Annotated in this window: 45 protein-coding genes (2 of these 45 only partly in view); 15 read left to right on the top strand and 30 right to left on the bottom strand. The window is 72.0% G+C overall.

The window, feature by feature from the left end; translation table 11 throughout:
• The 6 genes from OG370_RS31760 to OG370_RS31735 all read left to right on the top strand — a co-directional run.
• On the top strand, positions 1 to 1316 hold the 3' portion of the coding sequence (locus OG370_RS31760; RefSeq protein ID WP_328470309.1) for an ABC transporter substrate-binding protein. Its footprint begins 76 nt before the window's first position; 1316 of the gene's 1392 nt are visible here — the last part of the coding sequence; its start codon lies off the left edge, out of view; its stop codon occupies positions 1314 to 1316.
• Positions 1313 to 2320, top strand: coding sequence for a carbohydrate ABC transporter permease (locus tag OG370_RS31755; RefSeq protein WP_328470307.1), 1008 nt, complete (start codon positions 1313 to 1315; stop codon positions 2318 to 2320). Before OG370_RS31760 ends, OG370_RS31755 begins: the two co-directional genes overlap by 4 nt.
• Positions 2317 to 3243 (top strand): carbohydrate ABC transporter permease, encoded by a 927-nt coding sequence (locus OG370_RS31750; protein ID WP_328470305.1) that lies wholly within the window; start codon positions 2317 to 2319, stop codon positions 3241 to 3243. The genes OG370_RS31755 and OG370_RS31750 overlap by 4 nt, the downstream gene beginning before the upstream one ends.
• The gene (locus OG370_RS31745; RefSeq protein ID WP_328470303.1) at positions 3243 to 4094 is read left to right on the top strand and encodes an NAD-dependent epimerase/dehydratase family protein; all 852 of its coding nucleotides are present in this window, start codon (positions 3243 to 3245) and stop codon (positions 4092 to 4094) included. Before OG370_RS31750 ends, OG370_RS31745 begins: the two co-directional genes overlap by 1 nt.
• Complete coding sequence (locus OG370_RS31740) at positions 4094 to 5239, top strand: glycoside hydrolase family 99 protein (protein ID WP_328470301.1); 1146 nt, start codon at positions 4094 to 4096, stop codon at positions 5237 to 5239. Before OG370_RS31745 ends, OG370_RS31740 begins: the two co-directional genes overlap by 1 nt.
• A gap of 100 nt (positions 5240 to 5339) precedes the next feature.
• The gene (locus tag OG370_RS31735) at positions 5340 to 8429 is read left to right on the top strand and encodes an alpha-mannosidase (RefSeq protein ID WP_328470299.1); all 3090 of its coding nucleotides are present in this window, start codon (positions 5340 to 5342) and stop codon (positions 8427 to 8429) included.
• 211 nt (positions 8430 to 8640) lie between these two features.
• Here OG370_RS31735 and OG370_RS31730 read toward each other — a convergent pair whose 3' ends face one another.
• From OG370_RS31730 to OG370_RS31715, 4 genes are all read right to left on the bottom strand, one after another.
• Positions 8641 to 9288, bottom strand: coding sequence for a thymidine kinase (locus OG370_RS31730; RefSeq protein ID WP_328470297.1), 648 nt, complete (start codon positions 9286 to 9288; stop codon positions 8641 to 8643).
• 84 nt (positions 9289 to 9372) lie between these two features.
• Positions 9373 to 10581, bottom strand: coding sequence for an alkaline phosphatase family protein (locus OG370_RS31725; RefSeq protein ID WP_328470295.1), 1209 nt, complete (start codon positions 10579 to 10581; stop codon positions 9373 to 9375).
• Positions 10581 to 11192, bottom strand: a complete 612-nt coding sequence (locus tag OG370_RS31720) for a DUF5998 family protein (RefSeq protein WP_328470292.1) — start codon at positions 11190 to 11192, stop codon at positions 10581 to 10583. The genes OG370_RS31725 and OG370_RS31720 overlap by 1 nt, the downstream gene beginning before the upstream one ends.
• A gap of 164 nt (positions 11193 to 11356) precedes the next feature.
• On the bottom strand, positions 11357 to 14176 hold the full coding sequence (locus OG370_RS31715; RefSeq protein WP_328470291.1) for a bifunctional acetate--CoA ligase family protein/GNAT family N-acetyltransferase: 2820 nt from the start codon (positions 14174 to 14176) through the stop codon (positions 11357 to 11359).
• Between the two features lie 184 nt (positions 14177 to 14360).
• Here OG370_RS31715 and OG370_RS31710 point away from each other — a divergent pair, with 184 nt between their 5' ends.
• Entirely contained in the window at positions 14361 to 14642 is a 282-nt protein-coding gene (locus OG370_RS31710) for an HPr family phosphocarrier protein (protein WP_328470289.1), read from the top strand.
• A gap of 285 nt (positions 14643 to 14927) precedes the next feature.
• On the opposite strand, the gene OG370_RS31705 is transcribed toward OG370_RS31710, so the two are convergent.
• The 3 genes from OG370_RS31705 to OG370_RS31695 all read right to left on the bottom strand — a co-directional run bounded on the left by OG370_RS31705 (position 14928) and on the right by OG370_RS31695 (position 18664).
• Positions 14928 to 15647, bottom strand: coding sequence for a GntR family transcriptional regulator (locus tag OG370_RS31705; RefSeq protein WP_443060781.1), 720 nt, complete (start codon positions 15645 to 15647; stop codon positions 14928 to 14930).
• 252 nt (positions 15648 to 15899) lie between these two features.
• A complete protein-coding gene (locus tag OG370_RS31700; RefSeq protein WP_328470283.1) occupies positions 15900 to 17285 on the bottom strand; it encodes a M16 family metallopeptidase in 1386 nt (461 codons plus the stop codon).
• Positions 17282 to 18664 (bottom strand): M16 family metallopeptidase, encoded by a 1383-nt coding sequence (locus tag OG370_RS31695; RefSeq protein ID WP_328470281.1) that lies wholly within the window; start codon positions 18662 to 18664, stop codon positions 17282 to 17284. The genes OG370_RS31700 and OG370_RS31695 overlap by 4 nt, the downstream gene beginning before the upstream one ends.
• 429 nt (positions 18665 to 19093) lie before the next feature.
• Here OG370_RS31695 and OG370_RS31690 point away from each other — a divergent pair, with 429 nt between their 5' ends.
• Complete coding sequence (locus OG370_RS31690) at positions 19094 to 21541, top strand: DNA gyrase/topoisomerase IV subunit A (RefSeq protein WP_328470279.1); 2448 nt, start codon at positions 19094 to 19096, stop codon at positions 21539 to 21541.
• Between the two features lie 160 nt (positions 21542 to 21701).
• Here OG370_RS31690 and OG370_RS31685 read toward each other — a convergent pair whose 3' ends face one another.
• A complete protein-coding gene (locus tag OG370_RS31685; protein WP_328461228.1) occupies positions 21702 to 22655 on the bottom strand; it encodes an IS481 family transposase in 954 nt (317 codons plus the stop codon).
• Positions 22656 to 22786: 131 nt separating this feature from the next.
• Between OG370_RS31685 and OG370_RS31680 the strand changes: the two genes are divergently transcribed.
• Positions 22787 to 23758, top strand: a complete 972-nt coding sequence (locus OG370_RS31680; RefSeq protein ID WP_328470277.1) for a sucrase ferredoxin — start codon at positions 22787 to 22789, stop codon at positions 23756 to 23758.
• Between the two features lie 40 nt (positions 23759 to 23798).
• Here the strand turns inward: OG370_RS31680 and OG370_RS31675 are convergent, their stop codons facing one another.
• The 5 genes from OG370_RS31675 to OG370_RS31655 all read right to left on the bottom strand — a co-directional run bounded on the left by OG370_RS31675 (position 23799) and on the right by OG370_RS31655 (position 28368).
• Positions 23799 to 25442: a solute symporter family protein gene (locus OG370_RS31675; RefSeq protein ID WP_328470276.1), complete on the bottom strand. Its 1644-nt coding sequence runs from the start codon at positions 25440 to 25442 to the stop codon at positions 23799 to 23801.
• 41 nt (positions 25443 to 25483) lie between these two features.
• Positions 25484 to 25987 carry a DUF485 domain-containing protein gene (locus OG370_RS31670; protein WP_328470274.1) on the bottom strand — a complete coding sequence of 168 codons (504 nt, stop codon included), beginning with the start codon at positions 25985 to 25987 and terminating at the stop codon, positions 25484 to 25486.
• 94 nt (positions 25988 to 26081) lie between these two features.
• Positions 26082 to 26741: a response regulator gene (locus OG370_RS31665; RefSeq protein WP_443060780.1), complete on the bottom strand. Its 660-nt coding sequence runs from the start codon at positions 26739 to 26741 to the stop codon at positions 26082 to 26084.
• Positions 26738 to 27892 carry a sensor histidine kinase gene (locus tag OG370_RS31660; RefSeq protein ID WP_328470272.1) on the bottom strand — a complete coding sequence of 385 codons (1155 nt, stop codon included), beginning with the start codon at positions 27890 to 27892 and terminating at the stop codon, positions 26738 to 26740. Before OG370_RS31660 ends, OG370_RS31665 begins: the two co-directional genes overlap by 4 nt.
• The gene (locus tag OG370_RS31655; protein ID WP_328470270.1) at positions 27889 to 28368 is read right to left on the bottom strand and encodes a DUF1453 domain-containing protein; all 480 of its coding nucleotides are present in this window, start codon (positions 28366 to 28368) and stop codon (positions 27889 to 27891) included. The genes OG370_RS31660 and OG370_RS31655 overlap by 4 nt, the downstream gene beginning before the upstream one ends.
• Before the next feature lie 227 nt (positions 28369 to 28595).
• On the opposite strand from OG370_RS31655, the gene OG370_RS31650 reads away from it, so the two are divergent.
• On the top strand, positions 28596 to 28790 hold the full coding sequence (locus OG370_RS31650) for a hypothetical protein (RefSeq protein ID WP_328470268.1): 195 nt from the start codon (positions 28596 to 28598) through the stop codon (positions 28788 to 28790).
• Between the two features lie 114 nt (positions 28791 to 28904).
• Here the strand turns inward: OG370_RS31650 and OG370_RS31645 are convergent, their stop codons facing one another.
• The gene (locus OG370_RS31645) at positions 28905 to 31025 is read right to left on the bottom strand and encodes a DNA gyrase/topoisomerase IV subunit B (RefSeq protein ID WP_328470266.1); all 2121 of its coding nucleotides are present in this window, start codon (positions 31023 to 31025) and stop codon (positions 28905 to 28907) included.
• A 405-nt stretch (positions 31026 to 31430) separates the two neighbouring features.
• Here OG370_RS31645 and OG370_RS31640 point away from each other — a divergent pair, with 405 nt between their 5' ends.
• Positions 31431 to 31661, top strand: coding sequence for a DUF7455 domain-containing protein (locus OG370_RS31640; RefSeq protein WP_103884849.1), 231 nt, complete (start codon positions 31431 to 31433; stop codon positions 31659 to 31661).
• A 224-nt stretch (positions 31662 to 31885) separates the two neighbouring features.
• On the opposite strand, the gene OG370_RS31635 is transcribed toward OG370_RS31640, so the two are convergent.
• The 7 genes from OG370_RS31635 to OG370_RS31605 form a co-directional block, all read right to left on the bottom strand.
• Entirely contained in the window at positions 31886 to 32722 is an 837-nt protein-coding gene (locus tag OG370_RS31635) for a S1 family peptidase (RefSeq protein WP_328470262.1), read from the bottom strand.
• A 137-nt stretch (positions 32723 to 32859) separates the two neighbouring features.
• Positions 32860 to 34416 carry an RNA polymerase sigma factor gene (locus OG370_RS31630; protein ID WP_328470260.1) on the bottom strand — a complete coding sequence of 519 codons (1557 nt, stop codon included), beginning with the start codon at positions 34414 to 34416 and terminating at the stop codon, positions 32860 to 32862.
• A gap of 264 nt (positions 34417 to 34680) precedes the next feature.
• Entirely contained in the window at positions 34681 to 35592 is a 912-nt protein-coding gene (locus OG370_RS31625) for a FadR/GntR family transcriptional regulator (protein WP_328470258.1), read from the bottom strand.
• A 105-nt stretch (positions 35593 to 35697) separates the two neighbouring features.
• Positions 35698 to 37470, bottom strand: coding sequence for an ATP-binding cassette domain-containing protein (locus OG370_RS31620; protein ID WP_328470256.1), 1773 nt, complete (start codon positions 37468 to 37470; stop codon positions 35698 to 35700).
• A 51-nt stretch (positions 37471 to 37521) separates the two neighbouring features.
• Positions 37522 to 38256, bottom strand: coding sequence for an NUDIX hydrolase (locus OG370_RS31615; protein WP_328470254.1), 735 nt, complete (start codon positions 38254 to 38256; stop codon positions 37522 to 37524).
• 201 nt (positions 38257 to 38457) lie between these two features.
• Positions 38458 to 39651 carry a DUF4192 domain-containing protein gene (locus OG370_RS31610; protein WP_328470252.1) on the bottom strand — a complete coding sequence of 398 codons (1194 nt, stop codon included), beginning with the start codon at positions 39649 to 39651 and terminating at the stop codon, positions 38458 to 38460.
• Between the two features lie 246 nt (positions 39652 to 39897).
• Complete coding sequence (locus tag OG370_RS31605; protein WP_328470250.1) at positions 39898 to 42057, bottom strand: RecQ family ATP-dependent DNA helicase; 2160 nt, start codon at positions 42055 to 42057, stop codon at positions 39898 to 39900.
• Positions 42058 to 42399: 342 nt separating this feature from the next.
• Between OG370_RS31605 and OG370_RS31600 the strand changes: the two genes are divergently transcribed.
• On the top strand, positions 42400 to 42996 hold the full coding sequence (locus tag OG370_RS31600; RefSeq protein ID WP_328470248.1) for a hypothetical protein: 597 nt from the start codon (positions 42400 to 42402) through the stop codon (positions 42994 to 42996).
• Between the two features lie 151 nt (positions 42997 to 43147).
• Here the strand turns inward: OG370_RS31600 and OG370_RS31595 are convergent, their stop codons facing one another.
• The 8 genes from OG370_RS31595 to nrdR form a co-directional block, all read right to left on the bottom strand.
• On the bottom strand, positions 43148 to 43804 hold the full coding sequence (locus OG370_RS31595) for a hypothetical protein (protein ID WP_328470246.1): 657 nt from the start codon (positions 43802 to 43804) through the stop codon (positions 43148 to 43150).
• Positions 43805 to 43858: 54 nt separating this feature from the next.
• Positions 43859 to 44545, bottom strand: a complete 687-nt coding sequence (locus OG370_RS31590) for a ribonuclease HII (protein WP_328470244.1) — start codon at positions 44543 to 44545, stop codon at positions 43859 to 43861.
• Positions 44546 to 44660: 115 nt separating this feature from the next.
• Positions 44661 to 45608, bottom strand: coding sequence for an ADP-ribosylglycohydrolase family protein (locus tag OG370_RS31585; protein WP_328470242.1), 948 nt, complete (start codon positions 45606 to 45608; stop codon positions 44661 to 44663).
• Between the two features lie 428 nt (positions 45609 to 46036).
• Positions 46037 to 46699 carry a histidine phosphatase family protein gene (locus OG370_RS31580; RefSeq protein WP_328470240.1) on the bottom strand — a complete coding sequence of 221 codons (663 nt, stop codon included), beginning with the start codon at positions 46697 to 46699 and terminating at the stop codon, positions 46037 to 46039.
• A gap of 107 nt (positions 46700 to 46806) precedes the next feature.
• Positions 46807 to 47412 carry a YdbC family protein gene (locus tag OG370_RS31575; RefSeq protein WP_328470238.1) on the bottom strand — a complete coding sequence of 202 codons (606 nt, stop codon included), beginning with the start codon at positions 47410 to 47412 and terminating at the stop codon, positions 46807 to 46809.
• Positions 47413 to 47473: 61 nt separating this feature from the next.
• Positions 47474 to 48244 carry an MBL fold metallo-hydrolase gene (locus OG370_RS31570; protein ID WP_328470236.1) on the bottom strand — a complete coding sequence of 257 codons (771 nt, stop codon included), beginning with the start codon at positions 48242 to 48244 and terminating at the stop codon, positions 47474 to 47476.
• A gap of 255 nt (positions 48245 to 48499) precedes the next feature.
• Positions 48500 to 51385 carry a vitamin B12-dependent ribonucleotide reductase gene (locus tag OG370_RS31565; protein ID WP_328470234.1) on the bottom strand — a complete coding sequence of 962 codons (2886 nt, stop codon included), beginning with the start codon at positions 51383 to 51385 and terminating at the stop codon, positions 48500 to 48502.
• A 118-nt stretch (positions 51386 to 51503) separates the two neighbouring features.
• Entirely contained in the window at positions 51504 to 52013 is a 510-nt protein-coding gene (gene nrdR / locus OG370_RS31560; protein ID WP_328470232.1) for a transcriptional regulator NrdR, read from the bottom strand.
• A 575-nt stretch (positions 52014 to 52588) separates the two neighbouring features.
• Here nrdR and lexA point away from each other — a divergent pair.
• Positions 52589 to 53368, top strand: a complete 780-nt coding sequence (lexA, locus tag OG370_RS31555; RefSeq protein WP_328470230.1) for a transcriptional repressor LexA — start codon at positions 52589 to 52591, stop codon at positions 53366 to 53368.
• Between the two features lie 162 nt (positions 53369 to 53530).
• On the opposite strand, the gene OG370_RS31550 is transcribed toward lexA, so the two are convergent.
• Positions 53531 to 55546, bottom strand: coding sequence for an ATP-dependent DNA helicase (locus OG370_RS31550; protein ID WP_328470228.1), 2016 nt, complete (start codon positions 55544 to 55546; stop codon positions 53531 to 53533).
• A gap of 132 nt (positions 55547 to 55678) precedes the next feature.
• Here OG370_RS31550 and OG370_RS31545 point away from each other — a divergent pair, with 132 nt between their 5' ends.
• Positions 55679 to 56893, top strand: a complete 1215-nt coding sequence (locus OG370_RS31545; protein WP_328470226.1) for an FHA domain-containing protein — start codon at positions 55679 to 55681, stop codon at positions 56891 to 56893.
• 28 nt (positions 56894 to 56921) lie between these two features.
• Positions 56922 to 57671, top strand: partial view of a serine/threonine-protein kinase gene (locus OG370_RS31540; protein WP_328470225.1) — the 5' portion only. 483 nt of this gene lie beyond the right edge of the window; the window shows 750 of its 1233 coding nt (coding positions 1-750); its start codon is at positions 56922 to 56924; its stop codon lies beyond the right edge, outside the window.

The following is a 57671-nucleotide window of genomic DNA, read 5'->3' as shown; positions in this document are numbered from 1 at the left end:
CGATCGCCGCCTGCGGGGGGTCGGGCGGGTCGTCCGGGGGCGGCAAGACCCTGGAGATGTGGACCTTCAAGCAGTCCCACGTCGCGGGCCTGCGCAACGCCGCCGCCGAGTTCAAGAAGCAGACCGGCATCACCGTGAAGATCCAGGCGTACGGCCCGGACGACGCCTACACCACCAAGGTGCAGGCCGCCGCGAAGACCCATGACCTGCCCGACGTGCTGGAGACGCACTCCGACGGCGAGGACTTCGCGCTGGGCTCCACCGGCATCGCCAAGGACATCTCCAAGGACGTCGACGCGAGCTGGAGCGGCCTGTACCAGAAGGGCGTGCAGGGCTCCGGCACGGTCACCCCCGAGTTCTACCGGGAGTCGCTGCCCGCCGACTCCAAGGACCACGGCGTCCAGAAGGGCCAGCGCTTCAGCGTGCCCTTCACCTCCGGCACCTTCGGCATCGTGATGGGCAACAAGAAGGTGCTCGCCGCGGCCGGCATCACCAAGCCCCCGGCCACCTACGAGGAGTGGCTCGCCGACCTGAAGGCGACCACCACGAAGAGCCCCACCACCGGCGGGGTCAGCCTGGGCCTGAAGGTCAAGGCGACCGGCATGACCTGGACGATGCAGCCGCTGGCCTTCGCCGAGCTGGGGAAGGCCAAGTACCAGGCGCTCTGGGGTCAGAACGCGTCCGAGGACTTCTCCTCGCCCGACGGCCAGAAGGCGCTCAGCGAGTACGCCAAGCTGCAGCCCTACTGGATGCCCGGCACCCAGATCCTCGACATCGACTCCGCCGACCAGGCGTTCGCGCAGGGCAAGTCCGCCTGGGACATCGGCGGCACCTTCACGCTGGCCTTCCTCCAGCAGAACGGCATGAACCCCGACGACGTGATGGCCTTCGGCATCCCCGGCCCGTCCGACGGCGCCGTGCCCAAGCCCGCGCTCGCCCCGCTGGCGCTGACCGGGCTGACCGTCACCTCGACCAGCTCGCACACCGCGAACGCCGAGAAGTGGATGAAGTTCCTCTCCCAGCCCTCGGTCGCCTCGCAGTTCGCCAAGGACGCCACCGAGGTGCCCGCCACCCAGCTCGGCGCCGACGCCGCCAAGGTGATGGGCCCGACCCTGGCCGGCCTGACGGCGACCTTCACCGGCACTCCGGAGAACACCTACGACCCGAGTGACGCCAGCTTCCGGCCGCCCGGCTACGACCAGGACTCCATCAGCGAGATCCTCGCCGACCTGACCCCGCTGCACCAGAAGAGCGTGGAGGCGACCGGCAAGGCGATGGCGAAGCTCAACAACTCCTTCTGGAAGCTGGCGAAGTGACCACCGCTCCCCGTCCCGCACTGACGGCGGAGACGGCCGCGGCCGGGGGTCCCGGAGACCCCCGGCCGGGCGCCGGCCCCGCCACCAAGGCCCGCCGCCGCAGCCGGCGCGGCGGCCACGAGGCCCTCTCCGGCTGGCTGTTCGTCGCCCCGGCCGTGGTGCTCTTCGCGGTCATGGGCCTGTACACCGTCGGCTACGGCTTCCTGCTGAGCTTCGCCCAGTGGAACGGCTTCGCCGCGCACTGGACCTGGGTCGGCATCCAGAACTACAAGGACCTGCTGTGGGCCGACCCGCGGTACGCGCCCCGGGTCCAGCACGCCGCCGTGCACACCCTGTACGTGATGATCGCGGTGCCGGTGCTGACCGTCCTGGTGTCCTTCCCGCTGGCGGTGCTGCTCAACTCCGCCCGGCGGATGCAGACCCTGCTGCGCTCGGTGTACTTCGTGCCCTACGTGACCAGCGGCATCGCGGTGTTCTTCGCCTGGCAGTACATCCTCCAGCCGGACGGCGCGATCAACACGCTGCTCAAGAGCGTCGGCATGGGCTCGCTCGCCCAGCCGCAGGGCTGGCTCGGCAACCCGCACACCGCGCTGCCCACCATGATCGTGGTGACGGTGTGGGGCGCGGTGCCGGTGGCGATGCTGATGTACCTCACCGGGCTGCAGACCATCGACCGCAGCGTGCTGGAGGCCGCGCAACTGGACGGCGCCGGCTGGTGGCGCACCAACTTCTCGGTGGTGTGGCCGCTGGTCCGGCCGATCACCCTGATCGTGGTGCTGCTGAACCTGCGCGACTCGCTCCAGGGCTTCCAGACCTTCCTGGTGATGACCAACGGCGGCCCCGGCGACCACACCAACGTGCTCGGCCTGGAGTCGTACCGGCTGGCCTTCCTCATGCAACTCGACCCGACCCTGGGCCTGGCCAGTGCGCTCGGCTGGCTGCTGTTCGCCGCCGCGCTGGTGATCGCCCTGATCAACCTCCGAGTACTGCGGAGCAGGACATGACAACGATTCCCCTCGGACCGGCCGACGACACCGCCCCCGCGAAGAACGGTTCCGGCCGGCCTCGGCCCGCTGCCGGACCCCGCTCCGGCGGCGGCAAGCTGGCCCGCCGGATCAGCGCGAAGGTCGTCATCGGCGTCCTGCTGGCGGTCTACGGGCTGGTGAGCCTCTACCCCTTCCTGTGGATGATCTCGGCGGCGTTCAAGAACAACATTGAGGTGGTGCGCGGCGGCCACCTGATCCCGCACTCGCCGACCCTCCACACCCTGACCAGCACCTGGAACCAGCTCCACTTCTTCCGGTACTTCGTCAACAGCCTCGAAGTCACCGCGCTGACCGTGGTGCTGACGCTGGTGGTGTACGCGGCGGCCGGCTACGCCTTCGCCGTGCTGGACTTCCCCGGCCGCGGCATACTGCAGAAGCTCTTCATCTCGCTGCTGTTCGTGCCGGGTGTCACCGTGATGCTGCCGATCGTGCTGCTGGAGAACAAGCTCCACCTGCTCGGCACCCACATGGGTCTGGTGCTGCCCTTCGTCAACGGCGGCGCGCCACTGTCGATCCTGCTGATGACCGGCGCGTTCTCGGCGGTGCCGAAGGAACTGCGGGAGTCCGCGCGGGTGGACGGCGCCAACGAGTTCCACGTCTTCACCCGGATCTACCTGCCGCTGACCCGGCCGGCGCTGATCACCGTCGGGCTGCTGACCGCGATCCCGACCTGGAACGAGTACCTGCTCACCCGGGTCTCGCTGAACAACCCGAGCTCCTACACCCTGCCGCTGGGCCTGCAGACGCTGTCGTCGGAGAACGTGCCGCACTACAACGAGATGATGGCCGGCGCCCTGATCGTCGTCGTGCCCGTGGTGCTGCTCTTCCTCTCCCTCCAGCGCTACTTCGTCAACGGCCTGGTCGGGGCGGTGAAGGGCTGATGCTGGTCCTCGTCACCGGGGCCGCCGGGCACATCGGCGGCCACGCCGTCGCGGAACTCCTCGGTGCCGGCCACGACGTGGTGCTCACCGACCTGCTGCCGGTGCACGAGCCGCGCGCGGTACGGGTGCACACCGGTGACCTCCAGGACCCGGACCTGGTCCGCAAGGCGATGGACGGCGTCGACGCGGTGGTCCACCTCGGCGCCATCCCGCACCCCAACGTGCCCGACCCGAGTGCCCTGTTCGCGGAGAACTGCCACACCGCGCACCGGGTCCTGGAAGAGGCCGGCCGGGCCGGAGTGCGCCGGGTGGTGGCCGCCTCCAGCATGTCCGCGGTCGGCCTGGCCTGGTCGCCGGTCCCGGCCTCGCCCGCGTACGTGCCGCTCGACGAGCAGCACCCGAGCCTGGTCCGCGACCCGTACGGGCTGTCCAAGGTGGTGCTGGAGGAGGTGGCCCGCACCGCGCACCGCCGGTACGGCACGGACGTGGTGAGCATGCGCTTCCCCTTCACCGGGGCCGGCGACCGGCTGGACGAGTTCGTCCGCGCCTGCGCCGCCGACCCGGCCGGCCAGCGGCACGACCTGTGGGGCTGGCTGCACACCCTCGACGCGGCCACCGCGATCCGGATCGCCCTGGAGGCCGACGTCACCGGCGCGCACGTGGTCAACGTGACCGCGCCCGACACCACTTCGGCGCTGTCCTCGGCCGCGCTGATGGCCACGCACCACCCCGGTGTGCCCCTGCGCTCCGCCGTCACGGGGCACGCCACGCTCTTCGACACGACCGCTTGCACCGATCTGCTGGGGTTCACCCCCCGGCGCACCTGGCGTACGACCGAAGGAGAGAGCTGATGTCACCCGAACTCACGCCCCCCTCCCGCCGCACCCTGCTCACCGGTGCCGCGGCCGCCGGCGCCGCCGCGCTGGTCGGCCTGAGCGGCCGCGGCGCGCAGGCGGCCACCCCGGCACCGGCCGGGCAACCCGGCCCCGGCCCGGCCCACGGATCGAAGCCGGTCTCCCGGCACACCCACATCTTCTACTACCCGTGGTACGGCAACCCGGACTTCTACGGCGACTGGCGGCACTGGCAGCAGGGCGACGTCACCCCGCCCGAGGACATCGGCTCCAACTACTACCCGGTGCAAGGCCCCTACGACTCCGGCGACCTGCACGGCACGGTCGCCCAGCACATGCGGTGGCTGCGGCAGGCCGGCACCGGCGTGCTGGTCAGCAGCTGGTGGGGGCAGGGCAGTTACGAGGACCAGCGGGCCGAGGTGGTGCTGGAGGCCGCCGCCAAGGAGGGCCTCCAGGTCGCCTGGCACATCGAGCCGTACGACGGCCGCGACGCGGACTCCGTGGTCGCCGACATCCGGTACATCAGCGGCAAGTACGGCCACCACCCGGCCTTCCACCGCGACCCGGAGCACGGCCACCGCACCGCGTACTACATCTTCAACAGCCTGCTCACGGTGGACTGGTCGGCACTGCACCAGGTGGACGACCAGGCGATCGTGATGGCGCAGACCTGGGACCTGACCCGGATCGGCGACTTCGGCGGCGCGTACACCTACGACGCGATCGCCACCCACAACGAGCCGGACTGGACCGAGGTGGCCGCGTTCTGCGCCGAACGCGGCATGGTGTGGGCGCCGTCGCTCGGTCCGGGCTACATCGACCACCGCGCGAAGCCCGGCAGCACCACCCCCATCCTGGACCGCGCCGACGGCGCGACCTACGACCAGGAGTGGGCGTACGCCCTGTCCTCCGGCAACGGCGACGCGCCGCCGGACTGGGTGAGCATCACGTCGTTCAACGAGTGGCACGAGGGCAGCATGATCGAGCCCGCCACCGCGCAGACCCCCGGCACGTTCGACTACCTCGACTACGAGGGCGCCTACGGGCGGCACGGCCGGTCCGCGCAGACCGCGTACCTGGACCGCACCGCCCAGTGGGCCGCGCGGTTCGAGGCGGAGCGGGCCCGGCACCGCCGCGGCTGAGCCCCGCTCCCGCCACCGGCCCGGACGGGGGCGGGCGCCGCCGCCCGCCCCCGCTGCACGACCGACTCCCTGCCGATACCCCAGCAGAAAGAGCACTCCTGTGCATGACGACCGTCCCATCGTCGAACAGCGGATCACCAAGTTCCTCTCGCACGTGGTGCGGCCCGCCCTCTACAGCCACCCGCTGACCCTGGAGCTGGCCGCCTGGCAGGTGCCGGGCGAACCCGTGCCGGTCGCCGACGCGCTGGCGGCGGCGTACGAACCGGTGCGGATCGGCGACAGCTGGGGCGGCCCGTGGTCGACGACCTGGCTGAAGGCCACCGGCCGGGTGCCGCAGGAGTGGGCGGGCCGCCGGGTGGAGGCCGTCTTCGACCTCGGCTTCGACCTGACCAAGGGACCCGGCGGCCAGGCGGAGGGCTTCGTGCACGACGCCTCCGGCACGCCGCTGCAGGGGCTGCACCCGTACCACCGCAGCGTGCTGCTGGCCGAGTCGGCCACCGGCGGCGAACCGGTCGACCTGCTGGTGGAGTTGGCCGCCAACCCGATGATCGTGGGCTCCGCGGGCCGGGGCACCCACCTCGGCTCGAAGGAGACCGCGGGCACCGACCACCTGTACGAGCTGCGGGTGGCCGAGATCGCGGTGCGCGAGGACGCGGTGTGGCACCTGACGCACGACATGGAGGTGCTGGACGAGCTGATGCGCGAGCTGCCGGTGGGCAGTTCGCGGCGGCACGAGATCCTGCGCGCGCTCCAGCACGCGATGGACGCGGTCGACGTCGCCGACGTGGCCGGCACCGCGCAGCTCGGCCGGGACCGGCTCGCCGACGTGCTGGCCCGCCCGGCGCACGCCTCCGCGCACACCATCGCCGCGGTCGGCCACGCGCACATCGACTCCGCCTGGCTGTGGCCGATCCGCGAGACGGTCCGCAAGTGCGCCCGCACCTTCACCAACATGACCGCGCTCGCGCGGGAGTACCCGGAGCTGGTCTTCGCCTGCTCCTCCGCGCAGCAGTACGCGTGGATCAAGGAGCGCCGTCCGGAGATCTTCGAGCGGATCAAGAAGGCGGTGGCCGACGGCAACTGGGCGCCGGTCGGCGGCATGTGGGTGGAGGCCGACGGCAACCTGCCCGGCGGCGAGGCGCTGGCCCGGCAACTCGTCTTCGGCCGGCGGTTCTTCGCCGAGGAGTTCGGCCTCGCGCAGGACGGCGTGTGGCTGCCGGACTCCTTCGGCTACACCGCCGCCTACCCGCAGTTGGCGGTGCTCGCGGGCGCGAAGTGGTTCCTCACCCAGAAGCTGTCCTGGAACGAGACCAACCGGCTGCCGCACCACAGCTTCGACTGGGAGGGCATCGACGGCACCCGGATCTTCACCCACTTCCCGCCGGTCGACACCTACAACGCGAGCCTGACCGGCGCCGAACTCGCCCACGCGGAGAGCAACTTCGCCGACAAGGGCGCGGCGACCCGGTCACTCGCACCGTTCGGCTTCGGTGACGGCGGCGGCGGCCCCACCCGCGAGATGATGGAGAAGGCCCGCCGGCTGCGCGACCTGGAGGGCTCGGTGAAGGTCGAGGTCGCGGACCCGAACGCGTTCTTCGCGGCGGCCCGCGCCGAGTACCCCCGACCGCCGGTGTGGCGGGGCGAGTTGTACCTGGAGAACCACCGCGGCACCTACACCAGCCAGGCCCGCACCAAGCACGGCAACCGGCGGGCCGAGGCGCTGCTGCGGGAGGCCGAGCTGTGGGCGGTCGCCGCGTCGGTCCGCACCGGCGCCCCCTACCCGTACCAGGAACTGGAGTCGATCTGGCAGCGGGTGCTGCTGCACCAGTTCCACGACATCCTGCCGGGCTCCTCCATCGCCTGGGTGCACCAGGAGGCCGAGGCGGTGCACGCACAACTCCAGGCGGAACTGGCCGGGTTGATCGGCACCGCGCTGGCCGGCGGCGACGGCCTGGCGTTCTTCAACGCCGGCCCGTACGCCCGCCGGGAGGTCGCGGTGGTGCCGGCCGGCGCCACCGACGAGGGCCAGCCGCTGGCCGACGGGCGGCGCGCGGTGCTGGTCGAGGCGCCCGCGCTCGGCGCCGGCCGCGCGGTGGCCGCCGCCGGCACCGCGCCGGTCCAGGTGCGCCAGGACGGCGACGGCATCACCCTGGACAACGGAGTGCTGCGGGTCCTGATCGACGGCAGCGGCCTGGTCCGTTCGGTGTACGACCAGCGCGCCGCGCGCGAGGCGATCGACCCGGACCGGCCGGGCAACCTGCTCCAACTCCACCCGGACGACCCGAACCTGTGGAGCGCCTGGAACATCGACAGCTACTACCGCGACACCGTGCGCGATCTCACCGAGGCCGACGAGGTCGAGGTCGCCGAGGCCGGGCCGCTGCTCGGCTCGGTCCGCGTGACGCGCTCCTTCGGCGCCTCGCACCTGGTGCAGCACCTCGAACTGACCGCGGGCAGCGACCGGTTGACCGTCCGCACCGACATCGACTGGCAGGAGCGGGACACCCTGCTCAAGGCGGCCTGGCCGATCCGGGTGCACGCGGAGCACGAGAGCGCCGAGATCCAGTTCGGCCATGTCCGCCGGCCCACCCACGAGAACACCAGCTGGGACGCGGCCAGGTTCGAGCTGTGGGCGCACCGCTGGGTGCACGTCGGCGAGCACGGCTGGGGCGCGGCCGTCGTCAACGACTCGACCTACGGCCACGACGTGTCCCGGCAGGTCCGCGCGGACGGCGGCACCACCACCACGCTGCGGCTGTCCCTGCTGCGCTCCCCGCACAGCCCCGACCCGCAGGCCGACCGCGGCCGGCACTCCTTCGCCTACGGCCTGGTGGTCGGCACCGACGTGGACGGCGCGATCGCGGCCGGCTACGCCCTCAACCTGCCGCTGCGGGCGGCCGGTTCGGCGCCCGCGGGCGGACCCGCGCTGATCGCCGTGGACAACCCGGACATCGTGGTGGAGGCGGTGAAGCTCGCGGACGACCGGTCGGGGGACGTGGTGGTCCGGCTGTACGAGTCGCGCGGCGGATCGGCCCGCGGCACGCTGCGCGCCGACTTCCCGGTGGCGGCCACGCACCTCACGGACCTGCTGGAGGCCCCGGCCGAGGAGTTGCCGGCCACGGCCGACGGCGGGCTGCCGCTGGAGCTGCGTCCGTTCCAGATCCTGACGGTCCGGCTGCGCCGGGCCTGACCCCCGCTTTCCGCCCCCCTGACGGCGCACGGGCGATCACGGTGCCGGTGACCGCTGATCGTACCGTCGTCGCGCGGTCCGGGCCGGTGTCCGACGCCTGACACCGGCACCGCTCCGGCCGCGAGCGGGTCCGGGCGGCCGTCCTCGCCGGCGGCCGCCCGGACCCGCCCCCTTGTCGTCCGCGCGTTCCCGGCGGCCGAACGGGCCGTCGTCAGGAGTGGTTGACCGGCAGCACGTCAGGCGACAGGGTGCCCGCGGCGGCCGACGCGCTGGTCATCTGCCGCCGGTGATGGCGGCGGCAGAGCACCTCGTAGCCGACCTCCGCCGCGCGGTCCACGTCGCCGATCACCACCTGGGCGCCCTCGACCACCATGACGCCGCCGATCGTGCGGGCGTTGTGGGTGGCGCGGGCGCCGCACCAGCACAGCGCCTCGACCTGGAGCGCCTCGATCCGGTCGGCGAGCTCGATCAGCCGCTGCGAGCCCGGGAAGAGCCGGGTGCGGAAGTCCGTGGTGATCCCGAACGCGTAGACATCCAGGTCGAGTTCGTCCACCACCCGGGCCAACTGGTCGATCTGCCCGGGGGCGAGGAACTGCGCCTCGTCGACGACCGCGTAGTCCACCCGGCCGCCGCGGCTGATCACGCCGACCAGATGGCCGTACAGGTCCATGTCGTCGGCCACCTCGACGGCGTCGGTGACCAGGCCGAGCCGGGAGGAGAGCTTGCCCTCGCCGGCCCGGTCGTCCCGGGTGAAGATCACCGCCTGCAGGCCGCGGGCGGTGCGGTTGTGGATGATCTGCAACGCGAGGGTGCTCTTGCCGCAGTCCATCGTTCCGGAGAAGAAGACCAGCTCGGACATGGGAAGGACGACGGCCTTTCGGGACGGACGGCGGAGGCGGACGGCAGAGACGAACGGAGGAGGCGGACGGCAGAGACGAACGCTTCAGGAGCGTACTTGGAGCAGCGGCACGAGTTGCTCGACGGGGGTCATGGAGCCGTGCAGGCCGATCATCTTCGACTCCCCCGGCTCGGTGCGGTTCGCCACGATCGCCATGTCGTCGCGGGCCGCGGCCACCACGTCGCCGATCCGGCCCAGCACCCGCCGCTCGGGGTCGGGCCCGAACCAGCCCGCGGCGACCGCCTCCGCGCGGCTCGCCACCCACATCCGGTCGCCCAGCACCTCGCGCCACACCGCGAGCACGTCGGCCGCCGCACCGGGCACCGCGTACACGTGCCGGGCCCGGCCCTCACCGCCCAGCACCGCGACCCCGGCGCGCAGTTCCCAGTCCTCGTCGAAGTCGATCCGGGACTCCTCGTCGAACGGGATGTCGATCATGCCGTGGTCGGCGGTGACGTACAGGGCGCTGCGCGGCGGCAGTTGCTCGGCGAGCCGCTGCGCCAGCCGGTCGACCATCGCCAACTGCCCGCGCCAGGCGTCGGAGTCGACGCCGTGCCGGTGGCCCATCGCGTCGAGCTCGCTGTAGTACGTGTAGACCAGCGCGCGGTCGGCGGCGGCGAGCCGGTCCGCGGCCAGGTCCATCCGCTCCTCGCCGGCCAGCCGGCCGTGGAAGGTGCCGCCGGAGAGCGCGACCTTGGTCAGCGGGGTCTGCGCGAAGGTCGGCGAGGAGACCTGGCAGGTGGCGATGCCGGCGGCCTCGGCGAGCCGGAAGACGGTGGGGTGCGGCTGCCAGACGTTCGGCGAGGTCCACGGCTGCCAGCGCAGCTGGTTCATCAGCTCGCCGGTGCCGGGGTTGAGCGTGGTGTACCCGGCCAGGCCGTGCGCGCCCGGCGGCAGGCCGGTGCCGACGGAGGCGAGCGAGGTCGCGGTGGTGGACGGGAAGCCGGCGGTGAGCGGGCGCCCGCTGCCGCCGACCGAGCTGCCCAGCAGCGAGGTCAGGTACGGCGCCTCGTCGGGGTGGCGCAGGATCAGCTCCCAGCCGAGCCCGTCCACCAGGAACACGCAGACCCGGTCGGCCGGTTCGAGGGCGAGGCGGGTGGCGGGCATCCCGGGGATGCCGAACCCGGCGAGCGCGGCCGGGATCACGTCGCACAGCGCGCCCGTGCCGTAGGCGGGGACCGGGGCGGTGCGGGGGTCGAGCGGCTCGGGGTCGTACGCGTCGGGGTACGGCGTGCCGGGGTGCGGTCCGCCCATCAGTCCGTTGCCGCTGTCGCCTCGGAGAGGGCCTGGGCGAAGGCGAGGGCCTGCCGGACCGTGTCGGGGCCGTCGCCGGCCTCGCTCACCCGCAGCGACAGGTCGTCGACGGTCGAGGAGCCGGTGTACCCGTGGTCGGCCTCGCAGTTGGGGTCGCCGCACGCGGCCGGCTCCAGGTCGATCCGGGAGACCGCGCCCCACCCGATGGTCAGCACGACCTCGCGCGGCAGGGTGCCCGGGGTGCCGGGGGCACCCGGCGTGTAGGACTCGGGGTTGGCCACCACCCGGCTGACGACGACCGACGAGATCCGGCCGATCTTCACCGACTCGGTGGAGGTGGTGGCGTAGGGGCTCGGCGAGGTGTCGTCGGCGGCCTGCTCGTCGGTGTGGCTGACGATGAACCGGCTGTCGGTGAGCACCAGCACCGTCACATGCCGCCGCACCTCGTTGGCGTCGAAGGTGGTCTCCTGGTGGACCAGGTACGACGTGACCGGCTCGCGCCCCACCGCGGCCTCGACGGCCTCGGCCACCAGAGCCGGGTAGTAGCCGCTGCGCTCGATGGCTGTGCGCAGGCCCTGTGTCGTCGTACCGGTCTTCGCCATGCCGTCCATCCTATGCGCGCTCCGGGGCGGTCAGAACGCGATCGCGACCCGGGTCGTGAGGTGACCGCGTACTCGGTCGCGGACCCGGTTCCCGCCGCACACCGCCCACGGTCCGCCGCGCGCGCCGCCCGCGCTCCGTCCGACCGCCGCCCGGGTCCGCCCGGCCGCCGCGTTCAGTACGAGGTGAGCGCGCGCGGGCCCAGGTCGGTGCGGGCCGGCGGGGTGGCCAGCCGCACCCGGGCGCCCAGCACGCTCAGGCCGTGCGCGGCGACCACCACGGGCTCCAGGTCCACCGCGACCACCTCCGGCAGGTCGTCGGCGAGCATCGACACCCGCAGCAGCAGTTCCTCCAGCGCGGCGGTGTCCACCGGTTCGGCGCCACGCCAGCCGAAGAGCATCGGCGCGGACTTGATGGAGCGCACCAGCTCCGCGGCGTCCCGGTCCGTGGCCGGAACCAGCCGGTGCGCTATGTCGCCGAGCAGTTCCGAGGGCGCGCCGGCCAGGCCGAAGGAGAGCACCGCCCCGGCCGCCGGGTCCACCCCGGCCCGTACCACCGTGTCCACCCCGCGCGGGGCCATCGCCTGCACCACCGGGCGCAGTTCGGCCGGTCCGCCCAGCCGCGCGGTCAGCTCGCCGTACGCCCGCCGCAGGTCGCCCTCGTCGGCGAGGTCGAGCCGTACGCCGCCGAGGTCGGCGCGGTGGCGCAGGTGGGGTGCGGTGGTCTTCAGCGCCACCGGGTAGCCGAGCGCGGCGGCTGCCTCGGCGGCGGCGTCCGGGTCGGGCGCGGGCCGGGCCCGGCGGACCTCGATGCCGTAGCGGCCGAGCAGCCTCGCGGTCTCGGCGTCGTCGAGGGTGACGCCCTCCCCCGCGGGCGCCCCCGGCGGCAGCAGCCGGCGTACGTCCTCGGCCGCGCCGGCCTCGTCGATCCGGTCCAGGTCGGGCACCCGGCCGGGCTTCGCGACGCTCGCCCGCCACGCGGCGTAGGAGGCGGCCTCGGCGAGCGACCCGACCGCCCGGTCCGGCGCGCGGTAGGCGGGGATACGGCCGACGGGTGCGCCGGGCCCCTCCGCGGGGGCGCCGAGCCGGTCGGCCATGGCGTCGAGGGCGAGGTGGACCACGACGACGGGCTTGTCCGCGCCGGCGGCAGCCGCGCGCAGGGCGGCGGCCAGCGCCGGGTCGTCGCCGGCCTCGGGGTCGCCCGGATCGCCCGGATCGGCCGCGGCGGGGCGGGTGCTCGCGTCGCTGGGATCGCTCGGGTCGGCGGTCAGCAGGTCGGTGCCGACCCGGGGAATGGCGGTGACCACCACCGCGTCGCTGCCGGGGTCGGCGAGCGCGGCGGTCAGCGCGGCGGCGAAGTCGTCGGGGCCGGCGGCGGTGGTGAGGTCGATCGGGGCGGCGGGGCGCAGCCCGGCGGTGAGCGCCGCGTCATAGGTGAGCAGGCCGAGCGACTCGGAGTTGCCGAGGACGGCGACGCGGTCGCCGGCCGGCAGCGGCTGGAGGGCCAGGAAGAGCCCGGCGTCGAGGAGTTCGGTGACCGTGTCGACCCGCATCACGCCGGCCTGGCGGAAGAGCGCGGACACGGTGGAGTCGGGGATGCGGGTGACCGGCACCTCGTGGCCGGCCGGCACCGCCCCGGAGTGCAGGGCGCCCTTCACCACGACCACGGGCTTGTCGACGGCGGTGCGGCGGGCGAGCCGGGTGAACTTGCGCGGGTTGCCGAACGACTCCAGGTACATCAGCACGGCGTCGGTGTCCGGGTCGTCCTGCCAGTACTGCAGCAGGTCGTTGCCGGAGACGTCGGCGCGGTTGCCCGCGGAGACGAAGGTGGACGGGCCCAGGCCCCGGCGGTGCAGTCCGGACAGCAGCGCGATACCGATGGAGCCGGACTGGGTGAACAGCCCGAGCCGGCCGCGGCGCGGCATGTCCGGCGACAGCGAGGCGTTCAGCCGGGCGTCGGGCGCGGTGTTGAGCACCCCGAAGGCGTTCGGGCCGATCACCCGCATGCCGTGCGCGCGGGCCTGCCGGACCAGTTCGCGCTGGCGGACCCTGCCCTCGGGCCCGGTCTCGGAGTAGCCGGCGCTGACCACGACCAGGCCGCGCACGGCGGCGGCACCGCAGTCGGCCACGGCCTCGGGCACCCGCTCGGCGGGCACCGCGATCACCGCGAGATCGACGCTCGCGCCGCCCTCGGCGATCTCCCGCACCGAGCGGTGGCCGGGCACCCCGCCGACGTCGGTGCCGCCCTCGGGGAAGGCGTGGTTGACCGCGTAGAGCCGGCCGGTGAAGCCGCCGGCCGCGATGTTGCGCAGCAGCGTGCGGCCGAGGCCGCCGGGCCGGCGCCCGGTGCCGACCACCGCCACGGACTCCGGGCGCAGCAGCCGCTGGACGGAGCGGGCCTCGGCGCGGTGCTCGCGCGCCCGCATCACGCGCACCGACTCGACGGTGGGTTCGAGGTCGAGGTCGAGGTGGACCACGCCGTCGGTGAAGCTGCGCTGCTGGGTGTAGCCGGCGTCGGTGAAGACCTTCACCATCTTGCGGTTGGCGGGCAGGACTTCGGCGGTGAAGTGCAGGATGCCGCGTTCGCGGGCGACCGCCGCGATGTGTTCGAGCAGCGCGGAGGCGACGCCGCGGCCCTGGTGCGCGTCCTGGACGAGGAAGGCGACCTCGGCGCGGGTGCCGGCCGGCCCGGAGGCGGCCCGGCCCTGCTCGTCGGTACGGTCGTAGCGGACGGTGGCGATGAACTCGCCCCCGACGGTGGCCGCGAGGCCGACCCGGTCGTCGTAGTCGTGGTGGGTGAAGCGGTGCACGTCCCGGTCGGACAGCCGCGGGTAGGGCGCGAAGAACCGGTAGTACTTCGACTCGTCGGAGACCTGCTCGTAGAAGTCGACCAGCCGTCCGGCGTCCTCCGGGCCGATCGGCCGGATGCGGGCGATGCCGCCGTCGCGCAGGACGACGTCAGCCTCCCAGTGGACGGGGTACGGCTGCTCGCTCATGGCCCCAGCGTATGCGGCCGCACCGGCGTGGGGTGTCTGCTCGCGCCGCCGACGCGCAGGGGGCAGTCTGGGGGGACCCGTTCAAGCGCGGGCCGACGTGCGGGAGCAGCACCGCGGGCGTGCTTAACTGGTCTAGACAACTGGAACCACCTGCGCAGACCGCACCGACCCGAAGGACTTCACCATGGCTGAGCGGCACGTCAATGTCGGCTGGGCTGAGGGCCTGCACGCCCGTCCCGCGTCCATCTTCGTCCGCGCGGCGACGGCCGCCGGAGTGCCCCTGACCATCGCCAAGGCCGGCGGCGACCCGGTCAACGCCGCCTCCATGCTGGCCGTGCTCGGCCTGGGCGCGCAGGGCGGCGAGGAGGTCGTGCTGGCCTCGCAGGCCGACGGCGCCGACGCGGCGCTGGACCGGCTGGCGAAGCTGGTCGCCGAGGGTCTGGAAGAGCTGCCCGAGACCGTCTGAGCCCGGGAGCGTCTGAACCTGGACCCACCCGGGGCGGTCTGGACCCGGGACCGCCTCGGCCGCGCCACCTTCCGTACGCGGCTCACCCGCACGCCTTTCACGCGTCTCTTTCGGGCACGCCTTTTCGCGCCCGCGGCACGCCGGCCGCCGGGCGGGAATACCGACACCGTACGGAAATCCGCGCAGCGGAATCCGGCGGACCCGGACAGCCCCCACGGAATGCCCGGCCCCGCTATTCCGGAATACCCGAAACAACAATTCACGTTCTTGTATACGGTGTGATTGTTAAGCGCGGCGGCGCCCCGCGTGTACGGAGTGTTTCAGGGTTCTCACCGCGGTGGCCCGCTCCACGTGCAGCGCGGCCAGCCGGCGGGCGCGCTCGGCGTCACCGCGGGCCACCGCGTCCACGATCGCCGCGTGCTCCTCCCACGCCTGCGCGGCCCGGGCGGTGCCGTCGTCGGCGTACACCCAGGCGATCTTGTGCCGCAGCTGGGTGAGCAGCGCGGCCAGCGTGGGGCTGCCGGACGCCTGCGCCAGCGTCTCGTGGAACCAGCCGCCGAGCGCCGGCAGGTCCGACAACTGTCCCTGCACCGCCCGCTCCTGCCCGAGCCGGACCAGGCCGCGCAGCACCTTCAGATGCGACTCGCCCCGCCGCTGCGCGGCCCGGGCCGCGCCCAGCGGCTCCAGCAGCCCGCGGATCTCCAGCAGGTCCGCGGCCTCCTGCTCGGTCGGCTCGGCCACCGAGGCGCCGGCGTGCCTGCGGGTGCGGACGAAGCCCTCGGACTCCAGCGTGCGCAGCGCCTCGCGCACCGGCACCCGCGACACCCCGTAGCGCTGCGCGAGCAACTCCTCGGTCAGCCGGCTCCCGGGCGGATAGAAACCGCCCACGATGTCGTCGCGGATCGCCGTACACACCACCTGGGCCGAGATACGCCGACCGGTGCCCTCCGTGCCGTTCACATCCGCTTCCGCATCGTAAGAACTCCGTTCCGTCCCCGAATTCATTCTGTCGCGACTCTATTCCAGCACGAGTGCGGGCGGGAAAGCAGCCCCTGAATTCTTGGATCGTTTTTGGACAGCGGGCCGACGACCGCGGAACGCGGAACGGAGAAGCGGGGGCCGTACGAGGGGCTACGGAGGAGCGGGGGGTGCGGCGGTACGGGCACGCGCCGTACGGGCCCGGGAGTGCCGGAACCCCGGCGCGCCGCGCGGGCGGGCCGGGGTTCCGGTCGGTGCGGTGGGCCGGGGGCCGGTGGGTCAGGAGACGACGGTCACCGGGCCGATGCCCAGCTCCCGTACCGGCTCGGTGATCGCGGCCGCGTCGCCGACCAGGACCACCACCAGGCGGTCGAGCGGGAAGGCGTTGACCACCGCGGCCGTCGCCTCCACCGTGCCGGTCTCGGTGAGCCGGGCGTACAGCGCGGCCTGGAAGTCGTCGGGCAGCTCCTGCTCGACCTGGTCGGCGAAGGTGCCCGCCACCGCGGCGGCGGTCTCGTAGCGCAGCGGCGCCACCCCGACGAGGTTCTGCACCGCGACGTCGCGCTCGGCGTCGGTCAGCCCGCCCTCGCCCAGCTCGCGGATCACCCGCCAGGTGTCGGCGAGCGCCGGGCCGGTCACCTCGGTGGCGACCGAGCCGCTGATCGCCAGCAGCGCGGCACCGGTGCCGTCGGCGGAGGAGAGCAGCACCTGGCCGAAGGCGCGTACCCCGTAGGTGTAGCCCTTCTCCTCGCGCAGCACCCGGTCCAGCCGGGAGGTGAGGGTGCCGCCGAGGCAGTAGGTGCCCAGCACCTGCGCCGCCCACACCCGGGCCTGCCGGTCCGGGCCGGTCCGGCCGATCAGCAGCTGGGTCTGCACCGAGCCTGGCCGGTCCACGATCACCACCCGGGCGGTGTCGTCGGAGGTGATCGCCGCGCGGGCCGGCGGCTCGGCCTTGGTGCCGGTCCAGCGGCCGAGCGTGCCGTCCAGCAGCGCGGGCAGGTCGATGCCGGTCAGGTCGCCGACCACCACGGCGGTGGCCGTGGCCGGCCGTACGTGCGCGGCGTAGAAGGCGCGCACGGCGGCCGCGTCGATCCGCCGCACGGTCTCCTCGGTGCCCTGGCGGGGCCGCGAGTTGCGCGCCTCGGCCGGGAACAGCTCCTTCGACAGCGCCATCGCGGCCCGGCGGCCGGGGTTGGCCAGCTCGTGCGGGATCTCGTCGAGCCGGTTGGCGACCAGCCGCTTGATCTCGTCGTCCGGGAAGGCCGGCGCCCGCAGCGCCTCGGCGAGCAGGTCCAGCGCCTTGTCCAGCCGGGACGCGGGCACTTCGAGGGAGACCCGCACCCCCGGGTGGTCGGCGTGCGCGTCGAGCGTCGCGCCGCAGCGCTCCAGCTCGGCGGCGAACTCCTCCGCGGAGTGCTGGTCGGTGCCCTCCGACAGCGCCCTGGCCATGATGGTGGCCACGCCGTCGAGGTCCTTCGGCTCAGCGGCCAGCGGGGCCGCGAGCAGCACCTCGACCGCGACGACCTGCTGGCCGGGGCGGTGGCTGGTGAGCAGGGTCAGGCCGTTGGCCAGGGTGCCCCGCTCGGGCGCGGGGAAGGCCCACGGCTTGGGCTCCCCGGCCTGCGGCCGCGGGTGGAACGTCATGGTGGCGGCGGTGTCGCTCATGCCTCGGCACCTTCTCCCTGCTCGTCCTGCTGGTTCTGCTCGTCCTGGTCGTCGTCCTGCTCGTCGTCCTGCTCGGCGGCGGCCGCGGTGGGCTCGTAGACGAGGACGGCCCGGTTGTCCGGGCGCAGCCGCGCCGCGGCGACCGCCTTGACCTCTTCCGCGGTCACGTCCAGCACCCGCTGCACCGCGGTGAGGGCGAGCTGCGGGTCGCCGAACAGCACGGCGAAGCGGCACAGTTCGTCGGCGCGGCCGGCCACCGTGGCGAGCCGGTCCAACCACTCGCGCTCCAGCTGGGCCTGCGCCCGCTCCATCTCCTCGGCGGTGGGGCCCTGTTCGGCGAAACGGGCCAGCTCCTCGTCGACGGCCGCCTCGATGGCGGCCAGCTCGACACCGCTGGACGCCTTGACGTCCAGCCAGCCGAGCGAGGGCGCCCCCGCCAGCCGCAGCAGGCCGAACCCGGCGGTGACGGCGGAACGGTCCCGCCGTACCAGCCGGTTGTGCAGCCGGGAGGACTCGCCGCCGCCCAGCACCGTCAACGCCAGGTCGGCGGCATCACTCTCACGGGTGCCGTCCTGGGGCAGCCGGTAGGCCGCCATCAGGGCGCGGGAGGGCACGTCCTCCTCGATCACCTCCCGGACGTTCTCGCCGACCACGTCGGGCAGCGAGCCGTCGCGCGGCTCGGGCTTGCCGTTGTGCGCGGGGATGGTGCCGAAGTACCGCTCGATCCAGCCGAGGGTCTGCTCCGGGTCGATGTCGCCGACCACGGACAGCACCGCGTTGCCGGGCGCGTAGTACGTGCGGAAGAAGGCGCGGGCGTCCTCCAGGGAGGCCGCGTCGAGGTCGGCCATCGAGCCGATCGGCGTGTGGTGGTACGGGTGGCCGTCGGGGAAGGCGAGCGCGCTGAGCCGTTCGAAGGCCGTGCCGTAGGGCACGTTGTCGTACCGCTGGCGGCGCTCGTTCTTCACCACGTCCCGCTGGTTGTCCAGGCTCTCCTGGTCCAGTGCGGTCAGCAGGCTGCCCATGCGGTCGGCCTCCAGCCACAGGGCCAGTTCGAGCTGGTGGGCGGGCATCGTCTCGAAGTAGTTGGTGCGCTCGAAGCTGGTGGTGCCGTTGAGCGAACCGCCCGCGCCCTGGACGAGTTCGAAGTGCCCGTTGCCCTTGACGCTGGCGGAGCCCTGGAACATCAGGTGCTCGAAGAGGTGGGCGAGACCGGTGCGGCCCTCGACCTCATGGCGTGAACCGACGTCGTACCAGAGGCATACCGCGGCGACCGGCGTGAGGTGGTCTTCGGAGAGCACCACTCGCAGGCCGTTCGCCAAGCGGTGCTCGGTGGCTGTCAGGCCGCTGGAGTGTGCCTCCGGCGTGGCCGTGTGACCCATGGGCAAGCTGTCCTTCCGGTCGCTGCTGCGTGACTGCGTAGAGTGCTGCCACTCTAGGCAAGCGTGCCCGCGCCGCGCGAAGTTCCCGCCCGGAACGCGCTCGTGCCGGGTCGCGGTCGGTGTTGTCGGTGCCGCGGTCCACAATGGACCGCGCCGCATCGCGGCGTATGCCCGCCGCCCGTGCACGACCGCGAGGCACGCGGGCAGACGCTTGACGAGCAGGCACACGCAGGACGGACGCACGACCGAGGCACGACAGACGCGGCACCGAAGCGGGACCGCAACACGACTCACGCGGCACCGCCGCACGACAGACACAGGACCGCGGAACCGCAGAACGACCGACGCAGGACCGCAGAACCGCAGCAGCACGCAAGGCACACGCAACGCACCCGAAGGCACCACGCAAGGCAAAGGAGCGCCGCCGAGATGGCCCGCCGCACGACGAAGAGCCCGCCCCCGGACGACGACTTCGAGGAGCGCATCCTCGACATCGACGTCGTGGACGAGATGAAGGGCTCCTACCTTGAGTACGCCTACTCGGTGATCTACGCCCGCGCGCTGCCCGACGCCCGTGACGGCATGAAGCCGGTGCACCGCCGCATCGTCTACCAGATGAACGAGATGGGCCTGCGCCCCGAGCGCGGCTTCGTCAAGTGCGCCCGCGTGGTCGGCGAGGTGATGGGCAAGCTGCACCCGCACGGCGACGCGTCGATCTACGACGCGATGGTCCGGATGGCGCAGCCCTTCTCGCAGCGCCTGCCGCTGGTCGACGGGCACGGCAACTTCGGCTCGCTGGACGACATGCCGGCCGCGATGCGCTACACCGAGGCGCGCATGTCGGGCCCGGCCCAGCTCATGGTCGAGTCGATCGACGAGGACACCGTCGACTTCGCGCCCAACTACGACGGCCAGGAGCAGGAACCCGACGTCCTGCCGGCCGCCTACCCGAACCTGCTGGTCAACGGCTCGTCCGGGATCGCGGTCGGCATGGCCACGAACATGCCGCCGCACAACCTGGGCGAGGTGGTCTCCGCCGCCCGGCACCTGATCCGGTACCCGAACGCGGACCTCGACGCGCTGATGCGCCACGTTCCCGGTCCTGACCTGCCCACCGGCGGCCGGATCATCGGGCTGTCCGGCATCCGCGACGCGTACGAGACCGGCCGCGGCACCTTCAAGATCCGTGCCACCGTGGCGGTGGAGGACGTCACCCCGCGCCGCAAGGGCCTGGTCGTCACCGAACTGCCCTTCACCGTCGGGCCCGAGAAGGTCATCGCCAAGATCAAGGACATGGTCGGCGCGAAGAAGCTCCAGGGCATCGCCGACGTCAAGGACCTCACCGACCGCGAGCACGGCCTGCGGCTGGTCATCGAGATCAAGAACGGCTTCAACCCCGAGGCCGTGCTCGAACAGCTCTACAAGCTGACGCCGATGGAGGACTCCTTCGGCATCAACAACGTGGCCCTGGTGGACGGCCAGCCGCTCACCCTCGGCCTCAAGGAGCTGCTGGAGGTCTACGTCGACCACCGCTTCACGGTGGTGCGGCGGCGCTGCGAGTTCCGGCGCACCAAGCGCCGCGACCGGCTGCACCTGGTGGACGGCCTGCTGGTGGCGCTGGTCGACATCGACGAGGTCATCTCCATCATCCGGTCCAGCGACAACGCGGCGCAGGCCAAGGAACGGCTGATGGACCGGTTCGGCCTGTCCGACATCCAGACCCAGTACATCCTCGACACCCCGCTGCGCCGGCTGACCCGCTTCGACCGGATCGAGCTGGAGGCCGAACGCGACCGGCTCAACGAGGAGATCGCCGAGCTGACCCGCATCCTGGAGTCGGACGCGGAACTGCGCAAGCTGGTGTCGGCGGAGCTGGCCGCGGTCGCGAAGAAGTACAGCACCGAACGGCGCACCGTGCTGCTGGAGTCGGCGGGCGCGCCGGCCGCCGCGGTGCCGCTCGAGGTCGCCGACGACCCGTGCCGGGTGCTGCTCTCCTCGACCGGGCTGCTGGCCCGCACCGGGGTGGGCGAGCCGCTCACCGACGGCTCGGGCAAGCGGGCCAAACACGACGTGATCCTGTCGGCGGTGCCGACCACCGCGCGCTCCGACCTCGGCGTGGTGACCTCGACCGGGCGGCTGCTGCGGCTGACCGTCATCGACCTGCCGATGCTGCCGGACACCGCGGGCCCGCCGTCCCTGGCCGGCGGGGCGCCGCTGACGGAGTTCCTCGCGCTCGACGACGGGGAACGGGCGCTGTGCCTGACCACGCTCGACGAGTCCTCGCCCGGGCTGGCGCTCGGCACCGCGCAGGGGGTGGTCAAGCGGGTCGTGCCGGACTACCCGTCGAACAAGGACGACCTGGAGGTCATCACCCTCAAGGAGGGCGACGTGATCGTCGGCGCGGTGGAGTTGCGCACCGGCGAGGAGGATCTGGTCTTCATCACCGACGACGCCCAACTGCTGCGCTACCCGGCCGCCCAGGTGCGTCCGCAGGGCCGCCCGGCGGGCGGCATGGCCGGCATCAAGCTCGCGGACGGCGCCCAGGTGATCTCCTTCACCGCGGTGGACCCGGCCGTGGACGCGGTGGTCTTCACCGTGGCCCGTTCCGAGGGCACCCTGGACGGCGCCGGCGAGGGCACCGCGAAGCTGACGCCGTTCGACCAGTACCCGCGCAAGGGCCGGGCCACCGGCGGGGTGCGCTGCCAGCGCTTCCTGCGGGGCGAGAGCGGGCTGTCGCTCGCCTGGGCCGGCCCCGCCCCCGCCCGCGCGGCCACCTCGACGGGCGCGCCCGCCGAGCTCCCGCCGAAGGACCCGCGCCGCGACGGCTCCGGTGTCCCACTGGCGAAGCCGGTCACGTCCATCGCGGGCCCGGCCTGACGGAAGTCCCGCGCCCGGGCCCCCACGAGGCCCGGGCGCGGGAGCGGGTGCAGGTGCAGGTGCGGGTGCAGGTGCGGGTGCGGAGCTACGAACACGGCTGCGGACGCAGGTCCGGCTACGGGTCCGGCGGTACGCGTACAGGTCCGCCCCGCCGGGCGCACTAGGTGTACTGACCCGTTAGGTTGGGGACGCGGCTGGCGGGTGGTTGGCCTTTGAGTGCGGTGTGTCCGCGGTGGTGATTGTAGGTGTGGAGCCACTGCTGATAGGCGGCGCGTCGTTCGGCGTCGGTGCGGTAGGGCTTCGCGTAGGCCCATTCGTCCAGCAGGGTGCGGTTGAACCGTTCGACCTTGCCGTTGGTCTGGGGCCGGTAGGGCCGGGTGCGTTTGTGTGAAATACCTTGCTCGGCAAGGGAGTTGCGCCACAGATGTGACTTGTAGCAGGAGCCGTTGTCGGTCAGGACCCGCTGGACGGTGATACCGGCGGCGGCGAAGAAGGCGTGGGCGCGCTGCCAGAACCCGACGGCGGTCTCTTTCTTCTCGTCGGCCAGGATTTCGCTGTAGGCCAGGCGGGAGTGGTCGTCGATGGCGTTGTGCAGGAAGCTCATGCCCGCCTTGGTGCGGTTCTTGCGGCCTGCTTGCCGGCCGAGGACCTTGTGGCCGCCGCCGTCGGGGATGTTGCCGAGTTTCTTGATGTCGACGTGGACGAGGTCGCCGGGGGCGGCGTGTTCGTAGCGGCGGATCACCCGGCCGGTGGCACGGTCCAGGTGGGCCAGACGGGCCAGCCGGTAGCGGGTCAGGACACGGTGCACGGTCGCCGGGTTCAGCCCGAGAAGGTAGGCGATACGGGCCGGTCCCCACCGGCGCAGGACACGGACCTTGATGATCCGCCGCTCGGTACGGGTCGGTGTCCGGCGCGGGCTGGAGTGCGGGCGCGAGGAGCGGTCGACCATCCCGGCCTCGCCCAGCTCCCGGTAGCGGGCCGCCCACCGCTGAGCCGTGGTGGGCGAGACCTGGAAGCGTTCGGCGGCCCGGCGCAGGGTCCACCGGTCGTCAACGATGCAGCGGGCCAGCCGCAGACGGCCGGTCTCGGTCAGAGGTGCATTACGGTGGGGCATGAGGGCCTTCTGATCGTTCGATGTCGATGTCGCAATCCACACCGAACCCGGAAGGCCCTTACTCGTTCAAGATCACCCCACCGTGATCACTGTCACCAACCTCCGTGGACAGAACAACTAGGCTCGGCGGGGTGAGCCTCTGCACGCGTGCCTCGATCGAACTCGCCGAACCGGTGGCCGCCACCGCGGCGACCGCACGGACCTGGCTGCTGATCGAGCAGCCGGGTCCGTGGGGAGCCAAGGCCCTTCGGTCCAGCCACCTCGACCCGGCGCTCGGCCGCGAACTGGAACGCCTCGCCGACGGCACCGGTGTCCGGCTCGGCCTCATCCGCCGCCCCGGCCGGCACGCCGACACCCATCAGCCGCACCGCCGCCATGTGATCGCCGCCCACACCGCGCCCGACCGCTCATGGATTCGCACCGCCGCCCTCGCCGATCCCGCAGAACTGGCCACCCTGGACTTCCCGGCCCTCGGCGCCGGCCACCCCGCCGACTTCGGCACCCGCTACGACGGCCCGCCCATCGCCCTCATCTGCACCAACGGCACCCGCGACCGCTGTTGCGCCCTCCACGGCCGTCCGCTCGCGGCCGAACTCGCCACCGACGGCGGCCTCGACGTCTGGGAGACCACGCACCTCGGTGGCCACCGCTTCGCCCCGACCATGCTGGTCCTCCCGCACGGCTACTCCTACGGCCGGCTCGACGCGGCCACCGCCAAGGACGCGCTCACTGCCGCGCACTCCGGCCGGGTCGCCCTCGAAGGCTGCCGCGGCCGCTCCACCTGGTCCCGGCCCGGCCAGGCAGCCGAGTTGGCGGTCCGCGCCCTGATCGACGAGGAGCGCGCGGCCGCGCTGACCGTGCGCGGCACCGACCCCGTCGAGCCGGAACCCGCATCCGGCTCCGGCTCCGGCCCCGACGCACGAACCGCCTGGACCGTACACGTCGACCACACCGACGGGCGGGCCTGGCGGGTCCTGGTCGCCCAGCACGCCGCCACTCCCCCGCGCCCGGAGAGCTGCGGCGCCGCGCTCGGCACCCCGGCCCGCATGGACGTCGAATCCGTCGAGCCGATCGACCCCGCCGTACCCGTACCCGGACGCTGACGCCGGCCCCCGCGGCACCCTGCACCAGCCCTCCGGCCGGCTACACCGCGCCCGCTCCCGTCAGCGACCGCACCTCCGTCTCCGCGAACGCCGACTCATCCGCGGGCTCCCGGGTCAGCACCGTGCCCAGCCAGCCGGCGAAGAAGCCCAGCGGGATCGAGACCAGCCCCGGGTTCTCCAACGGGAAGACGTGGAAGTCCACCCCGGGGAAGAGCGAGTCGGCCTGCCCGGACGTCACCGGAGACAGCACCACCAAGGTCAGGGCCGGAACCAGTCCGCCGTAGATCGACCACACCGCGCCCTTGGTCGTGAACCGCCCCCAGAACAGCGAGTACAGCAAAGAGGGAAGGTTCGCCGACGCCGCCACCGCGAACGCCAACCCGACCAGGAACGCGATGTTCTGATCCTGCGCCAGCAAGCTCAGCGCGATCGCCACCGCACCGATCCCGACCGCCGCGAACCGCGCCACCCGCACCTCGTCCTCCTCCATGTGCCCGCCCGGATTGCCCGCGTCACGCCTGGCCGCATGGCGGGGCCTGCGCCGCACCGTCGCATACAGGTCGTGCGCCACCGACGCCGACGACGCGAGCGTGATGCCCGCCACCACCGCCAGGATCGTCGCGAACGCCACCGACCCCACCACCGCGAACAGCACCGCGCCGCCGGTCGTGCCCGATCCGCCGCCCAGCGCCTCCGCGAGCAGCGGCACCGCCGTGTTGCCCGCCTCGTTCGACGTCCGCACCGTGTCCGAACCGACCATCGCCGCCGCCCCGAAGCCCAGCACGATCGTCATCAGGTAGAACGCCCCGATCAGCCCGATCGCCCACACCACCGACCGCCGCGCCGAACGCGCCGTCGGTACCGTGTAGAACCGCGACAGGATGTGCGGCAGCCCGGCCGTGCCCAGCACCAGCGCCAGCCCCAGGCTGATGAAGTCCAGCCGCGACGTGCCGCTCGCGCCGTACTTCAGCCCCGGCGCGAGAAACGCGTCACCCTGCCCGCTGCCCGTCACCGCCGACCGCAGCAACCAGTCCACGTTTCCATGGAACTTGACCAGCACCATCACCGTCAGCGCCACCGTCCCGCCCATCAGCAGCACGGTCTTCACGATCTGAATCCACGTGGTCGCCCGCATCCCGCCGAACGACACATAGACCACCATCAGCGCCCCGACCCCGATCACCGTCCAGGTCCTGGCCGCCCCGGTGCCGCCGAGCAGCAGCCCGACCAGACTGCCCGCGCCGACCATCTGCGCCACCAGGTACAGGATCGACACCGTCACCGACGCCGTCCCCGCCGCGATCCGCACCGGCCGGTGCCGCATCCGCGCCGACAGCACATCCGCCAGCGTGTACCGCCCGACGTTCCGCACCAGCTCGGCGACGAGCATCAGCACGATCAGCCACGCCACGAAGAACCCGACCGAGTACAGCAGCCCGTCGTACCCGAACAGCGCGATCAGCCCGGAGATCCCGAGGAACGACGCCGCCGACATGTAGTCACCGGCGATCGCGAAGCCGTTCTCCGCCGGGGTGAACAGCCGCCCGCCGGCGAAGAACTCCTCCGACGAGGTGCGCCGCCGCCCCGCCCACGCCGTGATCGCCAGCGTCACCGACACGAACACCGTGAACAGGACGATCGCCAGCCCCTGGTGATCCCCGGTCCTGTCCGCCAGAAACGCCACGCCCGTCGGCTGTCCCGCCGGCCGACTCGTCAACTGCCCTGTCACCGCACCCGCTCCTGCCCGGTCCTGGTGGCCAACGTCCACCGGAGGTCCAGTGCCGCCCGGTCCCGCCGCAGCCGCGCGTGCCGCGCATACGCCCACGTCAGGAGGAAAGTCGTCGCGAACTGCGCCAGCCCCGCGACCATCGCCACATTCAGCTCACCCGCCACCCGCCGGGCCATCAGCCCCGGCGCGGTGGTCGCCGCCACCACGTAGACCAGATACCAGGTGACAAACGCCGCCACCGCCGGAAACGCGAACCCCCGGTAGCTGTCCCGCACTTCCCCGAACGTCGCGCTGCGCTGGACCTCCAGGTACACCGCCGCCCGGATGGCCGCCTCGTCCTCGCGACGCGCCCGTGGCATCTCCGCGGGCGGCTCCGCCTGTTCTCTGTCCGCGCCCGGACCGGCATCCGGCTCCGGCAGCCACTGCCGTGCCACCGCGGTCTGCCGCCACGGGCTGTCCACCCCCAGCGTCCCCGGGTCTCCCCCGCCGTGCTCGTCCACCGAACTCTCCTCGATCCACCGGCCGGTCGGCCGTGCGCCCAATCATGGACAGAGCGGGAAGATCCAGGTCCAACAAGCCGAAACCTTCACACCATCAGGTGATCCCGTGCCGGTAGGCGTATCCCACAGCCTGAGCCCGATCGCGTGCCCCGGTCTTGGCAAACAGGTTGTTGATGTGCGTCTTTACGGTGGCCATGCTCACGTGCAGCCGCTCGGCGATCTCCGTGTTGGACAACCCCTCCGCCACCAGTGCCAACACCTCCGCCTCCCGTATCGTCAGCCCGTCGGGCAACTCCTCTCCCTCCTGCCGCAACGGGCCCACCGCCGCGCGTTCACCCTGCGCCAGCACATCCAGCACCCGGCGCTGCACCGACGACGACAACCCCGCCCGGCCCGCCGTCACATCGGCGATGGCCCGGGCGATCTCCTCCCCGCCCGCGTCCTTCGTCAGATACCCCCGCGCCCCAGCCCGCAGCGCCGGGAACAACGAGTCGTCGTCCGCGTACGTCGTCAGCACCACCACCTGCGTCCCCGGGTGCTGCGCCCGAATCCGCCGGGTCGCCTCCACCCCGTCGCAGCGGGGCATCCGCAGATCCATCAGCACCACGTCCGGCCGCTGCTCCGCCACCAGCCGCACCGCCTCCTCTCCATCTCCTGCCGCTCCCACCACGTCGATGCCAGGGAGCAGCCCCAGCAACATCACGATTCCTTCGCGTACCACCGTCTGGTCGTCCGCGACCACCACCCGCGTCACGCGGGCACCCGCAAGCGCACCACGAAGCCCTCCTCTGCCGGTCCGGCGTCCAACGCGCCGCCCAGCAGTTCGGCGCGCTCCCGCATCCCTCGAAGACCGTAGCCCGATCCGGAGACCCCCAAAGAGTTATCCACAGGCGATCGGCCGCCGAAGTCGCGGAACTCCAACTCCACCTCCTTCGGCCGGTACTCCAGGCGGAGCACGACTTCCGCTCCCGGCGCGTGCTTGCGCACGTTCGTGATCGCCTCCTGCGCGACTCTCCGCACCGCGAGCCCGGCCTCCGCCGGCAGTTGCCGCGGCTCCCCGTCCACCTCCAACCGTGCTCCCTCCGACGCCACCAGTTCCCGCAGGAACTCCTCCACCGGCGCCATGTCCCCGCGCAGCGCGGACAGCGCCTGCCTCGTCTCGGCCAGCCCTTCCCGTGCCATCCGCCGGGCCGCCACCACCCGCTCCAGCACCACCTCCCGCTCCACCCCCCGCTCGACCAGCAGCCGGGTGGCCTCCAAGTGGACCGCCTGCGCGGACAGGCTGTGCGCGAGCACGTCATGGATCTCCCGGGCGATCCTGGCCCGCTCGGCGAGCGCCGCTGTCTCCGCCTCGGCCTTCCGCGCGGCCCGCTCCTGGACGAGCAGCCGATGGGTGTTCCCGCGCGCCTCCGCGTCCAACCGCACGGTGTAGCCCACGAGCGACAGTCCGAGCGCGGTCAGCGTCGTCACCAGCCAGTTGTCACCGCTGTCGAACAGCGCGAAGACCGTCAACGCGACCGCCGCCACCGGAAGCCCCGCGGCCAGCGGCAGCCGCTCCAGCGCCAGCACCGCGCAGCCGCACCACAGCATCACCGCGGGAAGAGTCGCGTCCAGGCCCGCCGCGATGGCGCCTCCTGCCACCAGCAGCGCGAGCATGCCCAACGCCAGCCACAGCCGGTGCCGCAGAGTGGTCCGGAAGTAGCACCACACCACCCCGTACAGGACCAGCACCCCAAGGCACGCGCCCAGGGTCTCCCAAGGGCTCAGTTCGCCTCTGGCGATGATCCCCCACATCGCGGCGGCCGCCAGGACCAGCCGGATGCCCCGCCCGATCCTGCGCCGGGCCCGTGGCCGAATCTCACGGGACAGCGCCTCCTGAGAGGGCCAGGACGTCCAGGTGCTCATGAGGTCGTACGGTACGACGGCCCCAGGCTCTGGGCTCGCCAGAAGAGCACCCCGCTGCGTATGAGCAGTGTCGCGGCGACCGCGAGCAGCACCGAGGACGAGCTCTGGTGCACGCCCACCGCGGACGCGACCGCGTAGAGCCCCACGCGTACGGCTATGCCCAGCACCCATACCGCCAGGGTCGCCTTGGTGCCCTTCGCCATCACCCGGCCGTCGGACTCGGTCCACAGGTGGGTGGTCATGGCCCAGACGATCCCCATCACGGCACCGACCACCAACTCCGCGGCGAGCAGCGTCACGGCGGCATGCTCATGTTGCCCGTCGATCAGGCCGCCTCCGTCCCGTATCGCCAACACGAGCAGAACAGCGGGCATGAGCCACCACCGGCCGCCCCCGACGGCACGGGGCCTGAGCTGGCGGGCGAGCACCACCCCGATGACCGCGAGGATCACCAGCGCGTTGACCAGACCGGACATGGCAGTTGCCTCCGAAGGGCGATTCGACGATGGGCTATGTCCTCGAATCTACGGAAATCCACTGGTCAGCGGATCAAGCCGTGGGTTGAAAAACGTTCTCCACCCGGGGGTGGAGAACGGGCCGGCCCGGGTTGAGCACAGCCGGCGGCCGAGCCGTTCGAGCGGGTCCGACGCGGTCTCTCACGCGCCTCACCGCGCAGGTGCGCCGGCGGGACAGGATGACAGCCATGCCTCTGGAACTGGGCGCCTCCCAGGCGCGGACGGACGCGGAGTTCGCCGCCGTCCTGACCGCACTGGGCGCGCAACTCGGCGACGCAGCCGACGAGGGCCCCGGCTACTGGGGCAAGAACCTGTCCTACGAGACGATCGGCCTGCTCGACGTCATCGCCGACGCCTGCGCCAAGCTCCGCGCGGGGAAGTGAGGATCGGGCCCGGCGAAGAGGTCCGCCGCGACCGCGCGCGACCGCCCCCTCCCGCGTTGACGGGGAGCGGGCGGGCGCGTGTGGCGGGTGGCGGAACGCTCGTACGGCCGCGGGTCAGACGTCGATCCGCGCGCGGTCCAGGGTCGAGGCGGAACTGGAGATGAACTCCTTGCGCGGCGCGACCTCATTGCCCATCAGAAGGTCGAACGCCTGCTCCGCGGCTTCGAGATCGCTGATGTTGATCCGGCGCAGGGTGCGGTGGCGCGGGTCCATCGTGGTCTCGGCCAGCTGGTTGGCGTCCATCTCGCCGAGGCCCTTGTAGCGTTGGATGCTGTCCTTGTAGCGGACGTTGCGCCGGTTGAGGTCCTGGAGGGTCTGGCGAAGTTCGGCGTCGGAGTAGGTGTACAGGTACTTGTCCTGCCCCTTCTTGGGCTGGACGAGCTCGATCCGGTGCAGCGGGGGGACGGCGGAGAAGACCCGGCCCTCCTCGACCATGGCGCGCATGTAGCGCTGGAAGAGCGTCAGCAGGAGGCAGCGGATGTGGGCGCCGTCGACATCGGCGTCGGCCAGGAAGATCACCTTGCCGTAGCGCGCCTGGTCGATGTCGAAGGTGCGACCGGAGCCGGCTCCTATCACCTGGATGATCGCCCCGCACTCGGCGTTCTTGAGCATGTCCGAGACGGAGGACTTCTGCACGTTGAGGATCTTGCCGCGGATCGGCAGGAGCGCCTGGAACTCCGAGTTGCGCGCCAGCTTGGCGGTGCCGAGCGCCGAGTCGCCCTCGACGATGAACAGTTCGCTGCGCTCGACGTTGTCGCTGCGGCAGTCGGCGAGCTTGGCGGGCAGCGAGGAGGTCTCCAGCGCGGTCTTCCTGCGCTGCGCCTCCTTGTGCTGCCGGGCGGCGATCCGGGTCCTGGCCGCGGCGACGGCCTTCTCCAGGACGGCCCGGGCCTGGCCCTTGGTGTCGCGCCGGGTGGAGGTCAGGAAGTCCTTGAGCTCCTTGGCCACCACGGCGGCCACGATCCGGTTCGCCGCCGAGGTGCCCAGCACCTCCTTGGTCTGCCCCTCGAATTGCGGCTCGGCCAGCCGGACGGTGACCACCGCCGTCAGCCCCTCCATCGCGTCGTCCTTGACGATGTCGTCCTCGGCGACGCGCAGCAGTTTGGTGGCGCGCAGCACCTCGTTGACCGTCTTGGCGACCGACCGCTCGAATCCGGTCACATGGGTGCCGCCCTTGGGCGTCGCGATGATGTTCACGAACGACTTGAGCGAGGTGTCGTAACCGGTGCCCCAGCGCAGCGCGATGTCGACACCGAGTTCGCGGGTGACCTCGGTGGGGGTCATGTGTCCGCGGTCGTCGAGTACGGGGACGGTCTCCTTGAAGGTGCCGCTGCCGGTCAGCCGCTGCACGTCGCAGATCGGCTTGTCGGGGGCGAGGTACTCGCAGAACTCGCTGATGCCGCCGTCGTAGTGGAAGACGTCCTCGACCGGCTTGTCCTCCTCGATGCCGCGCTCATCGCGCACCACGATGGTCAGACCGGGGACGAGGAACGCGGTCTGCCGGGCGCGCTGGTGGAGGTTGTCCAGGGAGAGCTTGGCGTCCTTAAGGAAGATCTGCCGGTCGGCCCAGTACCGCACCCTGGTGCCGGTGCGGGTGCGGGGGATCTTCTTGGTGCGGGTCACGCCGCTGGCCGGCTCGAAGGGCGCGTCGGGGCCGGACTCGGTGAAGATCCCGGGGACACCGCGGCGGAAGCTGATGCTGTGGGTGTGGCCGCCGCGGTCCACTTCGACGTCCAGGCGCGCGGACAGCGCGTTGACCACCGAGGCGCCGACGCCGTGCAGACCGCCGGAGGCGGCGTAGGAGCCGCCACCGAACTTGCCGCCGGCGTGCAGCTTGGTCATGACGACCTCGACACCGGACAGGCCGGTCTTCGGCTCGACGTCGACCGGGATGCCGCGGCCGTTGTCACGGACCTCGATGGACCCGTCGGAGTGCAGCACGACCTCGATCTTGTCGCCATGGCCGCCCAGCGCCTCGTCGACGGAGTTGTCGATGATCTCCCAGACGCAGTGCATCAGTCCGCGACTGTCGGTCGACCCGATGTACATACCGGGTCGCTTGCGGACGGCCTCGAGACCTTCGAGGACGAGGAGGTGCCGCGCGGTGTAATTGGAACCGTCACGATCTGCGCCCGTCAGCAGCGCGGCGGGCGGCACGGATGTTTCGGCGGTCACGCGGGCAGCTCCTCGGTCAAGATATTCAGCCGTGTCGGTGAGAGGGTACCGATGCGGGGCAGGTGGACACTGCCGCGACCCGGCATCTGGATGGTTCATCCTAGTCCTCGTCGAGCAGGCGTTCGATAACCCGCGCGAGTGATACACATGTCACGTTCCCAAAGAGGCATGAACCATTTAGGCTCCGGGCACGTCCTCTCCAACAACCCGGTTGCCAGCCGGGGGGCGATCCGGACAACAGCTCCACACCCGACATCCGCCGCAATTGACTCCTATTCGCCGCCAATCGGTAACACCCGGTCACACCGAGGACGGTTCCGAGAAAAAGCCGTCAGCGGGAACGTTTTCGGCCTGGTTGGATGTTGACCCTGGTACGACAGCTCGTCGAGCTAGAGAAGAGGCGACGTGACTACTGTTCTGACCCCCGCGAGTCCGCTGACAGCGGGCGACCGCTGCGACCGTTGCGGCGCTCAGGCCTACCTGCGTGTCGTGCTCATCAGCGGCGGAGAGCTGCTCTTCTGCGCGCACCATGGCCGCAAGTTCGAGCCCGAACTGAAGAAGATCGCAGCCGAGATACAGGACGAGACCGGTCGGCTGAACGAGACCCCGGCGTCGACGGGAGACGACGAGCGCTGAGCCTTCAGACCAGCGACGAGTTCGGAGCCGCGGGCGGACGGACCCCTTGAGGGGGTGTCCGCCCGCGGGTTTTCCTGCTCGCCGTCAGGTCCGAGACCCAGCCGGTACGTCTCAGGCCGACCGGTACACCTCCGGACCCATCGGGCGCCCAACAGGGCCGTCGGCTCCCCGACGGTCCCTGTGGCGCGCCGCGACGGGCCATCGGTTCCGTGCGTCGCGCTGCGTCACATGTGCTGTGCGATCAGCGCCTTCATCGCGGACACCCGCGTGTACACACCCGGGTAGTCCGCCATCGCGCAGCCGTTCCCCCATGACACCAGGCCGACCAGCCGGCCGGCGACGACCAGCGGACCGCCGCTGTCGCCCTGGCATGCGTCGCGCCCGCCCTGCTGCGCGCCCGCGCACATCATCGACGCGGGCACATAGCTGCCGACGCTACCGCCCGGGTACGCCTGCTCACACACCGAGTCGGCGAAGACCGTGACGTTCGCGGTACGCAGCGCGGTCGCGTAGTCACCATTGCCGGTGGTGTCCCCCCAGCCGTAGACCTGGGCCTGGGTGCCTGGGCGGTAGGAATCCGTGTCCGAGGGTTCGGCCATCGGGATTGCCGCGCCGTCGGGCAGCGGCTCCGCCAGCGTGATCACCGCGACGTCGTTCGCGTTGGTGGTCTGGTCGAAGTTCGGGTTCACCCACACCTTGGAGAGCCGGAGCTCCTCACCACTGTCACCGCTCAGGTCGGTGCGATCCGCGATGACCCTGAGATCCGGCAACTGCTGCCAGTCGGACACGCCCAGCGCCTCCTTGCCGAAGCAGTGCGCGGCGGTGACCACCGTGCGGGCCCCGACGGCCACGCCGCCGCAGAACTGGCCGGATCGGTCGTCGCCGAAGCGGGAGCGGCTGGACAGGGCCACCACCCAGGGCTCCTGCTGGGTCGTGGTCGGGGTACCGCCCACGACGACCTCGTGGGCCGCTGCCGGGGTGGCGGGCAGCGCCAGCGGCACCACCAGAGCCGGCAGCAGCGCGACTATCGCCGCGATGACGGTACGGACACTGAAACGCATACGGCCTCCTGACCCTGTGAATCACTCTGCATACCCAGAGTCATCGACAGGTCAGGAGGCCGCATCCGCAGAGGCAACCGTCCCAGGGCCGCCCCAGGCGCCGGTTCAGCGCCGGGGGAAGGCCGGGTCGGGGGGCGTCAGTCCAGGTAGTCCCGCAGGACCTGGGACCGCGACGGGTGGCGCAGCTTGGACATCGTCTTCGACTCGATCTGGCGGATGCGCTCGCGCGTCACTCCGTAGACCTTGCCGATCTCGTCCAGCGTCTTGGGCTGCCCGTCGGTGAGGCCGAAGCGCATGGAGACCACGCCCGCCTCGCGCTCCGACAGGGTGTCCAGGACCGAGTGGAGCTGCTCCTGGAGGAGGGTGAAGCTCACCGCGTCGGCGGGCACGACCGCCTCGGAGTCCTCGATCAGGTCACCGAACTCGCTGTCGCCGTCCTCGCCGAGCGGGGTGTGCAGCGAGATGGGCTCACGGCCGTACTTCTGGACCTCGATGACCTTCTCGGGGGTCATGTCGAGTTCCTTGGCCAGCTCCTCCGGGGTGGGCTCGCGGCCCAGGTCCTGGAGCATCTGGCGCTGGACGCGGGCCAGCTTGTTGATGACCTCGACCATGTGCACCGGGATACGGATGGTGCGGGCCTGGTCGGCCATGGCACGGGTGATCGCCTGACGAATCCACCAGGTCGCGTAGGTGGAGAACTTGAAGCCCTTGGTGTAGTCGAACTTCTCGACCGCACGGATCAGGCCGAGGTTGCCCTCCTGGATCAGGTCGAGGAAGAGCATACCGCGGCCGGTGTAGCGCTTGGCCAGCGAGACCACGAGGCGGAGGTTGGCCTCCAGCAGGTGGTTCTTCGCCCAGCGACCGTCCTCGGCGATGATCTCCAGCTCGCGCTTGAGCTTGGGCGCGAGCTTGTCGGCCGCCGCGAGCTTGTCCTCGGCGAACAGGCCGGCCTCGATCCGCTTGGCGAGCTCGACCTCCTGCTCGGCGTTGAGCAGCGGGACCTTGCCGATCTGCTTCAGGTAGTCCTTGACCGGGTCGGCGGTGGCGCCGGCGACGGCGACCTGCTGGGCAGGCGCGTCGTCCTCGTCGTCGTCGGAGAGCACGAAGCTCTCGGACTCCGGCTTCTCGGCATCCTCTTCGCCGCCCTTGCCGGGCGCGGCGTCCTCGATCGACTCGTCCGTCTCGGCGTCGTCACCCGAGGACTTCTTCGCCGTGGCCTTCTTCGCCGTGGCCTTCTTGGCAGCCGACTTCTTGGCCGCGGTCTTCTTCGCGGGCGCCTTCTTGGCTGAGTTCTCCGCCTCCACCGATGGCTCCACCGTGGTCTCGGCCTCGGTCACCGCCTCCGGGGCGGGGGCCTTGGGCGCTACGGTCTTCTTGGCTGGGGCCGCCGTCTTGGTGGCGACCGTCTTGGTGGCAGTACGTTTCGCCGGGCTCTTGGCTGCGACGCTCTTACGGGTGCGCTTGGGCGCCTCTGCGGCGGTCACCATCAGCGTCACACCCTCCTCGTCGAGGACCTGGTTGAGGCTGCGCAGAACGTTCTTCCACTGGGTTGCCGGAATCTGGTCCGCTTCGAACGCCCGACGCACATCGTCGCCGGCGATCTGGCCCTGGGCCTTACCCTGCTCGATGAGCGCCATCAGAGACTCGGATTCGGCGATCTCGGACGGGAGCGTACGGGATGTGCTGGCCGACACGAACAACCTCTCGGAACGATGGGAACGACTGAGTGGTACCGCACAGCGACTCGGCATCAGTCCTGACGCCGAATATTCGGTTGAACATTGCGTGTGCGGCGGCCACCTCTTAAGTCATCGCACTGCCTCGCCAAGCGTTACGCCAAGCTTACGTGGCCCGAGTCACACCCCATAACGTACTGATACATACCAGAACCGGACATCTCGCACACATGGGGCCGCCGCCGACCCCCGGATCGGGGCCCGCGGCGGCTCCCGGGGCGATCAGTTCTTCTCGCGGGGCGCCGGGACGACATGGTCGGCGGCGGGCGCCGCTGCTGCCGGCTCGGACGGCGCGGCCAGCAGCTGGCGCATGGCCGCCTCGGCGGTGCCGCCGTCGCCTTCGGCCAGCGCCTCCACGATCCGGTGGTGCAGGCCGACCGAGGTGTCCCCCGGACGCTCGCAGCCGGTGGCCAGGCCGCCGGAGACGTGCAGGGCGGCCGACACGATGCCGGACAGGTGCTCCAGCATCCGGTTGCCCGCGACCTGGAGCACCAGGGTGTGGAACTCGGCGTCCGCCCGGCTGAAGGTGAGCGAGTCGCCCTGGGCGCTGGCGTGGGCCATGATCTCGGCCATGTCCGCCAGCCGCTGCTGGACGTCCTCGCGGCCGTGGCCGGCCGCCAGCCGGGCGGCGACCGGCTCGATGGTCGCGCGCAGTTCGAGCAGTTCGCGGCGCTGGTCGTCGCGCTGCGGACCGAAGGCACGCCACTCGATGATGTCGGGGTCGAGCAAGTTCCAGTCACTGACTGGGCGGACCCGGGTGCCGACGTTCGGCCGCGCGCTGACGAGGCCCTTGGCCTCGAGCACGCGCAGGGACTCGCGCACCACGGTGCGGGAGACCTCGAAGCGCTGGCCGATCTCCTCGGGGACCAGCGGGCGATCGGCACCCAGGTCGCCCGAGACGATCATCTGACCGAGCTGCTGGACGAGTTGGCCGTGCAGACCACGGCCGCGGCTGCCTCCGGCGCGGCGGCCGACCCGGCTCATGTCAGGCTCCACGCCTTCCCAGGCGTGGAGCCCGGGGCGGTCGGTGCCGGGGGCATCGGTGTACGGATAGCGATCGAGCTCGCCCGAACCGGCGATACCGGAGTCGGCAGAACGGGCCGCGGTCATCATGGAATGCGCAAGGGTACTCACGCATCCTTTGTCGGCGATGCCGAACCCGGCCTTGAGGGCTTTGCTGAAAAGCACACGAAAGGGTGAGCACTCATCACCTGATAATTGACGTTTTTTCTGGAGGATTCACCCATCCTCTCCAGGGAGCGGCGCACTCCCTCCGGTGGACACGGCAGTTGACCGCCGCTCCTGCCGCCGCCCGCGCAACGCGCTTGCCGTGAAAGCGCCGACCAGCACGGTGAGTGACAACGCCAGCCCCAGGAAGAGGGGTTGGCCGACGAGGCGCAGCGCGCCGCTCACGCCCCCGCCACCCTGGGGCACGCCGCTCACCACCGACCACAACGCCTCGCCGGCATCGCCGAGTTCCCTTGCCTGCGGCCCACCGAGCAGGGCACGCACGGCTGGTACGGCGAGCAGCGGCACCGCGAGCACCGCGGACACTCCGAGCGCGGTGGTGCGGAAGACCGCCGCCGCCAGCACCCCGGCCCAGCAGCACCCGACCGCGAGCGCGGCACAGCCGGCCAGCGCGGTGGGGTGGGCGAGCGGGTCCGGTGCATGACCGCGGGGGACGAGCAGCCTGAGGGTGGCGACGTCGACGGCGATGGCCGCTGCGGCGAGCAGCAACGCCGTCACCGCACCGACCACGAGTTTGGCGCCGAGCAGGCGGGGGCTGCGGGGCTCGGGGCCATGGCCGGGGCCGAGTGCCGGGTAGCGGAACTCCTGGCCGTAGCTGAGCGCGCCGAGCAGTCCGGCCCCGATCGCCGCCGCGGGCAGGGGTAGTTCAGGCGCCCAGCCCGACAGCAAGTGCAGGGCCGAGCTGTGCGCCACTCCGCTCCGGGCGATCAGCACCGCGCCGAGCGCCGAGCACAGCAGCGCGCCGAACACCGTGGGCCAGGGCGTGCGCACGCCGAAGGCGCGACGGGCCTCGTACCCGATCGGGCGGACCGGGCCAGGACGGCGCCCGATGCGCCGCGACCGCCGGTCCTCGGTCCGCTGCCGCGGCACGGCCGCCTCCTCCGGATCGGCCTCGGCCCGCTCCCGGTCGAGCTGGTCGGCACTGGTGTCGGCCAGCTCGTGCAGCAGGATGCCGTGCCGGTAGGCGGTCTCCCCCACCACCGCGGACGTCGTGCCGTACACCGCGATACGGCTGCCGCTCGCGGCGACCACCTCGGCGCCGTCGTCGCTGAGCAGTTCCGCCAGCCGTTGGGCGTAGGGCGACCGCACCGCCACGTAAGGACGCAGCCGGCTGCGCGCGAACTGCGCCGCGGCCTCGTCGGCCACCAGCCGGCCGCCGTCCAGCGCGAGCACGCGGTCGGACGTACGGGCCAGCGCTCCGGCATCCCTGCCGGTGAGCAGGACGGCGCCGCCTTCCGCCGCGTGCCGGCGCACCAGTTCATGGACCCAGGCGGCCTCGCGCGGCAGCAGACCGTGGGCGGGGTCGTCCAGGATCAGGGCGCGCGGACGGGTGAGCAGCGCGACGGCGAAGCCCAGCCGGCGGTCCATGCCGAGGGAGTGCGTGTCGAGCCGCTCGTGCGCCACCGCGTCCAGGCCGACCGCCTCGAGGACCTCGTCGGCGCGCGCGAGCGGCAGTCCGTAGGCGGAGCAGAGCATGCGCAGGTGGCCGCGAGCACTGCGGCGGGGGTGCCCGGGGACGTCGCCGAGCACGGCACCGATCTCGTGGGCGGGGCGGGCCAGTTCGTGCATCGGGCGACCGTCGACGAGGGTGGCGCCGCGGCCCGGCTGCACTCCCAGCAGCAGGCGCAGCGCGGTGGACTTGCCCGAGCCCGCCGGTCCGAGCAGGCCGGTCACCTCGCCCTCCCGCACCTCGAAGGTCAGGTCGGCGACGGCAGGCGGGGTGTTGCGACGGGACAAGCTGGTCAGTCCGATGGCCTGGATCACTCCAACACCATAGCGCTGAAATACCCAATAAAACGGACAAAAGCCCCGAAACTACACCTCCGGTCGGAGCATCGGCGGATTGAGCAGCGCCGCACCCCCGGCCCTGAACAACTGTGCCGGGCGCCCGCCCTGACGGGTCGTCGTGCCTCCGGTCGGCACGAGGAAGCCGACCGTCCCGGTCACCTTGCGATGGAAGTTGCGCGGGTCGAGCGCCACTCCCCACACCGCTTCGTACACCCGCCGCAGCTCCCCGACGGTGAACTCGGGAGGGCAGAAGGCCGTGGCCAGCGAGGAGTACTCGATCTTCGACCGGGCCCGCTCGACCCCGTCGGCGAGGATGCGCCCGTGGTCGAAGGCGAGCGGGGCCGCGTCGCCCGGGTGGTCCTGACCGTTCTCCGCCAGCAGCGTCCCGACCGGTGCCCACCGGGCACTGCGCGCGTCGCCGCCGGCACGAGGCGCCGGCAGGTCCGGCGCGAGCACGAGATGTGCCACGCTGACCACCCTCATCCGCGGGTCGCGCTGCGGATCGCCATAGGTGGCAAGCTGTTCCAGATGGGCGCCGTTCTGGGCGCGCAGCCCCGTCTCCTCGGCCAACTCGCGGGCCGCCGCCTGCGAGAGGTCCTCGTCGTCGCGGACGAAACCACCAGGCAGCGCCCACCGGCCCTGGAACGGAGGCTCGCCCCTGCGCACCGAGAGCGCGCACAGCGCGTGATGTCGCACCGTGAGCACCACCAGGTCGACGGTGACGGCGAAGGGCGGGAAGGCCGACGGGTCGTAGGGCGACATGACGCGATCTTAGTCGTCTCCCTGACGATAAACAGCCGGATCGACTCTCTTGACGATCAGGTGGCGTCAATTCCCAGCCACCGCCCCTGGCGTCCCACGTTCCCCGACCGCCACACGCACCACCCCGCGGGAGCCCTCGTGCGCGCCGCTCGGCGTCCACCCGTCCCATGCGTCGGAGCGGTACGCGGGTCATGAGGGCGGTCACCGGCGGGTCCGGGTACGGCGGTCCCTGGGCGCGCGATGGTCGGGGCCTCGGCCCGCAGAGCCGGTCGGCCCGCGGCGGGTGGCGGCCCTGCCGAGCACACGCTTGCGGCGTTCCTCGCGCAGGGTGCGCCGCAGCAACTCAGGGTCCAGGCCCTCGTTGACGGAGGTGTGCAGCAGCCGGGCGAACGTGTAGTTCGGATCGAGGTCGAGCGCCATCCGCAGGGCGACGCGGGCCTCGGCCTCGTCCCCTGTCGACCATGCGACCCATCCGGTGAGGGTGAGCGGCGCGACCGCGTGCTCCTGATACGGACCGACGCAGCGGCGAGCCAGCGCCCGCCACAACCGCACGGCCGCGTCCGCCTGCCCGGGCTCCGCCCACTCCGCGGCGCGGTCGCGGGCGGCCTTGTCCTGGAGGCCGAGGATCACGGTGGCCGCCTCGTCGTCGGCCAGCAGAGCGTCGTCCTGCTCGTCGGACCTGACCGCGTCATCGAGCCGCGGCACGGCCCGGAGCCGCTCCAGCGCCGCGCGGGCCAGCCCGAGTGTGCGGCGACGCGTCTCCTCGACGCGGTTGTCGGCCAGCATCCGCGGCAGCACCTCGGCGCAGGCGATGTCCAGCGCGATCTCCCGCTGGTGGTCGCGGACCGCCGCCGGCCTGAGCCGGGCCTCGATGTCCCGCAGTGAGCCGGGAGTCGGAAGCCCCGCGTATGCGGCAGTGGCGGCCATGGCGGTGCTGCCCGGCGCCGGAAGAGCGGTGCCCTCGGCCGGTGACGGTGCGCGGTCCGGCAGGCAGTAGGACCACCAGCGCCCGGCCGACACGCACAGCGCCTCCACCACCGGCACGTCCAACTCTCCGCAGGCGAGCCGCAGTCGCTGGGCGAGGGGCCGCAGCCGCTCCATCACGTCCGACGGCCGCTCGCCCTCGGACGGGTCCTGGCAGAGGAAGACCACGACCGCGTCGGGGTGTCCGCCGCGGCGGGCGCTGTTCCGCACCAGGCACTCGGCGAGATGGCCGGCGCTGATCGACCAGTCAGCCGGATTCTCCGGCAGGCTCACCCGCAGCCTCCCGCCGAAGCGGCCGTGCTCCCCGTGCAGTGCCACGAGGACCAGGCTGTCCGTCGGTTGGAAGCCGAGCAGATAGGGCAGCGCGTCCGCGAGTTCGCCCGGGCCGCGCAGCGTGACCTTGACCTCCATCGGTCCATCCGATGACTGTCCGTGCTGAATTTCGTCGCTCTGTGTCATGACTCGACGATGACGCATGGGCCGACTCTCCCGCGGGAGATCACCCGTTCGGCTGTGGACAACGCAGGCGGGACCCGACGCACGCACGACCGGACACCTACGAGGCCCAACGCCCGGTCCTCAGCGCTCAGCCCCCAGCACTCATCCCGAACCCCCGGCACCCGGCACCCGGCACCCGGCACCCGCCTGAGCCCCGGATCAGCCTGCCGCAGCGAGGACCAACGGAAGCACCTCACCGCTGCCCGCCTGACGCAGCAAGCGCGCAGCGACCGCGAGGGTCCACCCGGAGTCGGTGGAGTCGTCCACCAGCAGAACGGCCCCTGGAGCGCTCGCCAGGGCAGCGGCCAGCTCCTCGGAGACGGTGAACGCGCCGGACAGCGCCCGCAACCGCTGGGCGGAGTTGCTACGGCGTGCCGCGTGCGCCCCGCTCGCCCCGGTGTACGTCAGGCTGCCCAGGAAGGGGAGGCGGCCGACGTTCGCGATCCCCTCGGCAAGGGAGCCGACCAGTTCCGGGCGGGCCAGCGACGGGACGGCGACGACCCCGACCGGCCGGGCCGAAGCGTCCGGGGCGTCCGTCGCCCAGCCGCCGGGAGAACGGGCCCAGTCGGCGAGGACGGCCACGGCGGCCCGCAGGACCTCGTCGGGCACCGGTCCGTCGGGCGCGTCCTCGGCCAGCAACGGCCGCAGCCGGTTGCCCCAGCCGATGTCCGACAGCCTGCCCAGCGCGCGCCCGGCCGAGCACTGCTCCTTGGCCGGAATGCGCCCCTTGAGCTCGATGCCGAGCGCGGCCATCCCCGTCGGCCACATCCGGCGGGGTTCGATCTCCACCCCGGGACGGTCCAGTTCCTTCGCCGCCCCCGTCAACGCCCCGGCCGAAACGGAGGAATCGACCCACGCCCCCGCGCAGTTGTCGCAACGGCCGCAAGGGACCGCCCCTTCGTCGTCCAGCTGCCGGCGCAGGAACTCCATCCGGCACCGAGGCGTGCTCACGTAGTCGCGCATGGCCTGCTGCTCGGCCGAACGCTGCCGGGCCACCCACGCGTAGCGCTCCTCGTCGTACGCCCACTCCGCGCCCGTCGCCGCCCAGCCGCCCTTCACCCGCTTGACCGCGCCGTCGACGTCCAGCACCTTCAGCATCGTCTCCAGCCGGCCGCGCCGGAGGTCCACCGCGGCTTCCAGGGCCGGCACGGACAGCGGCCTCCCCGCCTCGGCGAGAGCCGCGAGGGTCTGCCGGACCTGCGCCTCCGCCGGGAAGGCGGTGTCGGCGAAGTAGCGCCAGATGGCCTCGTCCTCCCTGCCAGGAAGCAGCAGCACGTCGGCGTGCGCCACTCCGCGCCCCGCACGGCCCACCTGCTGGTAGTAGGCGATCGGCGAGGAGGGCGAGCCGAGGTGGACCACGAAACCCAGGTCCGGTTTGTCGTAGCCCATGCCCAGCGCCGATGTCGCGACCAGGGCCTTGACCCGGTTCTCCTGCAGGTCAACCTCGGCCTGTAGGCGCTCGGCGTTCTCCGTCTTCCCGGTGTACGAGGCCACCTCGAAGCCGCGCTGCCGCAGGAACGCGGTGGCCTCCTCGGCCGCGGCGACGGTGAGCGTGTAGATGATTCCCGAGCCCGGCAGTTCGTCCAGGTGCTCGGCGAGCCAGGCCAGCCGGTGTGCGGCGTCCGGCAGCCGGACCACGCCCAGCCGCAGGCTCTCGCGTTCGAGCGTGCCCCGGAGCACCAGCGCCTCACCGGCTCCGGTGCCCAACTGCTCGGCCACGTCCGCGGTCACGCGCGCGTTGGCGGTCGCGGTGGTCGCCAGTACCGGCACGCCCGCCGGCAGCTCGGCAAGCATGGCCCGCAACCGGCGGTAGTCGGGGCGGAAGTCGTGACCCCAGTCGGAGATGCAGTGCGCCTCGTCGACCACCAGCAGACCGGTCGTGGCCGCGAGCTTGGGCAGCACCTGATCACGGAAGTCGACCGAATTGAGCCGCTCGGGACTCACCAGCAGGACGTCCGTCTCCCCGCGCTCGACCTCTGCGTAGATCGTTTCCCACTCCTCCGGGTTGGCCGAGTTGATGGTCCGCGCCTGGATACCGGCGCGCGCGGCCGCCTCGACCTGGTTGCGCATCAGCGCCAGCAGCGGCGAGATGATCACCGTGGGGCCGGACCCGCGCCGGCGCAGCAGCGCCGTGGCGACGAAGTACACCGCCGACTTGCCCCAGCCGGTGCGCTGCACCACCAGCGCACGCCGGCGCTCCTCCACCAGCGCCGCCACCGCCTGCCACTGGTCCTCCCGCAGCCGCGCCGAACCCTCCGGGCCGCCCACCAGCTCGGCAAGGATCGCATCGGCTTCCGCACGCAGCTCCTGGTTGCTCATGTCCCCATGCAACCCCACAACACCGACAACGTCCCAATCCCACGCCCCGGCGACGCGCTCCGGCCCTGACCGACCCGCCGGCCCCCGACAGCGGGAGATCGCTGCCGCGCACCGGGGCCGCTGCCGCGTTCCCGCTGGTCCCGGCGGGTGTCGGACCGAGTCGATCGGCCGGATGGGATCTATCCGGCGGACACTGCCATACCGGTCGTTGCCACCAATTGCCCGTTGCCGCATGGCAGTACGAGAGGAAGAATTGGCGATGGATTCCCGATCGGCTCTCCGAGCCCCTTGACCGGCGTGCGCCCGCGCCCGGTCTACGGGTGCATCCGTGAAGGGAGGACCGTGACCATCGGGTTCGTTCCTGAGACCTCGTCCGCCGGTTCCCCCCGGGTGTCGCGCAGCGTCGAGCCGGCCGAGTGGGCCGGCAGCGGAGTGCCGATGCTGGCCAGCCCGCGCGACGTCATCAAGGACCTGCACGCCAGGCATCTGCCCACGCCGGCGACCGCCGTGGTCGCGGTCTACGACCCGGACGGACGGATCAGGGCCAGCGCCTCGTTCACCGGTCGCGGCGGAGTCCTGGACGGCTGGGAACGCCGCAACGCCCTGCTCTCCCACCTGCGCCGGGTCATCCCCCACGACCTGCGGCTGCGCCACCCGGTGCGGGTCGCGGTCCTCATGGTCTGCCGGGACGGCGGTCCGGAGTGGACCGCGGAGGACGGCGCCTGGATGTGGGGCCTACGCGACGCCTGCACGCTGCACGGGCTGCGCTGCGGGTCCTACGTCACCCTCACCGACGACGGGTGGAACGTCATCGGCGAGAGCCGCGCCGGCCGTACGCCCAACGCCCGCTCGGCGACTGCGCTGCGGACGAACCCGCCGGCGCACGCCCCGCTTCCGAGCGGGTCGCCGCTGGCTGGGCGCCAGGCCGCCGTGCGCTGACCGCCCGGCCGGGCGACCGCCTTCGCGGCATAAGCCCGGGTGACCGTCTTCGCGGCAAGCCCGCGCGTCTCCGGCGGGCCGCGTCGCGTCGGCGCAACGACCAGGCCCGGCGGCCGGATGTCCGGCCGCCGCGACCCGCCCAGGCCCTCGGTCAGGCCGTGGCGCCGAGCAACCCGTTGATCCGGGCCGGGTCGCCGCACACGATCAGCAGCACACCGGCACGAGCCAGTGCCTCTGCCAGCGCGCGCGACATCCCTTCGTCGTCACCGCCGTTGAGCGCGACGACCACGACCGGGCGGCCGGTGGCACGGGTGGCGCGGATGTCGGCGTAGAACACGTCGTCGGCCGCGTCGTGCTGGTCCCAGTAGGACGCCTCGCCGAAGGACAGCTCGTGGGCGGCCCAGGGATGCTGCTCGCCGGCGGTCAGCACCAGGATCTCGCCGGGGGCACGGCCGGTGTCCAGCAGGAGGTCAACCGTTTCGTCGGCCGCGTCGATCGCGCCTGCCTCCGGAGCGGGGATGAGCTGGATCTGGGCGGACGTGCCGTCGGTGGAACGCTGCGCGGGCACGGCGGCGGGCGGCGCGGCCGGAGCCGCTGGTCCGGCCTTGCCCGCGGGCCGGTTGGGACCGGGACGGCCGGGACCGACGCCTGCGGCGGCTGCTTCCCTCGACGGCGCGGGGCGCGGTGCCGCAGGTCGCGGCGGGCCGGGGACTGGACGGGGGGTCGACGCATTCCGGCCGGCGGCCGGAGCAGTGCGGGGACCCGGGACGCTCTCGTGAATCTGAGGCTCCTCGGGGGTGAGAGGCATGAGTTGATGTCTATCAAACGAGCTGTGAATGCGCAGCGGGGGGTGGCTCCCCAATCAGAAATCGAAACCGAGTTGTTCCCCTGTGTCTGCGTCGTCCCGCACCTTCTTGAGGTGCTGCCACCGCGGCATCGCGTCCAGATACGACCAGGACAGCCGGTGCTGCGCGGTCGGACCGAGTTCCTCGAGTGCCGCACGGTGCACGGGTGACGGATACCCGGCGTTGTCCCCGAAGGCGAACGGGGCGTATTCCGCGCCGAGTTCGGCCATCGCGGCGTCGCGCCGCACCTTGGCGATCACGGACGCGGCGGCCACCGCGACACATGACTGGTCGCCCTTGATGACGGTCCGCACCTGCCAGGGCCCGCCCAGGTAGTTGTGCTTGCCGTCCAGGATGACCGCGTCCGGCCGCTCGGGCAGCGCCTCCAGGGCGCGTCCCGCCGCAAGCCGCAGGGCCGCCGTCATGCCGAGGCTGTCGATCTCCTCGGGCGACGCGTGGCCGAGTGCATAGGACGTCACCCAGTCGGCGAGAAGAGCGGCCAGCTTGGTCCGCCGCTTGGGGGTGATCAGCTTGGAGTCGGTCAGGCCCTCGGGCGGGCGGCGCAGTCCGGTGACCGCCGCGCACACCGTGACCGGCCCGGCCCACGCGCCACGCCCCACCTCGTCCACACCAGCGACGGTGCGTACGCCGAGGGTGGCGCGCATCGAACGCTCGACGGTGTGGGTGGGCGGTACGTACGGCATGACACGCTCAGCCTACCTCTCGGCAACGGCCTGCCTGTAGAGGGGTGATCGGCGGCACCGGGCGGCGCGAACGGACAGCGCGTGCCCGCCCGTTGAAGGGGCATGCACGTCGCGATCAGGCCACAGCGGCCCACTCCGGCAGCGGTTCGGTCCGCCGTGTCCAGGTGGCGGGCGGTTCGCCGCCGGGGCGGGCGGCGATGATGCCGCCGACGATGGCGCAGTTGGTGTCCACGTCGCCGCCGGCCCGCGCGGTGGTCCAGAAGGCCCGCTCGTAGTCGTCCAGGTGGCGTGCGGCGGCCCACAGGGTGAAGGGCACCGTGTCGTGGGCGCTGGTGCGGCGGCCGCAGCCGAGCACCGCTGCGACGGTCGCCACGTCGGCGTAGTCCAGCATGTCACGGGCCCGTCGGATGCCGGCGTGCACGGCGCTGCGCGGCACCAGGTCCAGCACCGTGCCCAGGAGCGCGTCCGGGTCGCCAGGTCCCGCGGGGTCGGCGGCGAGCGCGGCAGCGGCGGCGACCGCCATCGCGCCGGCCACGGCCTCCCGGTGCTGGTGGGTGGTGTAGGCGGAGATCTCGGCCTGGTGGGTGGCCTGCTCGGGGTCGCCCGCGTACCAGGCGCCCAGCGGCGCGATCCGCATCGCCGCCCCGTTGCCCCACGAGCCCTGCCCGTTGAACAGCCCGGCGGCGAGTTCGCGCCAGTCGGCGCCCTCCTGGCGGATCAGCCGCAGCATCCGGTTCACGGCGGGGCCATAGCCGCGGTCGAAGTCATGGTGCTCCGCGAAGGACCACGCGAGCGCGTCCTGATCGATCCGGCCGTGCGACGCGAGCACCGCCAGGACCGAACACGCCATCTCCGTGTCGTCCGTCCACGCCCACGGGCCCGGCGGCAGCTCGCCGCTCTGGAGGGCGGGGTAGTTGGCCGGCACGAAGAACTGCGACCCGAGTGCGTCGCCGACCGCCAGCCCGCGCAGGCTGGCCGTGGCACGCGCCAAGCGGCCGGAGTCACAGGTCCGGGCGGGGGCGGACTCGACCTGGCCGGGACCGGGGGCAGGCTCGGGAATCATGGCGTCGGAACCTTCGCTTTCATCTGACGCATCGTACTGACCGCCCGGCCCGGCGCCAGGGGATCGTACGGGTCGGCGCCCGTCGACGGGCGGACGTACGGCAGGCGGGCGGCGGCAGGGCCTCGGCTCGGTGGCGGCGCGGCACGCGACCTAAGCAAGGCCCTCGGCAGGCTCCGTACGGGGCTGCTCGTCGGTCGGCTGCGGGTCGCTCGGGCGCGGGTCCGTCGTCCGCGCGTCGGGGGTCCGCGGGAGTCCGGCCAGCCCGGCGTCGAGGAGCCGGGCGGCGCGGCGTTCGCGTGCTTCCTGGTCGGGGCGGCGCGGCCGGCCTCCGGGTGAGGCCGCGGGGAGAACGGGGACGGTACCCGGTCAGGTCGGCATGGGCGCGGGGGAGGTCGCCCGGGTTCGGCCATGCGGCACCGAACCCGCGCTCACTGCAACCCGCCGCCGGGCGGGCCGGGGGTCCCCCACCGCTCGAACGGCCGGTCCAGGATGTAGCGGCCGGACGGCTGCAGCAGAAGCATGCGGGTCTCGGCGTTGGACGGGTTGGACAGCGTCTCGAACTCCTCGACCGTCCAGTGGAACCAGCGCATGCAGAACAGCCGCATCGTCAGCCCGTGCGTGACCAGCAGCACGTTCGGAGGGAAGTCCGGCTTGTCGAAGGCGCGGTAGAGGGTCTCCAGGAACGCGCCCACCCGGTCGTGGACGTCTGCGCCGCTCTCCCCCATCGCGAACCGGTAGAAGAAGTGACCATAGGCGTCTCGGGCCTTGCGCTGACGCTGGATGTCCTCCTGGTCCTGCCAGTTGCCCCAGTCCTGCTCCCGCAGCCGGGGCTCCTCGCGCGCCGTGGCCAGCGCCGGGTCCAGGCCCAACTCCTCGTAGGTGTGCCAGGTCCGCCGGTACGGGGAGACGAATGCCTGCACTCGCTCCCCGCCGAACACCGCGCGCAGCCGGGCGCCCGCCGTCGCTGCCTGCCTTCGGCCGTCGGCGGTCAACTCCAGGGCATGGTCGGGCACCCTTTCGTAGATGGTGTCGTCCTCATTGCCCTGGGACTCGCCGTGCCGGATGAGCACGATGCGCTGAGGGCGTCCCATACCGGCCAGCCTATTGCGCTCGCCACCACGCCGCCTTTCCGCCACCGAGCCGTGCCGGCCGGATGCCCGGGCGCCGTGGCCGGTGCCGACCGGATCGGCGCCCCCGCTCAGACCGTCCATGCCTGCACCACGTCCACCACGTCGCCGGCCACGGAGAGCACATCTGCGTCCAGCCCGGCGCGCTCGGACAGCCGCTCCACGGCCCCTTCCCGGTACTTGCCGTGCTCCGTGGCGGAGTCCCACATCGACAGCACCAGGAAGTCGTCCGTCTCGCCCCGGCCGAAGGCCCCGCGCAGCATCCCGGGCGACCCGGCCATGGCCGGGTTCCACACCCGCTCCTGCATCTGCGTGAAGTGGTCGACGCGCTCCGGCCGCACCTTGCACAGCGCGACTCTGAGCAGATCGGTGTCGGCGAAGAGTGGCTCGAAACCGACCTTCACATCCAGCCGGTGCTCGAACAGCCGCACCGCGAGCATTTCGTACGTGCCCTGCTGCGCGGCGGCGACGCCGTCGTGCGGACCGGCCATGAAGGCGTCGTACGAGCGCCGGTCGTCCCAGAAGCCGAACAGGTGCGCGACTCCCGGCTGGGCTCGGCTCCACCCTCCGCCCTGGCCGAGGAACCCCGGCTGCTGGCGCAGCGCCACCCATCGGCGCTGTCCCCGGTCGAACCCCGGTCGATCGACGACCCCGCAGCGCATCCACTTGACCAACACCGCGCCATCGTAGTGGCGTCGGGCGCCTCGCCCGATCCATTCCGGCACCACGAGGGGGCGCTCACAGCGCGACGGAGGCACCCGGTCTCAGCCGGTGCAGGCGGTCCGCGAGACCGGCTGCGGCGAACTCCGCCTCGACACTGGCGCCGTCCTGCGTGAAGTGCGCCCACTGCTCGAAGTGCAGCGGCACCACCTGCCGGGCGTCCAGGATCGCGGCCGCCTCCGCCGCCTGCGCGCTCGTCAGGGTGAGCGTGCCGTCCGGCACCAGCGCGGTGCGGGCCGCCCCGGCGAAGAGCAGGGCCACGTCGAAGGGACCGAAGCGGTCGGCGATGGCCCGCACCACGTCGAGCGAAGCGTTGTCCCCGCTGATGTAGACCGTCGGCAAGCCGCTGCCCGACAGGACGAAACCGGTGACCTCACCGACCAGCTTCTCGCTGCCGTCCGGTCCGTGCCGCGCCGGCACGCCGGTGACCCGCAGCACGCCGCCGCCCGGGCGCGGCAGGTCGATGTGCTCCCAGTTGCCCAGGGCGCGCACCGGGCCGACCACCCGGTCGTGGGCGGATCGCGTGCTCAGCACCAGCGGGACCTCGGCCAGCAGCGCCCGTCCTGCCCGGTCGAGGTTGTCCGGATGCTGGTCGTGCGACAGCAGCACCGCGTCGAGCGGCCCGATCTCGGCCGGTGCCACGCCCGGGCCCGCCGTCTTCACCAGCGCCCGCGCGCCGATCGGGTACTCCCCCGGCTCGTCGAACGTAGGGTCGGTGAGCAGGCGCAGCCCTCCGACCTCCACCACCGCCGTGGGCCCGCCGACGTAACGAATGTCCACACCTGACATGGTCTTCCCCCTTGCACGTGCACGGCTCCCGCGGGCACGAATCGATCTTCGTCCTGAATCAATCGCCCTTCCTCCGGAGCTATTCCCCTCGCCCCCTTGACGCGCGAAACACCGCCTCCCCGATGTTCACCCGAACGTCGCAACCGGCACGCGCCTGCCAGGACCGGGGGAAGACCGCGACCGGCCGGGCGGCATCGCGTGACGCGATGCCGCCCGGCCGGTCAGCCACCCGGTCTCAACCGGGAATCAGCGTGCTCAGCTGCAGCCGCTGGTCGAACCGCAGCCCTCGCAGAGGTAGCAGCTCCCAGCGCGCCGCATCTTCGTGCCGCAGGAGAAGCACAGCGGGGCGTCGGCATTCAGGCCGAGCTGGATCTCCAGCAGTTCCGTGGAGTTGTGGGCCTCCTTGGGCGCCGGGACCGCGGCCGCCGGCTTGGCCGCCGACAGCGGCTTGGCGACCTCCACGTGGCGCGGCGCGGACTGGGCCAGGCCCTCGACGTCGACGTCGTCCTCACCGGCCTCGTAGGAACCGGTGTCGAGGTGCCGCTGGCGCTCCTCGGCGGAGTGGATGCCCAGCGCGGAGCGGGTCTCGAACGGCAGGAAGTCCAGTGCCAGGCGGCGGAAGATGTAGTCCACGATGGACTGCGCCATCCGCACGTCCGGATCGTCGGTGAGGCCGGCCGGCTCGAAGCGCATGTTGGTGAACTTCGAGACGTAGGTCTCCAGCGGGACTCCGTACTGCATGCCGACGGAGACGGCGATCGAGAAGGCGTCCATCATGCCCGCGAGGGTCGAGCCCTGCTTGGACATCTTCAGGAAGACCTCGCCGAGGCCGTCGTCCGGGTAGGAGTTGGCCGTCATGTAGCCCTCGGCGCCACCGACGGTGAAGGAGGTGGTGATCCCCGGGCGGCCCTTGGGCAGACGCTTGCGGACCGGGCGGTACTCGACGACCTTCTCGACCTGGACGGGAGCCGGCGCCTCCGCGACGGCGTCGACCTTGGTGTCCTGCTTCTTCTTCGCCGACAGCGGCTGGCCGACCTTGCAGTTGTCGCGGTAGATCGCGAGGGCCTTCAGACCGAGCTTCCAGCCCTCGTAGTAGACCTCCTCGACCTCCTCGACGGTCGCGGACTCCGGCAGGTTGACCGTCTTGGAGATGGCGCCCGACAGGAACGGCTGGGCCGCGGCCATCATCCGGACGTGGCCCATGGCAGAGATCGCCCGGTCGCCCATGGCGCAGTCGAAGACCTCGTAGTGCTCGGTCTTCAGGCCGGGCGCGTCGATCACGTTGCCGTGCTCGGCGATGTGGGCGACGATCGCCTCGACCTGCTCCTCCTGGTAACCGAGGCGCTTGAGTGCCACGGGGACCGTGTTGTTCACGATCTGCATCGAGCCGCCGCCGACCAGCTTCTTGAACTTGACCAGCGCCAGGTCGGGCTCCACACCCGTGGTGTCGCAGTCCATCATCAGGCCGATGGTGCCGGTGGGGGCGAGCACCGAAGCCTGGGCGTTGCGGAAACCGTTCTTCTCGCCGAGTCGGATGACGTCCTGCCACGACTCGGTGGCCGCCGCCCACACCGGGGTGTCGAGGTCGTCCACCCGCTTGGCCGTCGCATTGGCGTCGGAGTGCTGCTTCATGACGCGGTTGTGCGCGTCCGCGTTGCGCGCGTAACCGTCGTACGCGCCGACCACCGCGGCCAGTTCGGCCGACCGCTTGTAGGACGTGCCGGTCATCAGGGAGGTGATGGCGCCGGCCAGCGAGCGGCCGCCGTCCGAGTCGTACGCGTGGCCGGTCGCCATCAGCAGCGCGCCCAGGTTCGCGTAGCCGATGCCGAGCTGGCGGAAGGCGCGAGTGGTCTCGCCGATCTTCTCGGTCGGGAAGTCCGCGAAGCAGATGGAGATGTCCATCGCGGTGATGACCAGCTCGACGACCTTGGCGAAGCGCGCCGCGTCGAAGGTCTGGTGCCCCTCGTCGTCGTGGCGCAGGAACTTCATCAGGTTGAGCGAGGCGAGGTTGCAGCTGGAGTTGTCCAGGTGCATGTACTCGCTGCACGGGTTGGACGCGGTGATGCGGCCGCTCTCCGGCGACGTGTGCCAGTGGTTGATGGTGTCGTCGTACTGGATGCCGGGGTCGGCACAGGCCCAGGCCGCCTCGGCCATCTTGCGGAACAGCGACTTGGCGTCGACCTGCTCGATGACCTCACCGGTCATCCGGGCACGCAGCCCGAACTGCCGGCCACCCTCGACGGCCTTCATGAACTCGTCGTTGACCCGGACGGAGTTGTTCGCGTTCTGGTACTGAACGGACGTGATGTCGTCCCCGCCCAGGTCCATGTCGAAGCCCGCGTCGCGCAGCGCGCGGATCTTCTGCTCTTCCTTGACCTTGGTCTCGATGAACGCCTCGACATCGGGGTGGTCGACGTCCAGGACCACCATCTTGGCGGCGCGGCGGGTGGCGCCGCCCGACTTGATGGTGCCCGCGGACGCGTCGGCGCCGCGCATGAAGGAGACCGGGCCCGAGGCGTTGCCTCCGGAGGAGAGCAGTTCCTTGGAGGAGCGGATGCGGGAGAGGTTCAGGCCGGCGCCCGAGCCGCCCTTGAAGATCATCCCCTCTTCCTTGTACCAGTCGAGGATCGAGTCCATGGAGTCGTCGACCGACAGGATGAAGCAGGCAGAGACCTGCTGCGGCTGGGCGGTGCCGACGTTGAACCACACCGGCGAGTTGAAGCTGAACACCTGGTGCAGCAGGGCGTACGTGAGCTCGTGCTCGAAGATCTCGGCGTCCGCGGGGCCCGCGAAGTAGCCGTGCTTCTCGCCCGCCTTGCGGTACGTGAGCACGACCCGGTCGATGAGCTGCTTGAGGCTCTTCTCACGCTTGGGGCTGCCGACCGCACCACGGAAGTACTTGCTCGTGACGATGTTGGTCGCGTTCACCGACCAGAAGTCGGGGAACTCCACACCGCGCTGCTCGAAGTTGATCGACCCGTCGCGCCAGTTCGTCATGACGACGTCACGGTGCTCCCAGACCACCTCGTCGTACGGGTGCACGCCGGGGGTGGTGTGGATGCGCTCGATACGCAGGCCCTTGTTCACCTTCGACCCCTTGGTGCGTGAACCGCGTGCCGGGCCGCTCGTCGTCTCGGTCATTCCGCCTCCCAATATGGGCAAACGCCCTGATGTGCGCGGTTCTTCCCGCAGCACGATGTGTTGTCTGACGCCTCGGCGCGCTAGGGCGCGCGTCGGCAAATCCGTGTCCCGACGCCGGTCAGTCGGTGCCCGCGGACGCGGGGACCCCGAGGTCCTCGTCAAGCCCGCCGGGAGTCATGGGTGGGAGCTGCTCGCGCAGCTCCGTGATGGCCCGCTCGAAGTCGTCGAGCGAGTCGAAGGCCCGGTAGACGCTCGCGAAGCGCAGGTAGGCGACGAGGTCGAGTTCCTGGAGCGGACCGAGTATGGCCAGTCCCACGTCATGGGTGGACAGCTCGGCGCTGCCGGTGGCGCGGACGGCCTCCTCGACCCGCTGCCCGAGCAGCGCGAGGGCGTCCTCGGTGACCGGCCGGCCCTGGCACGCCTTGCGCACGCCGGCGATCACCTTGTTGCGGCTGAAGGGCTCGGTGACGCCGCTGCGCTTGATCACCATCAGCGAGGCCGACTCGACGGTCGTGAAGCGCCGCCCGCAGTCGGGGCACTGGCGCCGGCGACGGATCGCGGCACCGTCATCGGTGGTCCGGCTGTCGACGACGCGGCTGTCGGGGTGTCTGCAGAAGGGGCAGTGCACGGTCTTCCCACTCCCTCCCTCACCCACGGTGAGCGCACGACGAACATGCTTCCGCGAGGTCCTGCCAGAGCCCCGGAAGCAGCCTCAAGCATAGGCGATCGCAGCGGCATTGAAGCCACTGGGCCTGCTTGGAAACCACAACTTGTGGTGGCCGGGCCCTATCCAACCACTAGATCTGGTGCCCGCGCATCAGGGGGTGCGATCCGCGTGTCGTGGCCGCGCGACGGCCACGGAGGGCGTTCGCGACATGCCGGAGCGTATGGGAGCGGGTCCGCGGGGCGCACTCCGCGAGCCGGTGCGACACTGGGCCGACCGGAATGCGCGCACCCGGTCCGCGCTCTCCGCGAGCGCACTGGGCGGCGCCTCGACCGCCACGCCGGAGGCAATGCGGGAATCGAACTTCCATTCGATCAATACACCCGGTACCTTGATCACGTCAGCGGATTTTCGCTAATTCACTCGAACGTGTGTTTGGCGCAACCTTTCGAAACCCACTACCGTTGTACTAACTGCCCGCACGCGGAGGCGGGCCGACCGCAGTCCATGCGGTGGAGAACAACTCGAAAGGGGCCGCCGTGACCACCACCGCAGAGAGCGCCACCGGCACATTGCCCGAGCATGACCGCTCCCCGGACGGAATCGGCCCGTTGGACGTGACGAACGAAGACAGCACCCCGAAGCCGGCGCGCGCCCTCCCCGGACGGCCCCCGGGAATTCGCGCCGACAGCTCGGGGCTGACCGAGCGCCAGCGCCGCGTCATCGAGGTCATCAGGGACTCGGTGCAGCGCCGCGGATATCCGCCGTCCATGCGCGAGATCGGCCAGGCCGTCGGCCTGTCCAGCACCTCGTCGGTCGCCCACCAGCTCATGGCGCTGGAGCGGAAGGGATTCCTGCGCCGCGACCCGCACCGCCCCCGCGCGTACGAGGTCCGCGCGTCGGACGCGGGCCACCCGCAGCCCACCGACACCACCGGCAAGCCCTCGGCCTCGTACGTGCCGCTGGTCGGCCGGATCGCGGCCGGCGGTCCCATCCTCGCCGAGGAGTCCGTCGAGGACGTCTTCCCCCTGCCGCGCCAACTCGTCGGTGACGGCGAGCTGTTCGTGCTCAAGGTGGTCGGCGACTCAATGATCGAGGCGGCCATCTGCGACGGCGACTGGGTGACCGTACGGCGTCAACCGGTCGCCGAGAACGGCGACATCGTCGCGGCGATGCTGGACGGCGAGGCGACCGTGAAGCGCTTCAAGCGGGACAACGGCCACGTGTGGCTGCTGCCGCACAACGCGGCGTACCAGCCGATCCCCGGTGACGAGGCCACGATCCTCGGCAAGGTCGTGGCAGTGCTGCGCCGGATCTGACCCGGCGCTCGGCGACTGTCGGAGCCGGGCTCGACCCGGCTGGACAGGGCCCGGCAGGCCGCTGTGGGCGGCCTGCCGGGCCCTTCGCCGTATCTGTGTATCCGGAGCCACCGCGACCGCTACGGGCCGCTCAGGGGCCTGCACACCGCCGCGACGGCCCTGTCAGGCCTCGGCCTCAACCGTCTCGGCGGTTGCCGGCCGCGCCGCTGCTGCGTCGATCGCCGCCAGCGACTTCCGCACCTGGTTGCGGTCGTTGGTGTACCAGAACTCGGGCATCGAGGAGCGCAGGAAGCCTCCGTAGCGCGCGGTGGCCAGTCGCGGGTCGAGCACGGCCACCACACCGCGGTCGCCGGAGGCGCGGATCAACCGCCCCGCGCCCTGGGCCATCAGCAGCGCCGCGTGGGTGGCGGCGACCGCCATGAAGCCGTTTCCGCCGTGCTCCTCCACCGACTTCTGCCGCGCGCTCATCAGCGGATCGTCCGGCCGGGGGAAGGGAATCCGGTCCATCACCACCAACTGGCAGTTCACGCCCGGCACATCCACTCCCTGCCACAAGGACAGCGTGCCGAACAGGCAGGTGCCGGCGTCCTCGGCGAAGGTGCGGATCAGCTCGCCCAGCGTCTCCTCGCCCTGGAGCAGCACCGGGTGTTCCAGCCGCCCGCGCATCGCCTCCGCGGCCGCCTGGGCGCCACGCATCGACGAGAAGAGCCCCAGGGTGCGTCCACCGGCTGCCTCGATCAGCTCGGCGAGTTCGTCGAGCATGTCCTCACGGCCGGAGTCCCGGCCCGGCTGCGCGAGGTGCCGGGCCACGTAGAGGATTCCCTGCCTGCGGTAGTCGAAGGGCGAGCCGACGTCGATGCCCTTCCAGGGCGGCACCTCCTCCTCGCCCTCCGGGGCCTTCACGCCCTCCGGGGACAGACCGAGCGAGGCCGCCACCCCGTTGAAGTCGCCGCCCAGCTTGAGGGTGGCGGACGTGAGCACCACGGAGCGGTCGTTGAAGAGCTTCTCGCGCAGCAGGCCCGACACGTTCAGCGGCGCCACCCGCAGCGACGCGCCGAACCGGTCGTGCCGCTCACACCACACCACGTCGTACTCCGAGCCCTGCACCAGGCGTTCTGCGACCTCGTGGACGTGCTCGACGGAGGCCAGGGCCTGCTTGCGGATCACGTCCTCGTCCTGCACGGACTTGTCCCGGGTCTCGCCGAGCGCGGTGATCACCAACCGGCACGCGTCGCGGAGCGCGGCAAGTACGTACGCGAGGTCCTCGGGGATCTCCTCCAGCCGCCCGGGCAGGGCCAGCTCCATCACCCGCTCGAAACCCTCGCCGGCGCTCAGGAGGGCGTCCGCGGCCTTCTCGTTGACCAGTTTGGCGGCGCGCTTGACGGCGCGGTTGACCCCGATGGGGCTCAGCTCGCCGGTGGCTACCCCCGTGACGCGTGAGACCAGTTCATGCGCCTCGTCGACGATCAGCACCTCGTGGCTCGGCAGCACCGGGGCGCCCTCGATGGCGTCGATGGCCAGCAGTGCGTGGTTGGTCACGATGACCTCGGCGAGCTTGGCCCGCTCGCGGGCCGCCTCGGCGAAGCACTCGGCGCCGTAGGCGCACTTGGTGGCGCCCAGACACTCCCGGGAGGTGACCGAGACCTGGCCCCAGGCGCGGTCCGAGACCCCGGGACTGAGTCCGTCCCGGTCACCGGTCTCGGTCTCGTCGGCCCAGTCACGCAGCCGCAGCAGGTCCTTGCCGAGCTTGCTGGTCGGCGCGGCGGCCTCGAAGGGGTCGAAGAGGCCGTCCTCGTCGTCCTGCGGCACGCCTTCGTGCAGACGGTGCAGGCACAGGTAGTTGGAACGGCCCTTGAGCATCGCGTACGCCGGTTCGCGGCGCAGCAGCGGCTTCAGCGCCTGCACCGTGCGCGGCAGGTCCCGCTCCACCAACTGCCGCTGGAGGGCGAGGGTGGCGGTGGCCACCACCACGGGCTCGCCGTGTGCCAGGGCGGGCACCAGGTAGCCGAGCGACTTCCCGGTGCCGGTGCCGGCCTGGACGAGCAGATGGGACTGGTCTTCCACGGCGGCCTGTACGGCTTCGGCCATGGCGACCTGGCCTTCCCGCTCCACCCCGCCGACGGCGGTGACGGCGGCGTGCAGCAGGTCGGTGAGGGCGGGTGGGGTGGTGGCAGTCATAGGAGGGCCAGCCTACGGCGCCGCACCGACAGCGCGGTCCGAGTCCGGCCGGTCCGGTCACCGCCCGGACATTCCCGGGACCGCCCCGGTCGGGCGATGCTAGCTTCTGGTCATATGCAGTGCGAGAGCCGCTTGACGCTTGATGCCTCGGCCGCGGAATACGTGATCGACGTGGCGAACGTCGTCCGCGAACCAGCCCTCGGCGGTGACAGAGCAGCGGACCTGAGCCGCTTCGAGGCGCTGCTCGACGCGCTGGCGGAGTTCGCCCACGACCCAGCGGTACAGGTCTACCCCATCACGGACCGCTCGCTGCTGACCGACGGCCGCCTGACACCTGAGGAGCGCGAGCGCCTGGCGGGCTGGTACCGCGACCGGCTGCTGGAGGTCCTGCCCAGGGCCGACGACCGCATCCTGGAGCTGGCGGACACGCTCGAACTGCAAGTGGTCAGCGCGGACAACTTCCTCGACTTCCACCGCGCCTACCCGTGGATTCCGGGTGACCGGGACCACTTCCTGCGCCCGCTGCTCGGCCCCGACGGGGCGCTGGTGGTGCGCCCGCGGATCATGCCGGTGCCGCCGGAGTGGCAGATCTCGCGCAAGGAGGAGGAGGGCCTGCTGCTGGAGGCAGGGGTGCTCAGGCGCTGGGCACCGTCGGCGCACCGGGATGTGCTCAGCCGGGACTGGCGCTGCCCGCAAGCGGACTGCCCGCTGTTCGGGGCGGGCGAACATCCGGGCACCGCGCTTCCCCGCCGCCGGGGCAAGCGGGTGCTGTGCCCCACCCACGGACTGCCGCTGTCCGACGCCGGGCCGCGGCCGCGCCGCGCGCAGATGAAGGTGGTCATGGACGGCATGGTCCGCGGCCGCTTCATGGTGACGGCCGGCGAGCCGCTCGCGGTCGGCCGGGCCCCCGCGGGCGGCGGGGTCGCCCTTGGCGCCTGGATCGACGACAAGGCGGTGGATTCCGTCAGCCGCACGCATGTGCTGCTGGAGTACGACGGGACCGGGCTGACCGTCGTCGATGAGCGCAGCGCCAACGGCACCCGCGTCCGCCGCCGGCGGCCGACCGGGGACGAGTTGCTGCCGCTGTTCCACGGCACGCGCTGGCAGTTGCGCCGCGGGGACGCGATCGTGCTGCACGAGCGCCTGGAACTGCTGCCCAGCGGCCGTCAGTTCGTGTTCGAGGACGACGCGACGGACGGTACGGTCGGACCGCAGCAGGCCGCCGCGGCCGCGGACCCGACGATGGTGGGCCTGCCGTCCGACCTGTGGCGGTTGACGGACGAGTCACCGGCGCAGGGGGCACAGGGACACGGATCACCGGCCCACGGGTCACCTGGGCGCGACTGAACGGCACGTGAGTGAGGGGCGCACGCGAGTGAGCGGAGGCGGAGTGGGCGGGACGGGCGTACCGCCGGACCGGATCGGGGCCGGGACGCTGCTCAGCGGCCGCTACCGGCTGGAGGAGCGGTTGGGCGGCGGCGGCTTCGGGCAGGTGTACGCGGCCGTCGATCTGGGTTTGGGACGCCGGGTGGCAGTAAAGGTGCTGACCTTGCGCGCCGAATGGGCCGAGGGCGAGCGCAACGCGCGCGAGGGCCGGTTCCGCCGGGAGGCCGTAGCCGCCGCCGCGCTCAGCCATCCGAACGTGGCGACCATCCATGACGCGGGCGAGCACGACGGCCGTCCCTTCCTGGTGATGGAACTGCTGTCCGGGCGGGACTTCGGCGAGGTGCTGCTGGACCGCGGCGGCCTCCCGGTCGCCGACGTCCTCGCCTACGGCGCCCAGATCGCCGCGGGCCTGCAGCACGCCCACGAGCACGGCCTCGTGCACCGGGACATCAAGCCGGAGAACCTGATGCTGCTGCCCGACGGCGCCGTCAAGATCTGCGACTTCGGTCTGGTGGCGCAGCGCGACCCGCAGCGCACCCGGTACACGGACCCGCAGGCCGTCCTGGGCTCCCCGCCGTACCTGTCGCCCGAGCAGGCGCACGGCCGGGAGGTCACCGCGCAGTCGGACCTGTACTCCCTCGGCTGCGTGCTGTACGCGCTCCTCGCCGAGGGTCCGCCGTTCTCCGCAGGCAACGTCGTCGGATACGCGTACGCGCATGTGCACGAGACGCCGGAGCGG

Origin of the sequence: Streptomyces sp. NBC_00448 (assembly GCF_036014115.1) — a bacterium.
Taxonomy (GTDB): domain Bacteria; phylum Actinomycetota; class Actinomycetes; order Streptomycetales; family Streptomycetaceae; genus Actinacidiphila.
The sequence above is the reverse complement of the archived record's forward strand: the minus strand, read 5'-3'. Positions and strand labels throughout refer to the sequence as shown.

Bases quoted from the DNA above. Each gene is read 5' to 3' on its own strand.
- OG370_RS31750 (WP_328470305.1), top strand. From the start codon at position 2,317: ATGACAACGATTCCCCTCGGACCGGCCGACGACACCGCCCCCGCGAAG.
- OG370_RS31745 (WP_328470303.1), top strand. From the start codon at position 3,243: ATGCTGGTCCTCGTCACCGGGGCCGCCGGGCACATCGGCGGCCACGCC.
- OG370_RS31740 (WP_328470301.1), top strand. From the start codon at position 4,094: ATGTCACCCGAACTCACGCCCCCCTCCCGCCGCACCCTGCTCACCGGT.
- OG370_RS31730 (WP_328470297.1), bottom strand. From the start codon at position 9,288: ATGTCCGAGCTGGTCTTCTTCTCCGGAACGATGGACTGCGGCAAGAGC.
- OG370_RS31725 (WP_328470295.1), bottom strand. From the start codon at position 10,581: ATGGGCGGACCGCACCCCGGCACGCCGTACCCCGACGCGTACGACCCC.
- OG370_RS31720 (WP_328470292.1), bottom strand. From the start codon at position 11,192: ATGGACGGCATGGCGAAGACCGGTACGACGACACAGGGCCTGCGCACA.
- OG370_RS31715 (WP_328470291.1), bottom strand. From the start codon at position 14,176: ATGAGCGAGCAGCCGTACCCCGTCCACTGGGAGGCTGACGTCGTCCTG.
- OG370_RS31710 (WP_328470289.1), top strand. From the start codon at position 14,361: ATGGCTGAGCGGCACGTCAATGTCGGCTGGGCTGAGGGCCTGCACGCC.
- OG370_RS31705 (WP_443060781.1), bottom strand. From the start codon at position 15,647: ATGAATTCGGGGACGGAACGGAGTTCTTACGATGCGGAAGCGGATGTG.
- OG370_RS31700 (WP_328470283.1), bottom strand. From the start codon at position 17,285: ATGAGCGACACCGCCGCCACCATGACGTTCCACCCGCGGCCGCAGGCC.
- OG370_RS31695 (WP_328470281.1), bottom strand. From the start codon at position 18,664: ATGGGTCACACGGCCACGCCGGAGGCACACTCCAGCGGCCTGACAGCC.
- OG370_RS31690 (WP_328470279.1), top strand. From the start codon at position 19,094: ATGGCCCGCCGCACGACGAAGAGCCCGCCCCCGGACGACGACTTCGAG.
- OG370_RS31685 (WP_328461228.1), bottom strand. From the start codon at position 22,655: ATGCCCCACCGTAATGCACCTCTGACCGAGACCGGCCGTCTGCGGCTG.
- OG370_RS31660 (WP_328470272.1), bottom strand. From the start codon at position 27,892: ATGAGCACCTGGACGTCCTGGCCCTCTCAGGAGGCGCTGTCCCGTGAG.
- OG370_RS31655 (WP_328470270.1), bottom strand. From the start codon at position 28,368: ATGTCCGGTCTGGTCAACGCGCTGGTGATCCTCGCGGTCATCGGGGTG.
- OG370_RS31650 (WP_328470268.1), top strand. From the start codon at position 28,596: ATGCCTCTGGAACTGGGCGCCTCCCAGGCGCGGACGGACGCGGAGTTC.
- OG370_RS31635 (WP_328470262.1), bottom strand. From the start codon at position 32,722: ATGCGTTTCAGTGTCCGTACCGTCATCGCGGCGATAGTCGCGCTGCTG.
- OG370_RS31615 (WP_328470254.1), bottom strand. From the start codon at position 38,256: ATGTCGCCCTACGACCCGTCGGCCTTCCCGCCCTTCGCCGTCACCGTC.
- OG370_RS31610 (WP_328470252.1), bottom strand. From the start codon at position 39,651: ATGGAGGTCAAGGTCACGCTGCGCGGCCCGGGCGAACTCGCGGACGCG.
- OG370_RS31605 (WP_328470250.1), bottom strand. From the start codon at position 42,057: ATGAGCAACCAGGAGCTGCGTGCGGAAGCCGATGCGATCCTTGCCGAG.
- OG370_RS31595 (WP_328470246.1), bottom strand. From the start codon at position 43,804: ATGCCTCTCACCCCCGAGGAGCCTCAGATTCACGAGAGCGTCCCGGGT.
- OG370_RS31590 (WP_328470244.1), bottom strand. From the start codon at position 44,545: ATGCCGTACGTACCGCCCACCCACACCGTCGAGCGTTCGATGCGCGCC.
- OG370_RS31585 (WP_328470242.1), bottom strand. From the start codon at position 45,608: ATGATTCCCGAGCCTGCCCCCGGTCCCGGCCAGGTCGAGTCCGCCCCC.
- OG370_RS31580 (WP_328470240.1), bottom strand. From the start codon at position 46,699: ATGGGACGCCCTCAGCGCATCGTGCTCATCCGGCACGGCGAGTCCCAG.
- OG370_RS31570 (WP_328470236.1), bottom strand. From the start codon at position 48,244: ATGTCAGGTGTGGACATTCGTTACGTCGGCGGGCCCACGGCGGTGGTG.
- OG370_RS31565 (WP_328470234.1), bottom strand. From the start codon at position 51,385: ATGACCGAGACGACGAGCGGCCCGGCACGCGGTTCACGCACCAAGGGG.
- OG370_RS31550 (WP_328470228.1), bottom strand. From the start codon at position 55,546: ATGACTGCCACCACCCCACCCGCCCTCACCGACCTGCTGCACGCCGCC.